This window comes from Paenibacillus crassostreae, from assembly GCF_001857945.1.
Lineage (GTDB): Bacteria > Bacillota > Bacilli > Paenibacillales > Paenibacillaceae > Paenibacillus_AQ > Paenibacillus_AQ crassostreae.
Window position 1 is genome coordinate 4094681 of record NZ_CP017770.1, and the last position, 57671, is coordinate 4152351.

At 39.2% G+C, this 57671-nt stretch carries 54 protein-coding genes and 1 pseudogene (2 of these 55 running past the window's edge); 41 read left to right on the plus strand and 14 right to left on the minus strand.

What is annotated here, in order from left to right; genetic code table 11:
- Window positions 1-500, plus strand: the 3' portion of a protein-coding gene (locus LPB68_RS18925) for an SGNH/GDSL hydrolase family protein (RefSeq protein WP_068656085.1). 127 nt of this gene lie to the left of the window's left edge; only the last 500 of its 627 coding nucleotides appear in the window; its start codon lies beyond the left edge, outside the window; the stop codon is at window positions 498-500.
- 38 nt (window positions 501-538) lie between these two features.
- Window positions 539-1567 carry a Gfo/Idh/MocA family protein gene (locus LPB68_RS18930; protein ID WP_068656083.1) on the plus strand — a complete coding sequence of 343 codons (1029 nt, stop codon included), beginning with the start codon at window positions 539-541 and terminating at the stop codon, window positions 1565-1567.
- Window positions 1568-1641: 74 nt separating this feature from the next.
- Here LPB68_RS18930 and LPB68_RS18935 read toward each other — a convergent pair whose 3' ends face one another.
- On the minus strand, window positions 1642-2475 hold the full coding sequence (locus LPB68_RS18935; RefSeq protein WP_068656080.1) for an AraC family transcriptional regulator: 834 nt from the start codon (window positions 2473-2475) through the stop codon (window positions 1642-1644).
- A gap of 130 nt (window positions 2476-2605) precedes the next feature.
- Here LPB68_RS18935 and lacZ point away from each other — a divergent pair, with 130 nt between their 5' ends.
- Window positions 2606-5725 (plus strand): beta-galactosidase, LacZ type, encoded by a 3120-nt coding sequence (gene lacZ, locus LPB68_RS18940; protein WP_068656078.1) that lies wholly within the window; start codon window positions 2606-2608, stop codon window positions 5723-5725.
- 66 nt (window positions 5726-5791) lie between these two features.
- Here lacZ and LPB68_RS18945 read toward each other — a convergent pair.
- Window positions 5792-6034: pseudogene (locus tag LPB68_RS18945) on the minus strand (helix-turn-helix domain-containing protein); the annotation flags it as partial.
- 192 nt (window positions 6035-6226) lie between these two features.
- Between LPB68_RS18945 and LPB68_RS18950 the strand changes: the two are divergent.
- Window positions 6227-7579, plus strand: a complete 1353-nt coding sequence (locus tag LPB68_RS18950; RefSeq protein WP_068656077.1) for a phenylacetate--CoA ligase family protein — start codon at window positions 6227-6229, stop codon at window positions 7577-7579.
- A 45-nt stretch (window positions 7580-7624) separates the two neighbouring features.
- Here LPB68_RS18950 and LPB68_RS18955 read toward each other — a convergent pair whose 3' ends face one another.
- From LPB68_RS18955 to LPB68_RS18965, 3 genes are all read right to left on the minus strand, one after another.
- On the minus strand, window positions 7625-8608 hold the full coding sequence (locus LPB68_RS18955) for an aldo/keto reductase (protein WP_068656075.1): 984 nt from the start codon (window positions 8606-8608) through the stop codon (window positions 7625-7627).
- An 81-nt stretch (window positions 8609-8689) separates the two neighbouring features.
- The gene (locus LPB68_RS18960) at window positions 8690-10690 is read right to left on the minus strand and encodes a beta-galactosidase (protein ID WP_082865609.1); all 2001 of its coding nucleotides are present in this window, start codon (window positions 10688-10690) and stop codon (window positions 8690-8692) included.
- Window positions 10691-10801: 111 nt separating this feature from the next.
- Window positions 10802-11449 carry a metal-dependent hydrolase gene (locus LPB68_RS18965; RefSeq protein WP_068656073.1) on the minus strand — a complete coding sequence of 216 codons (648 nt, stop codon included), beginning with the start codon at window positions 11447-11449 and terminating at the stop codon, window positions 10802-10804.
- 190 nt (window positions 11450-11639) lie between these two features.
- On the opposite strand from LPB68_RS18965, the gene LPB68_RS18970 reads away from it, so the two are divergent.
- A complete protein-coding gene (locus LPB68_RS18970; RefSeq protein ID WP_068656071.1) occupies window positions 11640-12683 on the plus strand; it encodes a DUF4349 domain-containing protein in 1044 nt (347 codons plus the stop codon).
- Between the two features lie 246 nt (window positions 12684-12929).
- Here the strand turns inward: LPB68_RS18970 and LPB68_RS18975 are convergent, their stop codons facing one another.
- The gene (locus tag LPB68_RS18975; protein WP_068656069.1) at window positions 12930-14180 is read right to left on the minus strand and encodes a methyl-accepting chemotaxis protein; all 1251 of its coding nucleotides are present in this window, start codon (window positions 14178-14180) and stop codon (window positions 12930-12932) included.
- A gap of 229 nt (window positions 14181-14409) precedes the next feature.
- On the opposite strand from LPB68_RS18975, the gene LPB68_RS18980 reads away from it, so the two are divergent.
- The 9 genes from LPB68_RS18980 (at window position 14410) to LPB68_RS19020 (ending at window position 24666) form a co-directional block, all read left to right on the plus strand.
- Window positions 14410-16479 carry a bifunctional aldolase/short-chain dehydrogenase gene (locus LPB68_RS18980; RefSeq protein ID WP_068656067.1) on the plus strand — a complete coding sequence of 690 codons (2070 nt, stop codon included), beginning with the start codon at window positions 14410-14412 and terminating at the stop codon, window positions 16477-16479.
- A gap of 35 nt (window positions 16480-16514) precedes the next feature.
- Window positions 16515-17735, plus strand: a complete 1221-nt coding sequence (gene rhaI / locus LPB68_RS18985; RefSeq protein ID WP_068656066.1) for an L-rhamnose isomerase — start codon at window positions 16515-16517, stop codon at window positions 17733-17735.
- Window positions 17732-19204, plus strand: coding sequence for a rhamnulokinase (locus LPB68_RS18990; RefSeq protein ID WP_068656064.1), 1473 nt, complete (start codon window positions 17732-17734; stop codon window positions 19202-19204). The genes rhaI and LPB68_RS18990 overlap by 4 nt, the downstream gene beginning before the upstream one ends.
- A gap of 39 nt (window positions 19205-19243) precedes the next feature.
- Window positions 19244-20002, plus strand: a complete 759-nt coding sequence (locus LPB68_RS18995) for a DeoR/GlpR family DNA-binding transcription regulator (protein ID WP_068656062.1) — start codon at window positions 19244-19246, stop codon at window positions 20000-20002.
- Between the two features lie 25 nt (window positions 20003-20027).
- Complete coding sequence (locus LPB68_RS19000) at window positions 20028-20756, plus strand: (Fe-S)-binding protein (RefSeq protein WP_068656060.1); 729 nt, start codon at window positions 20028-20030, stop codon at window positions 20754-20756.
- On the plus strand, window positions 20753-22270 hold the full coding sequence (locus LPB68_RS19005) for a LutB/LldF family L-lactate oxidation iron-sulfur protein (protein WP_068656058.1): 1518 nt from the start codon (window positions 20753-20755) through the stop codon (window positions 22268-22270). Before LPB68_RS19000 ends, LPB68_RS19005 begins: the two co-directional genes overlap by 4 nt.
- A complete protein-coding gene (locus LPB68_RS19010) occupies window positions 22263-22988 on the plus strand; it encodes a LutC/YkgG family protein (protein ID WP_068656056.1) in 726 nt (241 codons plus the stop codon). The genes LPB68_RS19005 and LPB68_RS19010 overlap by 8 nt, the downstream gene beginning before the upstream one ends.
- 225 nt (window positions 22989-23213) lie before the next feature.
- Window positions 23214-23816, plus strand: coding sequence for a hypothetical protein (locus LPB68_RS19015; protein WP_068656054.1), 603 nt, complete (start codon window positions 23214-23216; stop codon window positions 23814-23816).
- Between the two features lie 274 nt (window positions 23817-24090).
- Window positions 24091-24666 carry a hypothetical protein gene (locus LPB68_RS19020; RefSeq protein WP_068656052.1) on the plus strand — a complete coding sequence of 192 codons (576 nt, stop codon included), beginning with the start codon at window positions 24091-24093 and terminating at the stop codon, window positions 24664-24666.
- Window positions 24667-25050: 384 nt separating this feature from the next.
- Here LPB68_RS19020 and LPB68_RS23025 read toward each other — a convergent pair whose 3' ends face one another.
- Complete coding sequence (locus LPB68_RS23025) at window positions 25051-25248, minus strand: hypothetical protein (RefSeq protein WP_068656050.1); 198 nt, start codon at window positions 25246-25248, stop codon at window positions 25051-25053.
- 358 nt (window positions 25249-25606) lie between these two features.
- Here LPB68_RS23025 and LPB68_RS19030 point away from each other — a divergent pair, with 358 nt between their 5' ends.
- The 12 genes from LPB68_RS19030 (at window position 25607) to LPB68_RS19090 (ending at window position 33306) form a co-directional block, all read left to right on the plus strand.
- On the plus strand, window positions 25607-25912 hold the full coding sequence (locus LPB68_RS19030) for a hypothetical protein (RefSeq protein ID WP_157756158.1): 306 nt from the start codon (window positions 25607-25609) through the stop codon (window positions 25910-25912).
- A gap of 154 nt (window positions 25913-26066) precedes the next feature.
- Window positions 26067-26531: an RDD family protein gene (locus LPB68_RS19035; RefSeq protein ID WP_237087898.1), complete on the plus strand. Its 465-nt coding sequence runs from the start codon at window positions 26067-26069 to the stop codon at window positions 26529-26531.
- Between the two features lie 158 nt (window positions 26532-26689).
- Window positions 26690-27115, plus strand: a complete 426-nt coding sequence (locus LPB68_RS19040) for a hypothetical protein (RefSeq protein WP_157756157.1) — start codon at window positions 26690-26692, stop codon at window positions 27113-27115.
- Complete coding sequence (locus tag LPB68_RS19045; protein WP_068656044.1) at window positions 27027-27413, plus strand: tautomerase family protein; 387 nt, start codon at window positions 27027-27029, stop codon at window positions 27411-27413. Before LPB68_RS19040 ends, LPB68_RS19045 begins: the two co-directional genes overlap by 89 nt.
- A 349-nt stretch (window positions 27414-27762) precedes the next feature.
- Window positions 27763-28470 (plus strand): class I SAM-dependent methyltransferase, encoded by a 708-nt coding sequence (locus tag LPB68_RS19050; RefSeq protein ID WP_068656042.1) that lies wholly within the window; start codon window positions 27763-27765, stop codon window positions 28468-28470.
- Window positions 28471-28484: 14 nt separating this feature from the next.
- The gene (locus LPB68_RS19055) at window positions 28485-29294 is read left to right on the plus strand and encodes a GNAT family N-acetyltransferase (RefSeq protein ID WP_068656040.1); all 810 of its coding nucleotides are present in this window, start codon (window positions 28485-28487) and stop codon (window positions 29292-29294) included.
- Complete coding sequence (locus LPB68_RS19060; RefSeq protein WP_068656038.1) at window positions 29278-29868, plus strand: HAD family hydrolase; 591 nt, start codon at window positions 29278-29280, stop codon at window positions 29866-29868. The genes LPB68_RS19055 and LPB68_RS19060 overlap by 17 nt, the downstream gene beginning before the upstream one ends.
- Before the next feature lie 30 nt (window positions 29869-29898).
- Complete coding sequence (locus LPB68_RS19065) at window positions 29899-30393, plus strand: GNAT family N-acetyltransferase (protein ID WP_068656036.1); 495 nt, start codon at window positions 29899-29901, stop codon at window positions 30391-30393.
- Window positions 30394-30423: 30 nt separating this feature from the next.
- Window positions 30424-31200: a class I SAM-dependent methyltransferase gene (locus tag LPB68_RS19070; RefSeq protein ID WP_068656034.1), complete on the plus strand. Its 777-nt coding sequence runs from the start codon at window positions 30424-30426 to the stop codon at window positions 31198-31200.
- Between the two features lie 37 nt (window positions 31201-31237).
- Complete coding sequence (locus LPB68_RS19075; RefSeq protein ID WP_082865639.1) at window positions 31238-31738, plus strand: DJ-1/PfpI family protein; 501 nt, start codon at window positions 31238-31240, stop codon at window positions 31736-31738.
- Window positions 31739-32084: 346 nt separating this feature from the next.
- On the plus strand, window positions 32085-32783 hold the full coding sequence (locus LPB68_RS19085) for an SDR family oxidoreductase (protein WP_068656028.1): 699 nt from the start codon (window positions 32085-32087) through the stop codon (window positions 32781-32783).
- Window position 32784: 1 nt separating this feature from the next.
- On the plus strand, window positions 32785-33306 hold the full coding sequence (locus LPB68_RS19090; RefSeq protein ID WP_068656026.1) for a DNA topology modulation protein: 522 nt from the start codon (window positions 32785-32787) through the stop codon (window positions 33304-33306).
- Between the two features lie 45 nt (window positions 33307-33351).
- On the opposite strand, the gene LPB68_RS19095 is transcribed toward LPB68_RS19090, so the two are convergent.
- The 4 genes from LPB68_RS19095 to LPB68_RS19110 form a co-directional block, all read right to left on the minus strand.
- Window positions 33352-33942, minus strand: a complete 591-nt coding sequence (locus LPB68_RS19095; protein WP_068656024.1) for a permease — start codon at window positions 33940-33942, stop codon at window positions 33352-33354.
- Between the two features lie 63 nt (window positions 33943-34005).
- Window positions 34006-34617, minus strand: coding sequence for an MBL fold metallo-hydrolase (locus LPB68_RS19100; protein ID WP_082865607.1), 612 nt, complete (start codon window positions 34615-34617; stop codon window positions 34006-34008).
- 43 nt (window positions 34618-34660) lie between these two features.
- Window positions 34661-35296: a TetR/AcrR family transcriptional regulator gene (locus LPB68_RS19105; protein ID WP_068656021.1), complete on the minus strand. Its 636-nt coding sequence runs from the start codon at window positions 35294-35296 to the stop codon at window positions 34661-34663.
- A 431-nt stretch (window positions 35297-35727) separates the two neighbouring features.
- The gene (locus LPB68_RS19110; protein ID WP_068656019.1) at window positions 35728-36771 is read right to left on the minus strand and encodes a LacI family DNA-binding transcriptional regulator; all 1044 of its coding nucleotides are present in this window, start codon (window positions 36769-36771) and stop codon (window positions 35728-35730) included.
- Window positions 36772-37317: 546 nt separating this feature from the next.
- On the opposite strand from LPB68_RS19110, the gene LPB68_RS19115 reads away from it, so the two are divergent.
- The 5 genes from LPB68_RS19115 to LPB68_RS19135 all read left to right on the plus strand — a co-directional run bounded on the left by LPB68_RS19115 (window position 37318) and on the right by LPB68_RS19135 (window position 43213).
- A complete protein-coding gene (locus LPB68_RS19115; protein ID WP_232510187.1) occupies window positions 37318-38202 on the plus strand; it encodes an ABC transporter permease in 885 nt (294 codons plus the stop codon).
- A 15-nt stretch (window positions 38203-38217) separates the two neighbouring features.
- On the plus strand, window positions 38218-39099 hold the full coding sequence (locus tag LPB68_RS19120; RefSeq protein WP_068656015.1) for a carbohydrate ABC transporter permease: 882 nt from the start codon (window positions 38218-38220) through the stop codon (window positions 39097-39099).
- 58 nt (window positions 39100-39157) lie between these two features.
- Window positions 39158-40747: an ABC transporter substrate-binding protein gene (locus LPB68_RS19125; RefSeq protein ID WP_068656013.1), complete on the plus strand. Its 1590-nt coding sequence runs from the start codon at window positions 39158-39160 to the stop codon at window positions 40745-40747.
- Window positions 40748-40832: 85 nt separating this feature from the next.
- Window positions 40833-42308 carry a glycoside hydrolase family 32 protein gene (locus LPB68_RS19130; RefSeq protein WP_068656011.1) on the plus strand — a complete coding sequence of 492 codons (1476 nt, stop codon included), beginning with the start codon at window positions 40833-40835 and terminating at the stop codon, window positions 42306-42308.
- A 26-nt stretch (window positions 42309-42334) separates the two neighbouring features.
- A complete protein-coding gene (locus LPB68_RS19135) occupies window positions 42335-43213 on the plus strand; it encodes an ROK family protein (protein ID WP_068656676.1) in 879 nt (292 codons plus the stop codon).
- 233 nt (window positions 43214-43446) lie between these two features.
- On the opposite strand, the gene LPB68_RS19140 is transcribed toward LPB68_RS19135, so the two are convergent.
- Window positions 43447-44439, minus strand: a complete 993-nt coding sequence (locus tag LPB68_RS19140; RefSeq protein ID WP_068656009.1) for a LacI family DNA-binding transcriptional regulator — start codon at window positions 44437-44439, stop codon at window positions 43447-43449.
- A gap of 174 nt (window positions 44440-44613) precedes the next feature.
- On the opposite strand from LPB68_RS19140, the gene LPB68_RS19145 reads away from it, so the two are divergent.
- Genes LPB68_RS19145 through LPB68_RS19175 form a run of 7 tightly spaced genes read left to right on the plus strand, consistent with a single transcriptional unit; the run spans window position 44614 to window position 52657 of the window.
- Window positions 44614-45381 (plus strand): SDR family oxidoreductase, encoded by a 768-nt coding sequence (locus tag LPB68_RS19145; RefSeq protein ID WP_068656007.1) that lies wholly within the window; start codon window positions 44614-44616, stop codon window positions 45379-45381.
- Window positions 45378-46655 carry a nickel pincer cofactor-dependent isomerase, group 22 gene (locus tag LPB68_RS19150; protein WP_068656005.1) on the plus strand — a complete coding sequence of 426 codons (1278 nt, stop codon included), beginning with the start codon at window positions 45378-45380 and terminating at the stop codon, window positions 46653-46655. Before LPB68_RS19145 ends, LPB68_RS19150 begins: the two co-directional genes overlap by 4 nt.
- Window positions 46652-48226 (plus strand): gluconokinase, encoded by a 1575-nt coding sequence (locus LPB68_RS19155; protein ID WP_068656003.1) that lies wholly within the window; start codon window positions 46652-46654, stop codon window positions 48224-48226. Before LPB68_RS19150 ends, LPB68_RS19155 begins: the two co-directional genes overlap by 4 nt.
- A gap of 48 nt (window positions 48227-48274) precedes the next feature.
- Window positions 48275-49111: an ATP-dependent sacrificial sulfur transferase LarE gene (gene larE, locus LPB68_RS19160; RefSeq protein WP_082865606.1), complete on the plus strand. Its 837-nt coding sequence runs from the start codon at window positions 48275-48277 to the stop codon at window positions 49109-49111.
- A complete protein-coding gene (gene larB / locus LPB68_RS19165; protein WP_068656002.1) occupies window positions 49098-49778 on the plus strand; it encodes a nickel pincer cofactor biosynthesis protein LarB in 681 nt (226 codons plus the stop codon). The genes larE and larB overlap by 14 nt, the downstream gene beginning before the upstream one ends.
- Window positions 49775-51151: a nickel pincer cofactor biosynthesis protein LarC gene (larC, locus tag LPB68_RS19170; RefSeq protein WP_068656000.1), complete on the plus strand. Its 1377-nt coding sequence runs from the start codon at window positions 49775-49777 to the stop codon at window positions 51149-51151. The genes larB and larC overlap by 4 nt, the downstream gene beginning before the upstream one ends.
- 18 nt (window positions 51152-51169) lie before the next feature.
- Window positions 51170-52657 (plus strand): tagaturonate epimerase family protein, encoded by a 1488-nt coding sequence (locus LPB68_RS19175; protein WP_068655997.1) that lies wholly within the window; start codon window positions 51170-51172, stop codon window positions 52655-52657.
- A gap of 116 nt (window positions 52658-52773) precedes the next feature.
- Here LPB68_RS19175 and LPB68_RS19180 read toward each other — a convergent pair whose 3' ends face one another.
- Window positions 52774-53976 carry a foldase protein PrsA gene (locus LPB68_RS19180; RefSeq protein WP_068655995.1) on the minus strand — a complete coding sequence of 401 codons (1203 nt, stop codon included), beginning with the start codon at window positions 53974-53976 and terminating at the stop codon, window positions 52774-52776.
- 282 nt (window positions 53977-54258) lie between these two features.
- Here LPB68_RS19180 and LPB68_RS19185 point away from each other — a divergent pair, with 282 nt between their 5' ends.
- Complete coding sequence (locus tag LPB68_RS19185; RefSeq protein WP_068655994.1) at window positions 54259-55305, plus strand: AI-2E family transporter; 1047 nt, start codon at window positions 54259-54261, stop codon at window positions 55303-55305.
- A 131-nt stretch (window positions 55306-55436) separates the two neighbouring features.
- Here LPB68_RS19185 and LPB68_RS19190 read toward each other — a convergent pair whose 3' ends face one another.
- Entirely contained in the window at window positions 55437-55874 is a 438-nt protein-coding gene (locus LPB68_RS19190) for a hypothetical protein (RefSeq protein ID WP_068655992.1), read from the minus strand.
- Window positions 55875-56020: 146 nt separating this feature from the next.
- On the opposite strand from LPB68_RS19190, the gene LPB68_RS19195 reads away from it, so the two are divergent.
- Together LPB68_RS19195 and LPB68_RS19200 are read left to right on the plus strand one after the other, a co-directional pair.
- Window positions 56021-57094 (plus strand): FUSC family protein, encoded by a 1074-nt coding sequence (locus LPB68_RS19195; protein WP_068655990.1) that lies wholly within the window; start codon window positions 56021-56023, stop codon window positions 57092-57094.
- A 126-nt stretch (window positions 57095-57220) separates the two neighbouring features.
- Window positions 57221-57671, plus strand: the start of a protein-coding gene (locus LPB68_RS19200) for an adenine deaminase (RefSeq protein ID WP_068655988.1). 1388 nt of this gene lie beyond the right edge of the window; 451 of the gene's 1839 nt are visible here — the first part of the coding sequence; its start codon is at window positions 57221-57223; the stop codon falls past the right edge of the window.

The following is a 57671-nucleotide window of genomic DNA, read 5'->3' on the forward strand; positions in this document are numbered from 1 at the left end:
GTCGAAAATATCCAAAAAAGAATCTTAATTTTATTAATCGTGGAATAAACGGTAACCGAGTTGTTGATCTTGAAACCAGATGGGAAGAAGATTGTATACAATTAAATCCAGCATGGATATCGATCTACATAGGTATAAATGATGTATGGCGCCACTATGATAATAATGATGAGACTTCGGTAGAAAAGTTCTATAAAGGTTATCGTCAATTGATTGAACGTACGAATGAACATACAGATGCCAAGATTATTCTGGTGGAACCTTTTTGCTTACCAGTACCAGAAGATCGCAAGAGTTGGAGAGAGGATCTTGATCCTAAAATTCAAGCGATACGTGAGCTGGCAAGTGAATTCAAATCGTTATATGTACCATTGGATGGGCTATTCGCGTCGGCCAGCACGCAAGTTGATCCAGCTTATTGGGCAGGGGATGGTGTGCATCCAACAGTAGCAGGTCATGCACTCATTGCAAAGGCTTGGTTAGAAACGGTTCAAGCATAAAGTGTAGTTGAAACGATCACATGAGGGGCGACGCAATCATGAGTAAGTTTAAAGTAGGTATTATAGGTTGTGGTAATATTTTTCCGATGCATGCTAGTTCGATTCAGCTATCAGATACCGCTGAACTTGTTGCAATATGTGATAACAAGGAAGAGCGAGCTAAACAAGCTGCTGAGAAATATAATTGTAATTTCTATACAAATTATGAGGAAATGTTAGATAAAGAAGAGATTGATGTTGTTCATATTTGTACACCACATTATTTGCATGCATCAATGACGAAATATGTTGCTAGCAAAGGTAAACATATCCTTACAGAGAAGCCCATGAGTATAACGACAGAAGAAGCACGGGAAATGGTAGATGTATGTGAAAGTAACGGAGTTACACTAGGCGTTATTTTTCAGAATAGATATAATCCAGGTTCGCAGTTAATTAAAGATGCCATTATGAATGGAAGCCTCGGTCAAGTACTTGGAGCAAAGTGTTCGGTTACATGGAACCGTTCTGACGAATATTATAGCCAAAGTGATTGGAAAGGAACATGGGAAAAAGAAGGTGGCGGGGTACTTATAGACCAAGCTATTCATACCATGGATCTGATGCGTTGGTTTGTAGGTGAAGAGATCGAGTACGTTGATGCCCAAATCGGAAATCGAGCACATGAGATTATAGAAGTTGAAGATAGCGTAGAAGGAGTCATCAAATTTAAGAATGGTATATTTGGAGGTTTCTTTGCTATCAATTATTATAGTTATGATGCCCCAGTAGAGATTGAAGTACATTGTGTGAAGGGTATAGCTAAGATGGTTGCTGATAAGGCGACGATTAAATATAGTGATGGCAAAGAAGTTACAGTAGATAAGAATCCCAATGAAGTGATCGATTACGGCGAAGGTGTGAAGATCTACTGGGGAGTCAGTCATATGAAACAAATTCGTGATTACTATGAAGCGTTGAAGAATGGTGAAACTCCTTTTATTGATGGTAAAGAAGCACTTAAGACACAGGAAATGATCTCAGGTATTTACCAATCTGGTAAGGAACATCAACGAATATATTTGTAATATCACAAGGACCTACTCTACATGTCGTCAGAGAATAGGTCTTTTTTGTTGTTGGTTATGAATAATTTGCAGAATCAAGATGTGTGCAATCCGTGTGATTTCTTAAATTGTTCAGGGGTCATACCCTCTAGTCGTTTAAATATCGTACAAAAATAACTGGGATGCTCATACCCGGATTCTTTGGCGATGAGATGCATTTTTGTAGAAGGGTTTAGCAGCATCAACTCTTTACTTCTCGTAATTCGTTCCCGATTGATATATTCCATAGGTCGAATATGTAATGTTTTTTTGAATAGCTGGCATAAATATTGTGGAGAGATTCCTGCATAGGCTGCAATTTGATCGATAGTAATAGATTGATGACAATTCTCCTTCATGTATTGCATAACAGGCTGTAATCGGAGGACATTCTGTTGAGCATGATCATTATGGGTATAAACATATTTAGTTAAATCAAGTAGTAGAGCATATAGAATTTTTGAGCATTCTACACTAATGTAGGATAGCTCTGAACTAGCCAAGGTTAGTAAATGTGCTAAATGCACCATAGTAATTTCACTATCGGTTAATGAGTAAATACCTGATTGAATGATTCCGGCTTGTTGTAGCAGTGAGTGACAAAGACTACCGTCAAAAGATATAAAATTTAATTCCCATGACTCTGATGTGGCTTGATATTGATGTGGTATATCGGGATATAGACAAATGGCTTGACCGGGATTGACTGGATAGTTGTGCCCATCTAATATCAACTGCCCCTCACCTGAGATTACTTGTAACCACTGATAACAATCAAAGCCTTCAGGACGAGAAACAGGATTCTGGTGATCCCAGTGTCCTACACTTGTTAGAAATAGTGGAAGTTGAGTATCAGAAGTAGTGACGATAGGAAAAGCAATGGAATCCATGTTGAGTCATCCTTTAGTTTCATATTTTGATATGGATGTGAAGATTGTTAAATAGATATATAGCAGTATCATTATTATAATGTGAATATAATGATATTATATATCAAATATACGATTTGGAGTGACTTATATGACGAAACAGAAATATAGTTATTCACCACCTGCAAATGGATATCCAGAATGGAATAATAACCCTGATATTTTTCAATTAAATCGGATGGATGCCCACGCCTCTTTAACGACATTTCATTCATTGGAAGAAGCTTTGTCCGGGAAGTCAGATGAATCAGCAAGTATCCATTCTTTGAATGGGACATGGAAATTCGCTTGGGCAAGTAATCCTGAGAAGCGAATCGTCGATTTCTATAAACAAAATGTAGATTGCAGTAAATGGGATGATATATCCGTTCCTTCCCATTGGCAACTCCAAGGTTATGATTATCCGCAGTATACGAACGTTCGATATCCCTGGTCTGAAAGAGAAGATATTAAAGCGCCATTTGCACCAACGGAGTATAATCCTGTAGGGTCTTATGTACGTACCTTTACTGTACCTGAAGCTTGGGAAGATAGTCCTGTATTTATTAGTTTTCAAGGAGTTGAGTCTGCTTTTTACGTATGGGTTAATGGTGAATTGGTTGGGTATAGTGAGGATTCTTTCACACCCGCAGAATTTGACCTAACACCCTATTTAGTATCAGGTGAGAATAAGTTAGCTGTTGAAGTATATCGCTGGAGTGATGCTAGTTGGTTGGAGGATCAAGATTTTTGGCGGATGAGTGGTATCTTTCGCGATGTGTATCTATTTACAACACCGAATATCCATATCTATGATTTCTTCGCACTAGCTGATCTAAAGGATGATTTATTGGATGGGCAACTGTCCGTCACAGCAACAGTCAATAACTATAATGAAAGTCATGCTGCATCAATAAGTATCGAAGCAACTTTATATGATTCCATGCAACAGCCAATATTACAGCAACCTCTACATTTAGATGGGACTCTTAATGGTACTCCTTCAACACAATTTCATGGATCTGTCCATGTTAAACGTCCAATGAAGTGGAGTGCGGAGAAACCTCATTTATATACATTGGTTCTGCAGTTGAAGGATGCTGAGGGAAATTCGTTACAGTTCATTAGTTGTAAGGTCGGTTTCCGTAAATTCGGGATAGAAGATGGCTTGATGAAGATTAATGGTGAAGTCGTCGTATTCAAAGGTGTGAATCGCCATGAATTCTCACCGCTTACAGGACGTGCTGTTGGTGTTGAGGATATGATCACAGATATTCAATTGATGAAATCTCACAATATTAACGCAGTTCGTACCTCTCATTATCCGAATCATCCGAAATGGTATGAATTGTGTAACGAGTATGGTCTGTATGTCATTGATGAGACGAATCTTGAAACGCATGGTAGCTGGACTTATGGTCAGAGTGATTTGGGAGATGCGCTTCCAGGAAGTAAGCCAGAATGGAAGGCGAATGTTCTTGATCGATGTAACGCTATGTTCCAAAGAGATAAGAATCATCCTTCAATCGTAATTTGGTCGCTTGGTAATGAATCTTTTGGCGGGGATAACTTTATTGCCATGCATGATTTTTTACGGGAAGTAGATCCATCACGAATTGTGCATTATGAGGGGATATTCCATCATCGTCAATTTGATGCAGCTTCTGATATTGAAAGTCATATGTATTCTGATATCAAAGTTATTGAACAATATGCACGTAATAACCCGGAAAAACCATTTATTCTCTGTGAATATAGTCATGCAATGGGGAATTCCTGTGGTGGGTTAAATGAATATTGGGAGTTATTTGATCGTTATGATGTTCTTCAAGGAGGATTTATTTGGGATTGGATCGACCAAGCGATCTTAACGAAAACCGAAGATGGTGTGCCTTATCTAGCTTACGGTGGTGATTTTGGAGAATCCCCGCATGACGGGACATTTTGTGGAGATGGGCTAATTTTTGCTGATCGAACCATATCCCCTAAGTTACTCGAAACGAAAAAGTGCTATCAGAACGTGAAATTCGCCATCGAAGATATATTACAAGGACGGATAAAGATTACGAATCAGTATTTGTTTACAAATCTATCTGAATATGAACTTGTGTGGCAATTAACGAATAATGGAATTCAGGAGAAAGAAGGACGGGTAACGATATCTGTAGAACCTAGTTCATCAGTCATTATTGATCTGAAAGAAGCAATTCCTGTACAGGTTCAAGTTGATTCAGAGTATATTCTAACTCTAAGCTTTGTATTGAAAAAGGATACAGAATGGGCGAAACAAGGATATGAATTAGCCTTTGATCAATTTATTGTACCAGCATCTCATGGAGTTGTAACAATGACTAAGATGAAGGATCTTCCTATAGTGCAGGTTACGGATCATGAGAAGGTATTGTCTGTGAGTGGGGAACATTTCGGCATACAATTCGATAAGGCTACTGGAGTGATGTCTTCCTATAAATATCAAGAGAAAGAATTAATTCAACATGCTCCAATTCCAAACTTCTGGCGTGCGCTAACGGATAATGATAGAGGTAATGGTCACGAGCAACGTAGTGGAACATGGCGTGATGCAGGTGTGAATAGAAGACTTGATCATATTACCTATGAAATCCAAGATACAATGGTTAAGTTTGAGGTGACGTACTCACTACCTACTACAACGGTGTCATTATGTCGGTTGACATACACGGTTCATGGGGATGGAGAAGTGATCTTAGATATGTTATTAGATCCAGGCGAAGGTTCGCCAGAGATTCCTGAGATTGGGTTACTATTTACGATGGATGCATCTTATGAGACTTTAAATTGGTATGGTAAAGGGCCACATGAGAATCAATGGGATCGGAATAAGGGAGCGGCAATAGGATTGTATAATGGTAAAGTGCAGGGGCAATGGGTACCTTATTTACGACCGCAGGAATGTGGGAATAAGACGGAAGTTCGTTATGCTTCTATAGTGAATGATCAAGGAGTAGGACTTCTTATTCAAGGTACACCACGCTTCGAACTGAATGTACTTCCATATACTCCTATAGAGATTGAGGCTCATGATCATGCCTATAAATTACCGAAGTCTGATAAATCTGTCGTTCGAGTGAATTATAAGCAAATGGGTGTTGGTGGAGATGATAGCTGGGGATCAAGACCACATCCGGAATATCGGTTACCTGGGAATCGAATTTATAACTTCAGTGTTTCCCTGAAGGGTCATCAGATTTAGTAGAAGACAAATAGCAGATCAAGGATATCCGCCTTGAGCTGCTATTTTTTGTGTGTAATAGGGTTAGTCTGAGTTCTCCTGAACTGTGAAATCAATGGTATTCTTCGCTTGGGGATTTCTCCCAATTAAATAATCAATAGATACTTGGAAAACATCAGCCAATTGTGTGAGTGTTGTGAAGTCCGGTTTTCTACGAGATTTCTCGTAATGTGATAATGCTGCTCGGCTGATCCCTATCGTATTAGATAATTCCTCTTGTGTCCAACCTCTCTGCTCTCGTAATTCTGCAATTCGATTCTCTACCTTCATTCATCTTCCTCCCTGAACACACTACTCTAAAAACAGCTTGACTTGATACAAAATGTATCGTAAATTAACGATATAGAAAAATGATACATTATGTATCAGTATACCGTCAAACTAATTCATTTTACAACCATTTATGAACACTAAGATTCATGGTTCAGTATGAATACTTGATTTAAAGATGAGGTGTTTGAAATGAATCAAAGCAAGGGAGTAGCGGAACCATCGTATTTCCCTTATCGTTACTCTAATGTAGGACGCGATTTCTATGAGTGGCTGGAGAAATTAGAGGGTCTGAGGGATATGGACTACGAGCAGATTCGTGAAGCACAATTTAGATCATTCGCAAGTATTGTTAAGCTGGCGTATGAACATACAATTTTTTATCACCAATTGTATGATGAACATGGATTTCACCCCAATCATTTGAAGGATCTATCCGATATTCAGCGAATTCCTAAGATTACGAAAGCGATGGTGAAAGAGAGTGGTCTTGGCATTCTCGTCTCTAAATATAACCCCAAAATGTTGTCTGTAAGTTCGACAAGTGGTTCAACAGGTAATTCTTTAATGGTATATTCTAATCGGCGGATCGAAGAACGGGAATGGGCAACTACTTGTTATCTTTGGTCTTCTGTTGGATATCGCCCAGGTGATGGTCGGGTAGAGTTCATGGGATACTTCCCAGGTGGTGCAGAGTATACGAATGATCTGTATCATCGCGTTCTTCGCATTAATGTTTCTAAGATCACAATTACCAATATTCGAAAAATATGGAATCTAATTCATGAACTAGGCTATGAATTTATTCATGGATATCCGTCATCTCTAAGTCTTGTTTCTAAATTAGTGTTAGAGAATAATATGGTTAATCAATACCATCCAAAAGCGATTCTCCTTGTTTCAGAAAATATATATGAGCATCAGTATCACACGATAACTTCAGCTTTCCCTCATACCAAATTGCACGCACTTTACGGTCAGTCTGAGCGAACTGTCATGGCAGCTTGGACCGATGATTCACTAGCATATAGCTTCGTGCCTAACTACGGATATGTTGAAATAGATGATTGTACTAACGAGATGATTGGAACATCCTTTATTAATGTTGTGATGCCACTAATTCGATATGAGCTTATGGATATTTCATCAGGAATCATTCCTTCTTCAAGTCACTCTAACTATCTGTTCCCAACCATTCCATCTATTGATGGTAGAGTTGGAGAAATCATGTATAAACCTAATGGGGACATGGTATCATCCGCATTAATAGCTACAACTATACGTGGAACCCAATCTATTTCAGCATATAAATTAATTCAGCATCAACCTAATAAAATCGATATATTAGTAGAAACATTTCAATCCAAAGAACAGGTCATGGACGAACTCAAATTAGTCATAGAGAAGCTTAAATCTATTTTTACAGAATCGATGATGTTTAAGGTTCATATTGTGGATTATATTCCAAGAGAAGTATCAGGAAAGCTAAAAACAGTGGAAGTAGCTAATCATGTCATGTACTCATTGAGAAGAAATGGGGAATAGCCTCTAGACATGTTGTCCAGAAGCTATAAGGATAAACGCCGGTCTCTAGTAAGCACCCCGTATATGTTCTTTCACTTCATGATCATAGAAGGAACGTAAACGGTCCAATTCCTCAGAGCTAAATGCAGGTACATTTATCGTACCTAAATTATCTTCAATCTGACGGACGTTCTTGAATCCAGGGATTACACATGTAATATTCGGGTTCTCAAGAATCCAGCGCATGGATGCACGAGCCATATCTCCCCTGCCTTCTGCGATCCAGGATAGCTCTCTTGCAAGTTCAACGCCTTTAGTGAAAGGGAGCCCTGCGAATGTCTCACCTACATTAAACTGCTCACCATTCGCGTTAAAGTTACGATGATCATCTGCAGCAAATGTACTGTGTTCATTGAATTTACCTGTTAATAGTCCGCTCGCCAGGGGTAATCTTACGAGAATCCCTACACCCGCTGCTTTAGCCTTTGGAAATAGATCTTCAGCTGGCTTTTGCCGAAATAGATTGAATATGACTTGTAAGGATTTGACACCTGGAACTCCTAGACAGAATGAACCTTCCTCGACGGTCTCTACACTCACACCGTAATGACGGATTTTTCCCTCTTGCTGTAGCTTTTCTAATACTTCAAACACTTTACCATCTTTGAGAATAGCAGGTGGTGGACAATGAATCTGATATAAATCAATTCTTTCGCGTTGTAATCGTTTCAGACTGTTCTCACAATACTGACGAACGGCTTCTTCTGTGTAATTGGCAGGATCGTGAATATCACCAGCACGGCAAAATTTCGTGGCAATATGTATATCGTCTTCTTTGCCTTTCGTGGCTTGAGATAGCAACTCTTCCGCATGACCGGATCCATAAACATCCGCTGTATCAAAGAAGTTCACACCCTCATCCATTGCTCGTTGAAGACCAGATAAGGCTTCCTGATCATTAGAGTTACCCCAATCACCACCAATGGCCCACGTGCCAAAGCTAACTTCACTAATCTTCAAGTCTGTATCTCCTAGTAAACGATACCTCATAAGTTCTCCTCCTCAAGTCGTCATATGTTCACAGTATACAATATTGAAATCGTTTGCAACTCTATACTAAATTCATTTATCTTACCGCCATATTATACAAATATCCACGCCGTATGGCTCTAAGGTTAACGTTCCTTCATGGATAACTCCATCGTAGAGAACGCTCTTGTACGAATGTTCTAAGTTAATCATCCGTGTCTCTCTACTTAAATTAAGTAGGAAGAAATAGGTTTGAGATTCTTGCACTCGTACCGATATTTGCACACCTTCTGGTAATTCAGTGAAATGTAGAATTTTCTGATCTACCACTAATTCATGTAGAAGGGATTTCATATAGCTTTCTTCAGGGTGGGTACCTAAATAATATACCTTCCCTTGACCAAATGAATTGACGGTAATTGCTGCTTGTCCAGCATAGAAATCATCATGATAAGAAGCTACTATCTCTGCTGTAGTTGGGTGTAATATATCACACCACTGTGTCGTGGAGAAGGTTCGTTCATCAGTTGTAATGATATGATGGTTGTCATTTGCAATCGGATCATATTCCTTGACATGCACGCCAGTACAATGAGATAACATACCAGGCAAAGGTTCCATCAGACATATATTATTCAAATTCTTCACACCACTTCGATGGGTGATGATTAATGTTCCTCCTGCTGAAGCAAATTCCTCTAATCTATTAGCAATTGTTGTGTCCATTAAGTAAAGACTTGGGGCAATGACAATCTTGTATCCATCAAGCCGCTCAGTCCAATTGATTACGTCAGTGCCAATTCCTAATTTAGTTAATGCTCTGTGCCATTGCTTGATGTTCTCATAATAATTCATTCCTTCTACTTGTGGCTGGATATCTAGCGCAACAAGTTGATCATGAGAGAAGAGAATAGCCACCTCATTGCGGACACTCGTTCCCTCCAACAGATAAGAGAGGGTATTTACTTCCTTACATACTTGAGTAAATTCTTCAAATCTACGTCCAGTAACATTGCTATGATCAATCAGCCCATGCCAGAATTGTTCGGCTCCCATCGTTGCACTTCTCCAGCGGAATTGGACAACGGTATCAGCACCTCTTGCAATGGTCTGCCATATATAGGCACGAATGAAACCAGGATAAGGTGTACGCCACATCGGACCCCAACCCCCAGGAGGTCCACTTAATTGTTCCATGATCCAGAAATTACGTCGTTTAATTCCTCTCGTAACATCCAAAGACAATGCACCACTGTAAGGACCTGTAGTAGTTTTATCTGGTGATGTATTGGGATAATAGTCAAATGCTGCAACATCCAATGGTTCTCCAATTGGATATAAATCTAGTTTTTGTGGATAGCTATGAAAGTTATGTGTAATGAAATGGACTGGGCAATTTCTACGAATGATATCGATTTGTGTCTGTTGATATTGCTGAACAGAAGTAGATTGAAAACGATAGAAATCTAGTTGATAGGATGGATTCTGATGTGGTGACCCACCATATGGTGTCGTTACAAGACTCCAGTCATTGTATTCGCCACTCCAAACTACGGTCCCCCATTCCTGATTTAACTGCTCAAGTGAACCATATTTCAATTGGAGCCATTCGCGAAAACGGATATTACAGGCTTCACAATGACAATAGACTAAGCTAAACTCATTGTCGGTCTGCCACCCGATAACCGCAGGGTGATTTTTATAATGAAGTGTTAATTCCTCTATTATGCGTGATCCGTAAGCTTCTAATGACGTGCTGTTGAAGCAACGATGTCCTCGAACCCCTGCATGATAAGTCTGTCCGTTAGCTTGAATGGGCAGAATATCAGGGCATTTCGCTGTCAACCATCTAGGTGGCGTGTGAGTAGGGGTTCCTATAACAATCTGAATACCTTGCTGGTGAAATAGATCCAATGCCCGATCAAGCCACTCGAAATGAAATTTACCTTCTTCGGGTTCGAATCTACTCCATGCAAATTCACCAACTCGAACGATCTTAACGCCAACTTCTTTCATTTTCATTATATCCTGTTCCCAAAGGGATGGATCCCAATGTTCTGGATAATAATCTACACCCATTTGTATCTTGGAGAAGTTATTCATTAGTTATGGTATCCCTTCGACCATCATATTATATTGAAAACTTGATATTACTAATGATATAAGAATATTGTGATAAAGTCATTTCGGATGACAATAAAAAACAAGCTGCGACTATTTAATCCGCAACTTGATAGATTTCTTATATAGTGGATATAACCATTTCACACCTTGTGGTGTTAAAGTATCCGCAAGCAAATGTGAAAGATAGCTAGTTGTAGCCACAGCCATTAACCCATCCACTTGTAGCTGTTGTTCCATACTATAGCTAATGACTCCCCAGATACACAGAGCCCATATCGTGTGCGTCATTCCTCGATGTTTCAACCAAGGAGCTATAAGCACGAATAACCCTAAGCCGATAATCCAATTCATCTGGAAATGCCAACCACTTACCATCATTAATCCACCGATAACACTCACAAGGGCATTGCGAATGATACCAACTTTGGTAATGAAACCAAATAAGAGAGCTATTAGGCAGATGATAGAATATTCGGGGTAGAATTTCTGTTCGGCAAGAAATAAGAACGTTAACACTGTTGTAAGAATAAGGCCAAGCCAGACAAGAATTTGGCGGATCTGTTTGGATGCTTTTCCTAGACTAGAGCTTAAAATACTGGGACCATCAAGATCAGCACTTAAAGCAGAGAAAGCAGAGACTGCGATATAGAGAGCTGCGTTCTTAACGGTAAATGGTTGAATTAATGTGGCGGCGATACCAATTACCGTTCCAATGGCAAGATGTGTGGAACCTTTCATAAAAACCTCCTGTGACTGACTTCGATGTTAGAATAAAATGCGAATATACAAACGTATGTTTGGATTATTATTATACACTTAAATAATGTACGCAGACAAGAAAAGTATTGTTATTATGCAACCTTCCAAGTATTGTAAGCGTCTTATTTATATGACTTGTAGTCGATATCAATAAACAGGAGGAATGAGCATGCGTAAACGGGGGTTTATCTGCATTCTGCTACTAACATTATTGTTAAGTAGCTGCTCGGCATCAAATTCAGATCAAGCGGTTAGTTCTAACGATTCTTCGGCTAGTGCAGCTAATATGGCAGACACTAGTATGGCAAATGTGGAAACTACAACGGCATTTTCTGAGAAGAAAGATTCAGGTGCAGAGACGGTTATATCAGCAGAACAAGAAAGTCCAGCCTTGCAGACCGGGGAGAGTTTAACAAAGGGAGCAACTTCTACACAACCCGCTGGATTCAACAATGTTGGATCTGCAGAGGCTTTAAACAAAAAGTTGATCTACACAGCCAATCTTGTGATGCGTGTTAAGGAATATGCTACAGCGCAATCCCAAGTGAGGGACTTAGTATCACTATCAGGCGGTTATATTGTGGAATTCACGGAGAATCAATCGACACATGAAGTAGGCGGCACATTTATACTTAAAGTTCCAGCAAATGGCTTCTCAACCTTATTGGGTGAAATTGAACAAATAAAACATGAATCACTTCAACAAAGTATAAAGGGCCAGGATGTGTCCGAAGAGTATGTTGATTTGGAATCTCGACTGAAAGTGAAAGAACTAATGGAAACACAGTATACAGAGTTTATGAAGAAAGCAACCAAAACAACGGAACTAGTAACTTTTGCGAATGAACTGGGTCAGATTCAAGAAGATATTGAATTAATCAAAGGTAGAATGCGCTACATCAATAACAATGTGTCCTATTCGACAGTAGAAATTCGATTGTATCAACAAGAGGGGATTGTGGATAAAGCATTAGTTCCAGAGGAAAAAGCTCCTTTGTTCGAAAGAGCTAACGATGCACTTAAAGGCACAATCAATGTACTGACACTGTTATTCCAGTGGATCGTTGTTATTCTATTCGGGGCTTTACCCGTGATACTTGTTGGTGGCGTAATATTGTTAGTATTATGGATAGCACGGAGAAAGATGAAACAGCGGAATGTGAATGATCAAGGGAATAAGCATGTTTCAAATGATCGAGATGATCAGAATTAATATCAGCAATTATATCTTAAGAATGAACTGATTCACATGCTTCTCTGCCTCATTAATTTCATAAGCATCAGTAATTTTCTACCTTTATAACACGAAAATAGGCATCATGCGTATGATGCCTGAAAACTAAAATAATCGATTAAGTTCGAAGTAGCGAAGAGAACGGAATTGTCCTGTAGCGGCTACCCACGACTGTTTGCAGCTTTTTTCAGAGGCCCATTTCAAATGGGCCTCTTTCGCAATGATTTAGAATTTGAAAATATGAATGGTCTTCTGAAGTTGGAAAACAGCCTTATTCATCGTTTCTGCCTCATCAACAACCATTTGAATGGAAGAAATCTGTTCATTCATCGAAGCAGACACTTGCTGTGTACCAGCTGCTGATTCTTCCGTAATTGCTGAAATGTTCTGAATGGAAGAAGAGATTTTGTGTGCACTTTCCAACATCACATCACTTTCGTTAGAGAAGGAAGCAATTTGTTCGGAGATGTACTGAACACTTTGAACAATCTGGGTGAATATTTCTTCTGCTTCACGAATCATATCATTCTGCTCACGAACAATTTCTTCATTGACATGGATGTGATGGATCGCTTGTTGAACATCTTGCTCAATACTTTTTACTAAGTTGAACACGCCTTGGGTTGATGCAGCGGATTCTTCAGCTAATTTACGAACTTCTGAAGCTACAACAGCAAATCCTCGGCCATGTTCCCCAGCACGTGCAGCTTCTATGGATGCATTCAATGATAATAAATTGGTCTGTTCTGCTAATTCAGATATAGATTTAGTTATTGTGCTGATTCCTTTTGCATTAACAGATAGGGCTTCGATGGTACTAGCAACTTGTTGTGTAGCATGTATATTCTTTTTCATTCCTTCTGATTGATTCTCAACGGACTGACGGCCACTTTCAACAAGTTTCAGAGTATGTAGTGAACGATCATTCATAGCTTTTGTTGAATTTGTGTAATTAGATACCTTTTCCTCGATATCCTGTATGGATTCAGTCATCCCAGCGATATCCTGAGAGATTTCATTGGCACCGATAGCTAATTCATTCGAAGATATTGCTACTTGTGTCATAACTTGTTTAAGTTCCTGATTCTTATCGGTAATACCACGGCTAGTTCCCATAACTTGCTTTGTAATTCCGGATGCTTCAGTTAATATTTTGGTGAGTTTATCGATCATACTGTTGAAAGATTGGTTTAATTGGCTCATGGAGCCGGATTCGTTGGCACGTTCCGTAAAATCACCCTGGGCAATTCTGGCAGTAACGATAGATATTTCATCAAAAGTTGATGAAAGCGTTCTCTCAATAAAGCGTGAAAGAGGATAAGTTAAGCCAAGAAGTAGTAGAATGAGTACAATTCCGATGAGAATTTTACCAATCACGATAAAGGTTACAAGGACGGGGATGGAAAATAAAGCAGCTACGAGGTAGCAACCAGCGATAACCTGTTGTGAAAATGGAAGTTTAAAAAACCATGACATATTATGTATCCTCCTTATATTTGGAAACTACTTGTACACATAATACCATCATGTAGGATATATAGTCTACATAAATAGTCCTATAAATGATGATTAGTAGGATAAATGGACTGAATTTGTCGAAATATTGTTTGTTTATTTTTGATTTATAGATCTATTCAAATACAAACAAATGTAATACAATATAAAAAAATAAAACAATAACATTTATTGGAGATGGTTATTTCAAATGGTGCTTAACAATTGGAATGAGTTGAAAGCGGTTCAATGTGCGACAGGATTAGATGAACTAGTGTATCGTTCGAATATCATTGGAGAGGATCGCCAAGTATGTAATTGGGGTGGGGGTAACACATCTACGAAGACCTTTGTGAAGGATTTCCGTGGTCGTGATGTTGAAGTGATGTGGGTAAAAGGAAGTGGCTCTGATCTTGCGACGATGAATGCGAGTCATTTCACAGGGTTACGATTGGAGGATATCCGGCCTTTATACGAGAAATCAGATATGACAGATGATGAAATGGTTCAGTATTTGAATCATTGTATGATTGATGCGAAACATCCTCGGGCATCCATTGAGACATTATTACATGCTTTTCTCCCATTTAATCATGTTGATCATACACATCCTGATGCGATCATAAGCTTATGTTGTGCAGATAATGGTAAGGATATTGCCCAAGAAATATATGGAGACCGATTCGTATGGGTGCCATATATTAGACCAGGGTTTACTCTTTCTCAAATGATTGCTAGAGGTGTATTAGCCAATCCTAATGCTGAATTAGTACTGATGGAGAAGCATGGTCTAGTCACTTGGGGCGACACTTCAGAGGCATGTTATGCCAGAACAATTGAAGTTATTAATGAGGCTGAACAATATATTGAGAATAAGGTAGATACAGAGAACTTATTTGGCGGACTTATTTCGGAAGCGCTCACTCAACAAGAACGTAAACATATCGTTGCGAAGATTTCTCCGTTAATCAGAGGGCTAGTGAGCCAGGAGACAAGAATGATTCTGACCTTCGATGATGCAGAAGATGTATTGCAATTTGTGAATAGCCGTGATTCTGCTACGCTTTCACAGATTGGTGCAGCTTGTCCAGATCATTTGGTGCACACGAAAGTTGTACCGCTATTTCTGGATTGGACACCGAATGTTAATGATTTGGATGGTTTAAAAAATACACTGATTGAGGGAATCCATGCTTTTAAAAAGAAATATATTTCCTATTTCGATGAGAACAAGCATGAAGGCGATGTCATGTTCGAGCCTGCACCACGAGTCATTCTTATTCCTGGGATTGGGATGATCAATACAGGTAAAAGCTGGTCAAATTCTAAAGTGAGTGGAGCTTTATACCATCGTGCCATTGCTGTAATGAGAGGGGCTCCATCTATAGGAAACTTCGTATCTCTTAGTGAAAATGAATCCTATAACGTTGAGTATTGGCCTCTTGAATTATATAAATTATCTCTTGCTCCAGCTGAAGCGGAATTCTCTAGAAAAATAGCCTTTATTACAGGTGGTGCTGGTGGTATTGGAAGTGAAACTGCGCGAAGATTAGTGTCTGAAGGAGCACATGTTGTGCTTGCAGATCTCAATTTGGAAGGCGCACAGAAAATAGCTATGGAGATTAATACAAGGTACGGAGCAAACAGAGCGCTGGCTGTGCAAATGGATGTCACGAAGGAAGATGATATTGCAAATGCTTATGAAGAAGCAGCGATCATGTACGGCGGTATTGATATTATTGTGAATAATGCGGGTCTGGCAACATCTAGCCCATTTGATGAGACTTCTTTGAAGGAATGGAATCTCAATATTTCTGTTCTTGGAACAGGCTACTTCTTGGTAGCACGTGAAGCATTTAAGCTGATGAAAGAGCAAGCGATTGGAGGGAATATGGTATTTATAGGATCCAAAAATTCAATTTACGCTGGGAAAAATGCAGCAGCATACAGTTCTGCTAAAGCCCTCGAAGCACATCTAGCTCGGTGCATAGCCGTAGAGGGTGGTGAATTTGGAATTCGTGTAAATACAATTCTTCCAGATGCTATATTACAAGGCTCTGCTATCTGGAACTCTAATTGGCGGAATGAACGTGCAGCTGCATACGGAATCGAACCTCATGAGCTAGATGAACACTATCGTAAACGGACGACGCTATTGGTTAATATTTACCCGAAAGATATTGCCGAAGGCATCGCATTCTTTGCATCTTCCAAGTCGGATAAGACAACAGGATGTATGTTAACGATTGATGGCGGTGTTCCTGCCGCTTTTACTAGATAGATGTTATTAAAGTGAACTCAGAGAGGATGCGAAATATGATAGATCGGGCTTATGCATTATTCGAAGAGCAACAACAGGCGAGAGGAATTAATCTTGATCTCGTGAAGCAGAAATTACAACAACTTCGTATTGAGACGCCTTCTTGGGGATATGGGGATTCAGGAACGCGATTTAAAGTCTATCAGAAGAATGGTGTACCCCGTACCCCTTTAGAGAAAATGGAGGATGCTGCTCAAGTACATGCATTGACAGGTCTGGCACCTTCGGTAGCTATTCATATTCCATGGGATAAAGTTGAGGATTACGGCAAACTACGATCTCATGCTGAGAGTCTTGGACTTCGCATTGGAGCGGTGAACCCGAATCTTTTTCAAGACGATGATTATATGCTTGGTAGTGTGACGAACTCTGATGCGATAATTCGCCGAAAGGCGACAAATCACCTATTAGAATGTGTGGATATTGCTAAAGAGACTGGTTCTCGAGATATTAGTCTATGGTTCGCTGATGGAACGAACTATCCAGGTCAAGGGCATATTCGTAAACGAAAGGCTTGGATGTACGAGGCTTTGGAGGAATTATATAAGAAATTAATTCCACAAATGAGAATGTTAATTGAATATAAGTCGTTCGAACCAGCATTCTATCATACCGATCTAGCAGATTGGGGAATGGCTTATCAAATGGCTATGAAGTTGGGTCCGCAAGCGGAGGTGCTCGTAGATACGGGACATCATGCACAAGGAACGAACGTAGAGCATATTGTTGCTTACTTGATTGATGAGAAAAGATTGGGTGGTTTCCATTTCAATGCTCGTAAATATGCAGATGATGATCTGATCGTAGGGTCTATGAATCCGTATGAATTATTCCTAATATTCTATCAAATCATAAGTGCTTCTGAAGATCAGGATGCAAGTATTGTACAGACGGTTAATAACATCGCGTATATGATCGATCAAAGCCATAATATTGAACAGAAGATTCCTGCAATGATCCGTTCTGTTCTAAATGTCCAGACTCAATTCGCGAAGGCACTTCTAGTCAATCATGCGGAAGTAGAAGCTGCACAAGCTCGTAATGACGTTCTAGGTGCTGAAGATGCCGTTCGCCAAGCGTACGAATGTGACGTGACACCGCTACTTCATATGATTCGTGAAGAGCAACACTTACCATTGAATCCGATGAAGGCCTATCTGGAGGGCAGTTATGATCAAGCAATACAGGTAAGGGGTAAGGGTGGTGCAAGCTGGTGAATGTACTGGCCTATGATCTGGGAGCAAGCAGTGGGAGAGCAGTAATCGGCCACTTGAAGGATTCAAAGATGGAAGTTGAAGAAATTCATCGTTTCTCAAATGATCCAGTGCATGTGGGTGATCGCTTACACTGGGATATCCTTCGACTAATACATGAGATTAAGCAGGGGTTACTGATCACAAAAGTTCAGAAGTTGACGATTAAGAGTCTCGCGATTGATTCTTGGGCTGTAGATTTCGGGATGATCGGTCAACATGGTGAGCTTATCGGAAATCCTTATCATTATCGTGATCAACATACAGATGGAATGATGGAGAAAGTTCTTGCAAAACTGCCAATGAAGGAAATATTCAGCAGAACGGGAATTCAGTTCTTATCGATAAATACACTGTACCAATTAGCATCACTTCAGCAAGCAGGTTCTCCTCTTTTAAAAGAAGGAAAGCATTTACTGATGATCCCAGATCTTCTTCGTTATTTCTTAAGTGGGGAAGCCGTTCATGAATTTACGAATGCTACTACGACACAAATGTATAATCCAGTAGAGGGTCAATGGGATTCTACCATTATTCAACGAATGGGATTTCAGGAATCTTGGTTCGGTCGAGTGGTTCAGCCAGGAACGCATGTAGGTCAGTTAAGTTCAGGGATACGACATGAGCTTGGGTTAGCATCCATTCCGATCTATACTGCAGCTGAACATGATACAGCTTCGGCGGTAGTAGCTGTTCCTGCTACGGAAAGGTCTTTTGCTTATTTAATATGTGGTACTTGGTCATTGATGGGTACTGAGGTGCAGGAGCCTATATTAAGTGATCTGGTACTTGAATTAAATTTCACGAACGAAGGGGGTGCCTATGGCACTTACCGCTTATTGAAGAACATTATGGGATTATGGATATTACAAGAATGTAGAAGAGAATGGGAACGTGCAGGGCTTGTGTATTCTTTTCCAGAACTAGTCCAGCTGGCACAACAGGCAACACCGTTCTATTCACTGATTGATCCTGATGATCTCGTATTTATGCCTTCAGGGGATATGTCAGAACGAATTCGAAATTATGCGGTACAGACAGGACAGAAATCACCTGAAGGGATTGGCGCAGTCGTAAGGTGCATTTTGGAGAGTCTTGCTTTAAAATATCGATATGTATTGGAATTGACGGAACGGTTATCTGGTCAGAACTTTCAAGGCCTTCATATGGTTGGAGGTGGCATCCATAATACGCTTCTATGTCAATGGACAGCGAACGCAGTAGGGAAGCCGGTATGGGCAGGGCCAGCAGAAGGAAGTGCCATCGGTAATTTGACTGTTCAATGGATTGCGCATGGAGATTTCCTAGATGTATGGGAAGCAAGACGTGTCATTCGGGATTCTTTCCCGATCACGATTTATGAGCCGGAACAATTTGATATGTGGGAAGAGGCATATGGTCAATTTCGCAGGATAACATGTATAACGAAATGATTGTTCTAGCTTAAATAAAGGCAGAGAAAGAGGTAAGTTATGTTAGTTGCAGAGCGTTACGAGAAAATTGTTGGATTAGTGAATGATCGAGGAAGTATCCGGGTATCGGAACTCAGTGAGTTATGTCATGTGACAGAAGAGACGATCCGCCGAGATCTTGATCGATTGGAGAAGTCTGGACGTCTGCGTCGTTCTCATGGTGGGGCAGTTCATATCAAGGAACATCATCCTGAGACGCCTTATGGGGAACGGGAGATTATGCATGCAGAGGAGAAGCGAAGTATTGCAAAGGAAGCAGTGAAGAGGATTCAACCCAATGACCGGATTCTCTTGGATGCTAGTACAACGGCATGGTATATGGCAGCGAATTTACCGGATATTCCACTCACAGTTCTTACCAATTCTATCAAGGTCGTTCTAGAACTAAGCGGAAAAGAAAAGATTCAGGTCATTTCAACAGGGGGATTGCTTTCTCAGAGATCCTTGTCGTTTGTGGGACCATTGGCTGAACGAACCTTGGAGACCTATCATGTGGATAAATGTTTTTTCTCTTGTAAAGGTGTTCACTTGGAACGTGGGGTTAGTGAATCTAATGAATTACAGGCACAGGTGAAACAGCGAATGATAGGAATTGCCGATCAGGTATTCCTGCTAGCCGATTCTAGTAAATTCGGTCTGCAATCTTTTACACATGTATCTGAGCTTAATGGAGTGAGCGAGATTATTACGGATCACCATCTTGATCAGCTTATACAACAGCAATTACAAGAGCGTTCTATTAAAGTAACCATGGTTTAAGAAGGTCTAAAAGTGAGGTGCGATGATGAAAGTAAGTATGTTCATAACCTGTATAAGTGATGCTGTCTATCCTCGAGTTGGAGAAGCTATGGCTCGATTGTTAGCTAGATACGGTATTGCACTTGACTTCCCTTCTATTCAGACTTGTTGTGGACAACCAGCATTTAATAGTGGTTATTGGAAGGAAGCACGAGCGTCAGCTCTTACGATTCTGGAAGCGTTTGAGGAAAGTGACTTCGTAATTGCACCTTCAGGTTCCTGTATCGGTATGATTCATCATTATCCAAAATTATTTGAAGATGATTCCGTCTTATTAGCTAGAGCAAAGCGATTGCAGCAAAAGTCCTATGAGTTCACACAGTTTCTCGTACAAGTGTTAGGTGTAACAGATGTAGGGGCAACCTTCCCCCATAAAGTCACTTATCATCCATCCTGTCACGGAAGCCGAATCCTCGGGGTTAAGGAAGAGCCTATGGCTTTGATGCGAAATGTTAAGGACATGGAGCTTATTCCGCTTCCTTTCGCCGAAGATTGCTGTGGATTCGGTGGAACTTTTGCTGTCAAGATGTCGGATATTTCAGGTGCGATGGTGATGGAGAAGACCGAGCATGTGCTAGAAAGTGAAGCAGAGGTACTTGTTGGACTGGACATGGCCTGTCTGATGAATATTGCTGGGAATTTACGCTATCGGAATAAGCCGATTAGGGTGATGCATTTAGCAGAATTGTTAGTTGAAGGGGTGAAGCATGCATGAGTAAGGTAGCGGATGTCAAAAGCTCTACTGTCAAAGAGCGTGCTGAACTGGCTTTACATGATGATTTTCTAAGGAAAGCTGTGAAGTTTACGACTGAACGATTACGTGATGGTAAAAAAAAGGCCTCGGACGATCTCGGAAATTGGGAGGAATGGCGTGAGCGTGGTCGGCAGATCAGATTGCATACGATTGCTCATCTAGATTATTATCTGAATCAATTCGCTAATCAGGCTAGATTGAATGGCGTGCATGTTCATTTTGCGGACACAGCCGAGGATGCTGTGAAGATTACACTTGCCATTGCGAAGCAGAAACAAGCATCATCTGTCGTGAAATCGAAGTCTATGGTCACCGAAGAACTACATTTGAATCAGGCGCTTGAATCAATCGATGTAGAAGTTGTTGAGAGTGATTTGGGTGAATATATTATCCAACTGGCTGGAGAGACACCTTCGCATATAATCATTCCGGCCATTCATAAGAATCGTTACCAGATTGCTGAGCTATTATCTAAGGAAGCTGGAGAGGTATTACCTCCCGATACTGCGATTCTCGCTGGATTTGTGCGTAAGAAACTAAGGGAGAAATTCCTTGAAGCAGATATTGGGATGACCGGATGTAATTTTGCGATTGCAGAGACCGGATCTATCGTATTATTTGAGAATGAAGGTAATGCACGGATGGTATCGACCGTACCTTCTACGCAAATCACATTAATGGGCATGGAACGAATTATTCCTTCGTGGAGTGACCTAGAAGTCATGGCGACGCTACTACCCAGGTCTGCAACAGGGCAGAAAATAACGGTATATATGTCTGGCATAACCGGACCTCGTAGACTAGAAGATGCGGATGGTCCAGATGAAATGCATATTATCATTCTGGATAATGGACGTTCTTTACAACTAGGTGATCCAGAATTTCAGGAATTACTTAACTGTATTCGCTGTGGTGCTTGTTTAAATGCTTGTCCTGTTTATCGGCATATTGGAGGTCATGCATATGGTGGAACATACAGTGGCCCAATTGGGGCGGTATTAACACCTGCACTGAACAAGAATATTGACCAATGGGATGATATTGCCAGTGCGTCAACCCTTTGTGGCGCTTGTTATGAAGCTTGTCCTGTCAAAATACCATTACATGAGATGTTGATCTACTTACGTAGACGGAAGGTTGAACGGGGCTTAGGAGATAAGATGGAATCTATCGGGATGCGTGGGTTCGCGGCGATCATGTCTAATTCGAAATATTATGATAGCGCTTTAAAAGTTGGGAGAATAGCGCAGAAACTAGTTGTTAAAGATGGGGAAATCACCTCGAAGATAGGTCCACTTAAAGGATGGAATAACTATCGAATTGCTCCTAGCTTGTCTAAGAAATCATTTCGAGATCAATGGAGTACATTGGAAAAAGAGATTAGAGATGGGTTACTTGAGATGGATCCTGCGGTTTCCAGTCGAATGGAAGAGATCGTCAAGATTCGGAAAGCGGGAGGAAATGACCATGACTGAGGCACATCAAGCGTGGTTGGCACAAATGGAATCAGAATCTCGCGTGAAGCAGGAACAATTCATGAAAGGAATCGCTGAGAGATTGCGGCGTCCGCGTCTCACGAATGCTCCACCACATCCTTTTGAAGGAGCACCGGAATTCTGGAGATCCTTTGAATGGTCTGTTGAAGAAAGAGTTCAATACTTCACAGAAAATATGGTGGCTGCTGGTGGACATGTGCACAGACTACCTACTATGGAAGAAGTGCAATCTTTCATCTGCGAGAAAGTGGAAGAATTATCTGCACGAACGATTATTCGTCAGAATGAAGATGAATTGAATGAGCTTCTCTTGGAAGAACATCTAGCACAAGTCGATATGTCTCTGTGGAATAGCAGCGATGATGAAGATTGGATAGCACGTGCTGCTGGAGCAGATATCGGGATTGTCATGGCGGATTATGCCGTGTCACATACGGGGTCCATCGTCGTGCTTTCATCTAAAGATAAAGGGAGATCGGTCAGCCTCTTGCCTACAGTACTGATTGCCATTATCCCCATAGAACGATTAAAGACTCGGTTAGGTGAAGTGTTGATCGATTTCGATCAAAGTGGACGCGACCAACTCCCATCCGGAATCCACTTCATCTCCGGCCCCAGCAGATCCGCAGATATTGAGAATGATCTTACCATTGGCGTGCATGGACCAGGCGTCGTGTTTGCGATAATTGTGGGATGAGTTGGCAGAGGGTGTTAGGATAGTTCATGAGACTCTCAACCCAGAGTTAATGGAAAGTAAAGAACCGTAATTAAGCTTTATCTAGGGAGTTTTCAACTGCTAGTTTCGCGGATTTTATATCATTTTGGGTCGGAGAACACTATCACTTATACTATTTAATCATTACCTTTTCATGGCACGCTTCATATACTTTAGTGTTAGCCAACATTAGAGGAGTGTGTAGTGATGAAAAAGAAGCTTACGATACCGGTTCCCAGAAATCGATATTTTGTTAGAGGCTATATTAAACCCAGTGCTGCATCTATCACACAAACTAGGCCAGTTTTTCTGTATGCTTATAATGTACAGAGGAACGCTAATTTTAGAGCTAGATGTGGGTGTAGCCCCATTGGAACCTGTAACTCTTTAAATCGGGGAACTTCATTCTGTACTGTTGATTACAATGCTGGAGTTCCAGCAGCAGCTAAGTACAGAATCAAAGTATATATTAAACATTACGGACGGGAGTACTATAATCGTGGTGATACAAATTTTGAAACGATTTGGAGAAGATTCATTAATGCACCTAGCTCCTATAACCATTTTACAACAGCTATACTCGATGGTCCGGGAAGCCCTGGTCGTGCTGGGTATTTTCAAAATGATAATAACGATACCCCAGGGCCAAATACAGGAACGCTAGGGCTTCAAGTTTTTGATAGAACCACTAATCCTCCCGTTACCGTATACAGAGCTTTATGGTATTTCGACCAGGGATTTGCGAATTTTGGTCGGGAGTGGCTAAGATGTGGGCATGATTACGCATTTTTATTTAGAGATACCCCGTAATAGTTACTCATTTTGAGAAAAAAATGGATGCTTCGTTTTCAAATAGAGTATTGTTAATGCTTTTGTTACGCCAAGAAGAGGCTGCTGGTGATGAGGCAGCCTCTTTTCAGTTAACGGAACAGATTTGTTTAATTGAGCGAACTTTGTACCTATAGTTTCCTGATGAATATTGCGTTAAAGTTTTCCGTTAGCGCAATTTAGGATATCTAATAGATCACATAGCAATGTATCGATGCATAAGATTTAGTGATAGATTTAGAAAGGAGAATGTCTATTGAAAAAGAAAATTGTTATCAAAAGAAAACTACGTTCTTTAAAAATCTTCCGACGGTCCGCATCTGCCTCTCAGGTCGATTATATCTTTGAAGCCAGTGCTAGACGAAATCCTAACTTTAGAAACAGGTGCAATTGTAGTATCGATTTTCCTTGTAGCTCCGAAGATGATGGGCAATCTTATATGACGATCCGTAACCAAACTAGTAAGAGAATCATAGTTCGTCTTAATGCATTAGGAAGAGAGAAATGGGATCGCGGTACTACTTTTGATGAAAGATGGAACAACTTCATCATTGATGATGAATTCCGTCTGCTTAATTCAGGCATAATTGAGCCTGGCGCAAATCGTGGTAAGTATTTCAGAAACTTTGTCAGACCAGCGGAAGGTGGTCGCGTTGGTAATAATAAAGGAACATTAGGGCTTGAAGTTTTTGACCCTCGTACGAATCAACGATTATACAGAGCCTTATGGTATGAGCAAAATTGGGCGGTTTGGGGTAATAAGTGGCTAAGATGCGGTCATGATTACACCTTTTCGTTCTTCGAGGCTTTAATTCAGGCGAAGTATAAATAGTTATTGATAAATCAGAATATTATGCCATCACTCTTAATTGGATAAATGGACTGAAGAAATAGTGGTGGCATAATATAGAAGTAATGATTTTTATTTCAAAAATATCCCTCCTGTAACGAATACGTTAAATGGACAATACTGCTGCTATTTTGGTTTTCACTCCAATCGGTATATGCCAGTTCTCTGCCCGAAGGGCTCCAAGAGGTTGTCAGATTTTCGATATCTACCGCGATCTGGTTAACAAATCGTATTGTTTGGTATTCAGATGATACAGATACAGGCTTTTGGGATAGGAATCCGACAGCTCTTCGAGGCTCATTTTGCCCAAATCTTCGTTTTCTTTTGAAATAATGATCGTTTCTTTATCCATCCAATCGGAAATGGCTATATTCTCATAGTGATCAATTTTTCCCACGGTAACATCGGGCTCGCCTGATTCTTTGCTGGCATCGTCAATGACTGTTGTGGTATTCCCGGGCACTTGAATGACAGGTTAGTTACGACCTGATCCGTTTTGCAGGCAGTGAGAGTCATTAGTAACGCCGGAACAATTGGCATCATGATTATTGGGGTTTTCTTCATTTGGAACGTCTCCTCGAATTATGATCACAATCAGGAATGTACAACACTAAAATAAATATCGCTAAATTTGTCCATATATTACCAATTATCAAATTACATTAATGACGTAAATTGGAATCGAATTGTTGTACTATCCTTTCCGTTAGCTATTCATACAGCAAAAGCGTTGCACTTCAGAAGATGAAAACTATTATTATCAATATTTATGGTCAAGACACAAACATTTCACCTAACAAAGCGTTGTATAATATATGTTGTGAGTAGGATTAAGAAGTTAGCTGAAATTGACCAAGACTTAGAAATAAGAACTATCATAAAAATTTTAATGATCAGAATCTATTTAGATTTGGGGGCACTAATGAAGGTTAATAAAAGATTATTAATTGAATCAATAATGATCTCAATTTTAATTGTTCTAGCATTTCTTGGGTGGGGAATAGTTCGAGGTATGTATTTAACTAAGAACTATGTACCCGACATAGTTGGTAGTTATGAGGCAATTGATTATTTACAACATGAAATTTCTTTTGGGATAGTAAAAGACAGAAGTAGCTGGATAACAGTACTCATAAGTTTTAGTGGATTTTTGTTTATGATAGCAGCATATTATGGAAGTCGGGTATTTCTAAATCAGATGATAAAGAAGAATAGAGTCAATAAATGACTTGATTTAAATCATAAGAAAGACACTGAATACTTGTGGGATGTACTAGTAGTGCTGAAGTTACTGAAATTGAAGATAGTTTTGAATTCCAAAAGGTGAAGTAGATGATGAGGTTTTAGTAAAAATTAAATATGATTCAAGAATTATGGAGACAATGATTAAATCTAACCAGAAAAGAGCGAGCAAATTTATGGAAAGTGCGGGCTTTTGGATTAGAATCGGAGCAACATTATTAGATGCAATCATTGTCAGTATACCGTTAGCATTTTTCTCCTTAATTATTACAGGTGGGGAAAACAATGAAGAATTAGTTACAGACATTTTATCATTTTTGTATTCATTACTACTACCTGTTGTATGGGGTGGATATACCATTGGAAAGCGTATTTGTGGGATAAAAATTAGAAGAGTAGATGATCATTCTTCACCTGGGATTGTGACAATGTTATTACGTAATTTAGTGGCAGGTGTTATCTATGGTCTGACATTTGGAATCGGTGTAATTATCAGCGCATTAATGGTTGGGCTTAGAGAAGATAAAAGATCAATTCATGATTTTATTGCGGGAACGGAAGTAGTATTTGACTCAGTTGATATGATAACAAGAAAGCATAATTAGAGTAACTCTTCTCTTCATTTCTACATTAATTATATAATTATCTTCAATGTTATCTAACAAAAACGTGGAGCTAGTAGGAGATATTTTATATGAAAAAGTTTTTGTGATTTAGCGTGGCTATGGTATTGGTGTGTAAAAAAATGGGAGTACTTTTGAAGATGAAACGATTAATAGCTTGTAGTAAATCAATTCCACAATCAGAAGAAACTGAAGAATATTATGGCAAGAGATTGAATATCGGAGTTATTGGTCAAACGCCTGAGGTGAGGGAAGAAGAGCGGGTGGAGTTTAAGGGAATACAGTTTTCTGATTTAGAAGATAAAAAATTAATTTCGCAATATGATGCAATTATTATTACAAAAAAAGATCTCTCCCATGAGGATGTACCTTATTTAATTGAACTGAAATACGCAATTGGAATTGTGTATAAAGATGAAAATTTTACGGGTTGGGGATACGGTTTATATAATGACATTGAAAATAAGGAGAATATATATGGCGCAAGTAAAGATTTTTGGTTTATATCACTCTTTGAAGCCAATCCAGAGTCAATTATCAGATATTTTACATTCTTGTTTAGTTGATTCAATGAATTTACCTGAGAACAAAAGATTTCATCGATTTTTCCATATGAATAAGGATGATTTTTACTATCCTAATGATCGATCCGAAAAGTATACAATAATTGAGATTAGTATGTTTGAAGGGAGATCGATTGATGTAAAGAAGAAATTGATTCTATTGATTTTCGAGAGATTTACTATTCTCGGAATTGAAGCCAATGATATTGAAATAACTATATATGAAACGCCAAAGAATAATTGGGGAATAAGAGGATTGCCAGGAGATGAATTGAATCTAAATTATAAAGTTGATATATAGTTGGACATGCAAATACACATCAAGTGTGAACAGAAGAGAGGTGAATCTAGTGCAAATTATATGGGAAAATATATTGATTACATTATTGATATTGGGATTTAGTTTGGGATTTATTATATTTCTTATAATAGGAGTTATTAGGCTCGTTAAAAAAAAGACTTCTTAGAAAAAACAAAACCACATAAAAGTGCCAAATAAGCATTTTGTGAGGAAATTCAAGCCAATGATTCAACTAACAATTAACTAACGATACTTTAAAAGTAGGTGAAGTTATGAAAATCAGAGAAGCCAAATTTGTTGATATTAATGGCATCTCCTATGTTCATGCGGAGAGTATAGGAGAGATTAGATGAACCTAGATGAGCAGAATGGAAAACTAGATTTAGACAGGGTTGTTTTTATTGGTCGTTCATTCGAAGAGTATATGAAGATTTTTTCTCTTTCACTAGAAGAAGTGCAGGGGAAGAAAATACTTGATTGTCCTTCAGGAGCATGTTCTTTTACAGCCATTGCCAATCAATTAGGTGTTGATGTAACCGCATGTGACCTTGCCTATTACCATGAAGCAGAAAACCTTAGACATAAAGGTATAGAGGATATTGAACATGCGATGGAACATGTGGAGAGCGTTAAAGATAATTATGTGCGGGATTATTTCGAAGACATAGAAGCATTAAAATTAGAACGTTTAAATGCACTAAATCATTGTTATGGAGATATGATTAAGTTCACGAATCGGTATGTTCCCGTTGTGCTACCAGTACTTCCTTTTAAGGACGAAGAATTTGATTTGATTTTGTCTGCTCATTTACTGTTTACGTATGCAGATCGATTGAACTATAACTTTCACGAATCCACGATTAATGAGTTACTAAGGGTTTCAAAAGAAGAACTTCGAATTTTTCCTTTGGTAGATGTAGAAGGCAAACGATATGTACATTTAGATGAAATAAAAAAATATCTTCAAGGTAAGGGATACACTACCGAAGAAGTAGAAGTTCCATATGAATTTCAACGGAATGCTAATTCAATGTTAATAGTGAAAAAGGGTAAGTAGAAAGGATTAATCATATGATTAATTTACGAGATATTATTAGGCTTGAATTTACATACTTAGAGACGTTTACGAATCGAATTGCAACTTCGTGGGGTTCAATATTTTGTAATGAAATCCACCCCAATTACTATGATGCGAATCATGCACACATAAGCGATCTATGTGATTTTCCAAAGTTAGTAGTTGATGAAGTAGTCGACTTTTATCGAACAAGAAATATCATCCCAAGATTCTATATCTACAACTTAGAAAATCAACAAAATCTCATTTCTGAATTGAAATCAAGGGATTTTAGATATGAAGAATTAATTAGTCCTGTTCAATTATGGGATGAAGTAATCATTGAAAATGTGAATCATAATAGGATAACTATTGAGAAAGTAACAGAGGAGAATTACCAAGAAGCACTAGAAATAGAGAGTAGAATTAAAGAGTTTGGAGGAATGGAATCTATCCAGACGGTTTATGAAGAACAATTCATTCATAGTTCGTTTACACATTATCTGCTTCGATACGATGGATTAGCTTGTTCGAGTGCATGTATTTTTGTAGATGGCAATCAGGCTCGAATGGAAAGTGTAGCTACCATTGAAGAATTCAGAGGAATGGGATTAATAGGTGCTATGATTCAGTTCATACAAAAAGAAGTATTGCATAGAGGGATCAAGAACCTTTGGGTGTTTCCAATAAATGAATCGGTAGAAAAAGTCTATCGTAAGTATGGATTTCAAACAGTCGATACAATGATTATGGGTCATGCATTTTTAGGTGGTAAAAGTATTAAGGAGATACGTGAAGAAGAGGAAGGTGACTGTAACGAATAAATTTCAATTAGTTCTTGATGTTGGTGGGGTATTAATATCAAATCTTTCCCCTACATGGGAGGGGATTTCTAGTGTATCTTCGTTATCGCCTAAAGAATTGAAAAAATATTTCAATGAAGAAATTCGACATGATTTTTGGACTGGAAATATTCCGGAAGAATATTTTTGGAGTTGGGTTATTAAACATTGTCCAACCCTTGATATTAAAAATGCACGGTCATTGTTACAAAAAAACCTTATGCCTCTAGCAGCATTTGATTGTATTGCTAATTGGAGTGAACTAGCAGATATTCATTTGCTTAGCAATCATCGTGAAGAATGGTTAGATCCTTTGATTCAACCTTTGAAGCCATACCTTAAGAGTTTTACAATATCAAGTTCAGTTGGATGCTGTAAACCTAATTCTGAGATATATAGTATAGTCCACTCACATTTTACGAATCAGCATGAAATTTGGTTTGTAGATGATCAGGAGAAGAATTTTGCACCTGCTAAAACCCTTGGATGGAACACCTTAATTGCCGATCAGAATGGGGAGTGGATAGGACAAATTGAAAAACTACTAAATAAGTAAAAATAAATGATCATGGAAAGGAATTGGAAAATGATAAGATTATGTAGAAGTCAAGATGTCGAAGTAATCAATCAAATTATTAATGATGCAGCCACTGCATATAAAGGTATTATTCCGGAGGACCGATATCAGGAACCTTATATGGATGTTGTCGAATTACAACATGAAATAAACGAAGGTGTGGTATTTTGGGGATATGTTGATGCCAATGATCAACTAGTAGGGGTCATGGGAATACAGGATAAAGGAGAAGTATCTTTAATAAGGCATGCGTATGTAAGAACGAATCAAAGAAATAGTGGAATTGGAAGTAAGTTATTAAACCATATAATATGCCGAAGAGAAAAGCCAATATTGATTGGAACTTGGGAATCTGCAGTATGGGCTATTAAATTTTATGAGAAGAATGGATTTAATCTTGCATCAGTCGAAGAGAAAGAAAGACTATTAAGAAAGCATTGGAATATACCTGAAAGACAGATTCAAACCTCAGTAGTCTTACATGGAAGTAAACTGGAAAATTAGTTCATTTGAAATTGAAATGAGGAGATAATCATGCCTATCGATTTTCACGATAGTAGGAATCAATCGACATACGCTTCACGGACTGCTGAAGATCAGTGGATAAAGACTATCAACAAGTACGTTGACATACAAGGGAAACACGTTCTAGATTTGGGCTGTGGTGGAGGAATCTACTCTAAAGTATTCGCTCAGTCAGGAGCAGAACAGGTTATCGCAATGGACTTTTCCACAGAAATGTTAAAGGGTGCAAAAGAATACTGTAGAGCTCTAGATAATATCACATTTGCACAAGGTAGTGCTCTAGATACAGGCTTAGAGGAAGGGCAATTTGATGTGTTATTAGAACGGGCATTGATTCATCATATACCGGATTTGAAATGTTGCTTTCAAGAAGTTAATAGAATATTAAAACCCGATGGGAAATTTATTATTCAAGATCGTACACCAGAAGATTGCACTTTACCTGGGGATAATACCCATATCAGAGGATACTTCTTTCAGAAATATCCTGAATTGATTGAAAAGGAAACTAGTAGAAGATATTCGAGTGATCAAGTCATTACAACCTTAACGCAAACAGGTTTTAAGCTAATTAAGGAACTGAAACTTTGGGAAACTCGAAGAATATATGATGAATTTGCACAACTCAAGTCCGATTTGCAGAATAGAACGGGTAGATCGATTCTATATGAGTTGTCAGATGAGGAGTTAGTAAATCTGGTGGAATTCATAGAAGGCGAAATTGGGAAACCTGAATCGATTATAGAAGAAGATCGATGGACTATATGGATTGCAGAGAAACAATAGTAGATTAGCTTATTATAGGATGTAACGGGGATTGAAGATGAAAAGAGCAACGAATACAAGCCATAAAATACATCGGAGGTTGTCGGACGAGATTTCTGATGAGCTAGGATTAACTATTAAAGTGAACAAAATCAAACCAGATCTATCACAATATGATCTCATATTTGTTCCAGGGGGTATGGGAACCAGAAAGCTTAGATTTGATGAAGAGTTTATCTCATGGTTGCGTACAGCAGAGCAAGTGAATACGATTGTATCTGTTTGTACAGGATCACTTTTACTTGGGGCAGCAGGATTCTTGAAGAACAAGAAAGCCACGACGAATCCCAATGCATATGAACTACTAGAATCCTATTGTGAAGAAGTTATTAAAACGAGGATTGTAAAAGATGGAAACCTGATCACTGCTGGGGGTGTATCGACATCTATTGACCTTGCCTTATATATTGTTGAGTTATTTGTAAACAAAGAAGCAGTTGAAATCATTAAGAAACAAATTGATTATCCATATGACGTGCAAGGGATTATTGAAGTGTAGATTTTTAGAAATCATTCATTAAATAGAGGAAGGAATTATGATAATCATGATTAATAGGGCAATTGGTGTAGGGAAAACGACTACTGCTTGGCTTCGGATGATACGATATACCAAAGACTAGCGTCTCGTGGGGATGCTGAAGGAGGGTGGACCTATCAACAAACCCAGAAATGTATAGATAATCTAGCAAAAGATATATATCATGAACATATTAATACAGATGATCTAAATACCAATGAAATTACAAATAAAATGCTGCTTAGAATGGGGTTAACCAAGTAATATAACTTCTGTTCTATAATTGTTGTATAATCATTATTTATCATAAAGGAGACTGATATAATCCATGAGAATATTGATAACAGGTGCTGGACGAGGATTAGGGTATGCGTTGGTGTGTGAAGCATTGCTTCGTGGACATGATGTTATAGCAGGTATAAGAGACATGGAGCGGGATAAGGAACACCTTCTTGACTTACAGTCTGGCAAGGGTTCACTATCACTAATTCAACTTGATGTAGCAAATGAGAATAAGATTGTACAAGCCAAAGCTTTAGTCGAGTCAGAAATAGACCATATAGATGTCATTATAAATAATGCAGGTATTTTAATCGCACGTGATAAATCTATTGAAACTTTAGATTTTGCAGATATGGAGCAGACGATGCTGACAAATGTATATGGACCGATGCAAATGATTAAACATTTCTTGCCATTACTTCGGGTTAGTAAATATCCTTGTATTGTAAACGTGAGTTCAGAAGCAGGTAGTTTCGCAAGCGCTTACGGTGGGGATTACCCCTATGCAATTTCCAAGAATGCTCTAACTTTCTTCACTGCTCAGTTAAAGAAATCTTTAATACCTGATGGGTTTAGTGTATTTGCAGTTCATCCTGGATGGATACAAACGTCAATGGGTGGAGAGCAGGCACCAGGTAATCCAGAGGATACAGCATGCGGAATATTAGATATGATCGAGCGGAAAATAAAGCTGCCAGATGATACCTGGATGGTTGACCATAAAGGCCAGCCGATGCCATTCTGATATGAAAAGAATTATGATTATTGGATCTGCCGGATCGGGAAAATCAACTTTCGCTAGAAAGATTGCGGATATAACGAAATTGCCCTTAATTTATTTAGATGCTTATTATTGGAAAGCTGGTTGGGTAGCGACATCGAATGATGATTGGGAAGTTTTTCAACAAGGAATTGTTCTTGATAATGAATGGATTATCGATGGAAATTATAATAGAACATTAGATATTAGAATGGCACGAGCGGATACAATCATTTTCTTCGATCTATCTCCTTGGGTAACAATGTACAGAGTGATTAAACGAAGAATTCAATTCCATGGACGAACTAGACCCGACTTGAATGAGGGATGCCCTGAGGCGTTGGATTGGGAATTCATTAGACTGGTATGGAATTTCAGAAAACTCAAAAGACCAGCTATCCTCGAGAAGCTAAAGATTTTTGAAAGAGATAAAAATATTATTATTCTTCGATCCCTGAGGGAAGTCATGAACTTACTAGACGATATGAAAAACAGTTCAGTTCAATGATTGAACTGAACTGTTTTTCAGAAAGATCAATTACCAGATTCTGATCTATATCCAATTCGATAGTAAGGAAAGGATTAGAAACACTCCCATAACGACACTTGCGACCATGGCTCTAGATTTATTGGTCTCTCTCGAATGATTACCAGTAGTAGTCTTTGCTCTAATGAGGGCTGAGCGAGCATAGAGGAAAGTTCCCAATACCACCAATATGGATTCCAATCCGGCACTTATCACTGGAGATTTCCATAATCCGAAGCCGAGTAATGCGAAATTTCCTAGGTTGCCCGGTAGAATGGGTAAATCACTGCGATGGACCAGAAGATCGAGAATCCAATGGCTGAAAACAATACCTCCTATAATGTACCCGATACGTTTCCCCCATGACCATCCGGCTAAAAGACCAGCAATGATTGCTATTAATAGAGCCCCTACTAACGAATGCGTATAATTAGCATGAATAATGGTTTCACCGTATCCCGTTCCACTACCAACAGGTTCCATTGTCTCAATTCCAGAAATGTACAAGGGAACAAAGAGTATATCTAATAATTGTGTGCTTATCAACAATGCCCAAGTGGGTACTTCTTGATATTTAGCTTTTACAATAGCAGCAATTCCAAAATGTCCTGCAAACATGTAGTAGTCCTCCTCATTTCTTCTCAATCTATTCATGTACTAAATCAACCATGATACTTCTTCTTATGACTTTAAATAGGTATCTAACTGATTCGCAGGTTGGAGAACCGATGAGCCATGACAGACTTCAAGACGTAGTGGTTTTATTTCACGCACTATAGAACTGCTTCGGATCGCTTCAGTCATATCGGCAGTAAACATCGCCATTGGTTTTCGAAGTTCCCCTTTTTTAGCAGTGAAAAGATCTCCAGCCAATAGAACTTGATCTTGTTGATGATAATATACGACATGACCGGGTGAGTGTCCGGGAGTTAAGTATGGTGTTAACCCTCCCATAGTTTGAAGCACACCTTGGTTTGTCTCCGGAAGGGCTTGAGTTATTTGTTTTGGAATAGAGATAGCTGCCTTTTTTCTACGAGGATAGGGAAGCTCGCCTTCGATATAAGGGATTTCAATTCTATGAGCGAATATAGGGACTTGTGTGACATTTAGTATTTTTAGGATTGCTCCAGTATGATCGCCATGCCCATGGGTTAACATAACTCTTTTTAGTGGGCCTGCATTTAATGTTTCGATAAATTGTTGAATACCTTTTGCCATGAAAGGTATTCCAGCATCGACCAAGGTTACGCCATCCTCATCTTTAACAATCCAGACGTGAATCGGAATTAACATCCATATCTTCAAACTCCAAATATGCTCTGAGATTTGTGTGATTTTAATTTTTGTTCACTCCCTTGATTTTTTCTGATATCCCGATGAATAGCACATCAAGTGATTCTTCAAAAGTGGGTAACAATCTCTCCATTAAGCTCACAATTGATTCTTCGGAATGAGTATATGTGTTTACGATGCCATGTAAGTTGAAAAAATAAATGCGGCTGTACATTAAGAGATGTTCGTCATTTTCAATAGCAAAACAAGTTCGAAGTGCCTTTTTTAATAGATTAAATATTGAAATCCGCATGGTGTTAATGCCATTCGCTGATTCTTCAAGATCCACACGTGATGCCTTTACGCCTATAAATGTCGTGTAAATGTTCCGATGTAATAAGCAAAATCGAATGAATTCAAGGCTTATCGTTCTAAGTCTTTCTTCTGGTGATAAGTCGATTTGTTGTAGAATACTCTCCATCTGAGTATTTAATGCTTGTAGTGGTGGCATAGCGAGTTGATGTAGAAGATCTTCCTTATCCTTGTAATAAATATATATCGTAGTATGAGAACAACCTGCCATCTTGGCGATCTCCCGCATCGTGACCGAATCAAATCCTTGCGAAGCGAAGAGTTGTCCGGCTGCTTTAATAATCTCTTTCTTGGTCTCTTGTGAGCGAAGTTCCTGTTTAGTTAACATGTTTGATAAACACTCCTATGTGAAAAACGAGATGGTATAACCATTGGTTAGTAACCGTTGGTTATATAATAACCGATGGTTACTTTTATTGTCAATAAAAATTAACCTAATATCCAGTTAACAGGTAGGATGTAGTCAACATCATGTTTAGGCGCGATATGTATGAGCAACGATTTGATTCGGCGATTACCCAGACTAACCTCATGATTAAGATTGATCCGCCGAATAACCTTGTATACCTGCTGAAAGTCCGGACAAATTCTAGAGAGTGTATTTATTTTTATGTCAGTAAAGAAAGATCAGAAGTTTAAGTATTATCCAGAGTCTCACAAAGTAGAAGCCAAGCTGACTTCTACAGAATACAGAAACCAGCAAAAAGTATGTTTTTACAATTTCTACTAAATGGAGTCCTAATCAATCTACAAACTTCTTTATTTTTTGAGTGTCCCCGTAGAATCTCTAAATATCGGCTTCGTTCTGACATGCGTGACTTGATAAGGTTTCAATGGGTCCTTTATCCTCGAAAGTAACATCTCAGCAGCTATGATACCCATTTCGTTATTAAATATATGCACTGTGGATAGATGTGGTTCCACAATGATTGACTCGGGTGTGTCATCAAAGCCGCAAATAACGATGTCATCGGGTATTTTAACATTTTTACTTTTTAAAGACTTCATTACACTAACGGCAATGAAATCATTTGCGCAGATGAATGCTGACGGCAAGTTTGTCATACCATCCAATAACTTATCTATCCAGTCAGGCTCAGAGAAAAAGTACTTATCCGGCACGACGATGCAGAGGGATAAGTCTAGTTGAAGTTTAGATTCTGTTAAAGCTCTATTAAACCCAATCCATCTCTCGTTAAAGCTCTTACAATGATTATAATCGCCAATAAATCCGATACTTGTAGATCCGTTATCAATTAACTTCTTAGTGATGTAGTAAGTACTATGTTCATTTTCCATTAATAATAAATCTGCATTGAATTCGGGGTAAAAGGAATTTGCCGCACAATCTATAAAGATAGTAGGGATTCTTAAATTATTGAGTAGTTCACTATAGTTCAAGTCAAACATTTCAATACAAATGATCCCATCAACCTTAGATATGTCAAAATTGTTAGGAAGAACTAGAGCCTTTATATCGGTATTCCGAACAATATGAATAGATAAATTGAAACCTTCATCACTTATTCTTTTCTCAAGTCCGCTTATTAGTAATGAACCGAAATGTGAACTGGTGGGCTGATTACATGTCAATAGTGCAATGTTACCAGCGTTTTTGGGAATGATATGATCACTTTCCACATAAGCGAATTGTTTATATTTCAATTCAATAGCTTTTTTAATAACCTTATTTCGTGTTTCTTCAGGAATGCTTTGATTACTATTGAGAGCCTTGGAGGCGGTATTCCGGGATATCCCTAGAGAATCAGCGATATCTTGTATCGTTATTTTTTCTTTGTGCATGTATATTTCCACCTTTGCTAATAATGGCTATAGGAGTTCTTAGGCGATCGTAAATTACCCATATGTAGCTAATTTTATGTTGAATATATGAAGTGTTTCTCGCTTCTATATTAAATGTATAATACTTCAGATCAAATAGCAATAAAAATGTTACAAATGCACAAATTATTCATATAAATATGATCAAATTTGCAAATGGAAATAACAAATCATCAATAGTTGAATCGCTTACATTTAGATTAATAAACTAATAGGTATCGAATAATCGCTGATATCAAAGGGTTTAATACGTAATTGTTGTATATGTACAAATGTATTTTACAAATGCACAATTTAAATTTTACAAAAGGGATTGACTAATGGTCTTAAAGTTTGATAAATTGTAAATGCAAAGAGGCAATTGAAACAAATGTAAGCCCTTTCTAATAGTCATATGTAAACTTTCATCAGAGATCGGAGGTTAAAGGATTGCAGAACTTAACGCAAGCCGAAAAAACAGACGCAAGACGCAGGAGTCAAAATCTTAATCATAGTAAATTTCATTTCATACGAAAGAACTACTTTCTTTATCTGCTGTTAGCTCCAGCATTAATTCTTACACTAGTTTTTAAGTACATCCCAATGTACGGAGCGATCATTGCATTCAAAGATTTCAACCCTATTCAGGGGATATGGGGAAGTGATTGGGTCGGGTTTAAATACTTTACGAAGTTCTTAACCTCGCCCAATTTCGGAGATATCTTTCTTAATACGCTGAAGATAAGTTTTTATGGACTCATCTTGGGCTTCCCAGTTCCCATTATCCTGGCAGTCATGCTTAATCAAATACGTAAGGCAGGAATTAAAAAGAATGTTCAGCTGGCATTATATGCGCCGAATTTCATCTCAGTAGTTGTCGTTGTAGGTATGATATTTATCTTTATGTCTCCAACTGGTCCAATCAACCAGATGATTTCTTCGATGACTGGAAAGCCCTTAATGTTTATGTCGGATCCGGCGTACTTCAGGTCTATCTATATTCTATCTGGTATTTGGCAGGCGGCTGGTTGGTCATCAATTATCTATGTAGCTGCACTGGCGAATGTTGATCCAGAGTTGCATAATGCAGCAAGCCTAGACGGTGCAAATATATTACAAAGAATCCGTCATATTGATTTGCCGACGATAAGACCAATCATGGCTATCGTATTTATACTAGCCGCAGGTGGAATCATGTCGGTTGGATTTGAGAAAGCCTATCTTATGCAGACTTCAATGAATCTACCAGCATCTGAAATTATACCAACCTATGTATATAAAGTAGGATTGCAATCTGGTGACTACGCCTATTCCGCTGCTGTGGGTCTCTTTAATTCCGTAATCAACGTTATATTAATGATTTCAGTCAATTTTGTTGTTAAGAAACTTAACGAGGGAGAAGGCCTCTACTAAGAAAGGAGTTGCCATATGTATATAAAACATTCTCGAATTGACCGCCTTTTCATAACAGTAAATACGATTCTGCTTACTCTGGCTGTACTAATTGTAGTGGTTCCATTGGTTTATGTCGTCATTGCCTCGTTTATGGATCCAACTGTGTTGTTGAGTAAGGGAATTTCATTTCATGTTTCCGATTGGAGTATGGAAGGCTATAACCTGATATTATCCAATCCAGCTATGGTTCGTGGATTTGCCAATGCGGTGTTCTACTCTGTAAGTTTTGCATTGATTACCTCAGCCGTCTCCATTTTCGCAGGTTATGCCCTGTCTGTGAGTGACTTAGTTGGACGAAATGCCTTCATGACGCTTTTCGTGATTACCATGTTCTTTAGTGGAGGGCTCATTCCTACTTACATGCTGGTGAAAAACTTAGGTATGCTAGATACCGTATGGGCTATTATCATTCCTGGTGTGGTAAACGTATGGAACATTATTCTAGCAAGGACATTCTTCAAAGGAATCCCGAACGAATTAAAAGAAGCAGCTAACGTAGATGGTGCTTCCGAGTTACTGATATTTTTCAAGATTGTATTGCCACTTTCTAAACCAATTGTATTCGTCATTGCGTTATATGCATTTGTCGGTCAGTGGAATTCTTATTTCGATGCGATGATTTATCTGGATAACGCCAAGTTGCATCCGTTGCAACTGGTTCTAAGATCGATACTTATCCAGAATCAAGCTCCTCCGGGTATGATTAGTGACCAATTAGCAATGAATGAACTGAAACGTCTCTCTGAAATGATTAAATATTCATCCATTGTCATCTCAAGTCTTCCGTTGATTGTAATGTATCCATTCTTCCAAAAGTATTTCGAGAAAGGTGTTATGGTCGGATCATTGAAATAATGGACGACTTTAATATAGTGCAGTTCATATTCTTACTATTATAAATGGGGGTCTAGTTATGAAGAATGTAAGAACAGTGTCAGTATCCGTTATTGCGGCTATGTTAATCTTGTCTGGTTGTGGTAGTAACAGTGGTTCGTCAAATGAAGGTAATTCTACAGCTACAGACGGAAAAGTGACGCTTAAGATCTTAACACAAAGTTCACCACTCGCTTCAGCGGATCCAAATGATAAGCTCATTAATAAAAGATTAGAGGAAAAGACTGGAATTCACATTGATTGGAAGAACTATACAAACGACGTATTTATAGAAAAGAGAAATTTGGCGGTTGCCAGTGGTGATCTGCCGGATGCCATATTTGATGCTGCTTATTCTGACTATGATCTGTTGAAGTTAGCAAAGAATGGCGTCATCGTTCCTGTAGAAGATTTGATTGAGCAACATATGCCGAATTTGAAAAAGGTGCTGGAACAAGCTCCACAATATAAAGCTATGATGACCGCACCCGATGGACATATTTATTCCTTTCCTTGGATTGAAGAGCTAGGTTCAGATAAGGAAAGTATCCATTCTGTAGATGACCTCCCTTGGATCAATGTGGAGTGGCTGAAGACATTAGGGTTGGATATGCCCAAGACAACCGAAGAACTGAAGCAGGTCTTGATCGCCTTTAAAACGAAGGACCCGAATGGTAACGGAGAAGCGGATGAAATTCCGATGTCTTTTATTAATAAACCAGGTGGAGAAGATCTGGCATTCTTATTCGGCTCATTCGGCCTTGGAGAGAACTGGGATCACACTGTTGTGACCGATGACGGGAAAGTGATATTCACGGCAGCAGAGGATGGATATAAAGATGCTGTAAATTATATCAACGAACTATATAAGGAAGATTTGATCGATATTGAAGCCTATACGCAGGATTGGAACACCTATCTTTCCAAAGGTAAAGATAATCGGTACGGCATGTACTTTACATGGGATAAAGCCAATATTACAGGTATGAATGACACATATGATGTAATGCCGGCATTAGCAGGTCCAGACGGACATGTGAATGTGACAAGAACGAACGGAATGGGCTTTGATCGAGGACGTATGGTCATCACAAGCAAGAACACTAAATTAGAGGATACTGCCAAATGGATTGATCAATTATATGATCCACTGCAGTCCGTTCAGAATAACTGGGGTACTTACGGAGATGAAACGCAACAAAACATCTTTGAATTGGACACATCTACGAATATGCTGAAGCATTTACCATTAGAAGGCGCAGCACCAGTTGAACTAAGACAAAAGACAAGTATTGCCGGGCCGTTAGCTATTCTTGATGGATATTACGGTACAGTTACGACGAAGCCAGACGACGCCGCATGGAGATTGAACTTACTGAAAGACGTGATGGTTCCTGATATGAAGGCGACCAATATATTCCCTAAAGTATTCTTCTCCATCGATGAGCTAGATCGCCTTTCCACGATTGAAACGGATTTATTTGCCTATGTGCTTAGAATGCGTACAGAATGGTACCAGAATGGAAAGGCTGAATCGGAATGGGCGGATTACTTGAAAGAATTGGATCGTCTAGGATTACAAGAATGGTTACAAATCAAACAAACAGGATATGACAGAAACACACAATAATAGATATAGAGCGTATCGAACAAAGATCGTGCCTAGCTACGGCAGGGCAGGGCCATTGTTAAGTATATCGCAAGGAGGAGAAAATATGACTAGCATTATTTCACAACAAAAATATCGTCCGGCTTATCATTTCTCGACAGAAGATAAATGGATGAATGATCCGAACGGTATGGTGTTTTTCGAGGGTGAATATCATTTGTTCTATCAATATGATAGTTTAGGAACGACAATGGGTGGGAATATGCACTGGGGACATGCAATCAGCACGGATCTAGTAACATGGGAGCGGTACCCGATTGCTTTAAATCCGGATGAGCACGGTGTGATTTTCTCGGGTAGCGCCGTTGTGGATTGGCAGGATACATCAGGTTTATGTGGGGGTAAACCTGGATTAGTAGCGATATTTACCCATCATGATCAGGCTCCTGGTACAAACCATGCAAGGCAACGACAAAGCCTTGCCTACAGTACAGATAGAGGAAGAAGCTGGATGAAATATGAGGGGAATCCGGTTCTTGAGAGTGAAAGATTCATAGACTTCCGAGATCCCAAGGTGTTCTGGCATCAACCGACAGAGAAGTGGGTGATGATTCTGGCTAGTGGTCAGACGGTTTCTATTTATAATTCCCCGAATCTGATAGATTGGACATTTGCAAGTGAATTTGGTCAAGGGATAGGCTCCCATGTTGGGGTCTGGGAATGTCCAGATTTGTTCCCACTACAGATTGATGGAGATCACTCTAAGGTGAAGTGGGTGATGTTTGTAAGCATCGGTAGTGAACCTGAATTTCCTGAAGGTTCTCGAACTCAGTACTTCACGGGGGAGTTCGATGGGGAGACATTCGTTAACGACGAGGCATCCAAGACCGTACGGTGGTTAGATTACGGCAGAGACAATTACGCAGGAGTCTCCTGGTCGGATATTCCAGAAGAAGATGGTCGTCGATTATATATTGGCTGGATGAGTAATTGGAAATATGCAAACCTCACGCCTACGCAAGGCTGGAGAGGTGCAATGACGATTGCTAGAGAGCTTTCGTTAGAGTCAAGAGACGGTGAAATAACCCTCATTCAACGACCTGTCCGGGAATTGGAGAAATTCCGGATTCCTGTCTTATCTTTGAAAGAAACAACAATGAAAGAAGCACAATCACGATTAACGGAACTGCAGCTGGATAGCTATGAGGTCGTTGCCGAGTTCGAAGCGACGACAGCGTTCGGCTTCAAGTTGCGAACTTCAACAGAGCAGGAGACCATTGTAGGTTATATCCCTGAGAGTTACGAATTGTATGTGGATCGTACACGATCCGGAGTAGTGGACATTCACAAGTATTTCTCTAGTAGGCATGCGGTGAAGGTAGAAACCACAGAGGGCAGATTAGAACTCCGCGTGTATGTGGACCGTTCATCGATTGAGGTCTTTGCCAGTGAAGGTAAAGCCGTAATGACAGATTTAATATTCCCTGATCCCGAGGCGAAGGGCTTAGAACTATTCGCTACCGATGTAAGTCTTAAGCTTCATTCACTTGAAATCTACGCTCTACCTTCACTCGGAAGGTAAACAGCAGGAAAGAGGGACAAAGAATGATGCGTATTGGTGCAATTGAAGCGGGCGGTACCAAATTCGTCTGTGGGATCGGCAATGAAGAAGGGGTAATCGAGGATAGTGTGAGCTTCCCGACGGAGCATCCGGAAGTAACGATGGCCCGAGTGATTGCCTATTTCCAAGAGAAGGATGTGGATGCGATTGGCATTGGTTCCTTCGGGCCACTCGATATTGGCCCCACGAGCCCAACTTATGGATATGTGACAACTACCCCGAAGCCTGGATGGGCCAACTACAATGTTTTAGGCGAGTTGAAACAATCGTTCCCTGTACCCTACGGGTGGGATACGGATGTAAACGCTGCGGCATTTGGTGAAGCCAAGTGGGGGGCGGCAAAGGGCCTGGATAGTTGTGTCTACTACACAGTCGGTACTGGCGTAGGTGTGGGTATCTATTCGGAAGGGAAGCTTGTTCATGGACTGGTTCATCCAGAAGGAGGGCATGTATTGACTAGACGCCACCCTAAGGATACTTATGCTGGTTCTTGTCCGTATCATGGTGACTGTCTAGAAGGAATGGCAGCGGGACCTGCGCTTGAGGCGCGTTGGCAGGTGAAAGGTCATGAACTTCCTGCCAACCATCCGGCATGGGAAATCGAGGCATTCTATATTGCTCAAGCCGTAACCAGCACGATCCTAATGATTTCACCGAAAAAGGTAATTTTAGGTGGAGGCGTCATGCAACAGTCACATCTATTCCCGATGATTCGCGAAGAGGTTCGCCGCAATCTCAATGGCTATGTAAGCGCAGAAGCGATTCTGAACCTTATTGAAACCTACATTGTTCCGCCTGAATTAGGAAATAGCGCTGGCTTGTGTGGTGCGCTAGCGCTGGGGATTGAAGCGTTACGAGATCTTTAATTCGATATTCTATAATATTTGAAATCAAGCAGTAACTTAAAAAAGACGTAAAACCATTTGGTTTTGCGTCTTTTACTTCATTATGACGATTGAAGTAGAATCCCTTTATCAGCAAGATCTCGCCCGTTTAATTGATCAGATTTTTTTTCGAAGCAAGATTGGGACAACGGGGCATTTTTAACAAAAAATGTTCTCTCGCACTTGACTTGATTATCTGTCAAATTTATAAACAATTAACCCATAAATGGTGAAGTAGATGAACGAGTGACAAGTGTTGGTTCTAGGTATACTGAGGGTAATGATACTTTTTGATCGATCATCAGAAGTAAAGTTTGTACTGTCGTATTAACAATCTCTGTAAGGTCAACCCCAACGGCCGTTATAGGAACTTCAAGTTCATCCATTTGTCGGATATTATCATAACTAACAACTGACAATTGTTCTGGAACTCTAATTTGCAACTCATTAGTAGCACGCAATATACCTTTGGTGAGATCATAACTTCCACTAATGATGGCGGATGGTCGATTTGGTAAGGTTAGCAATTGTTTAGTAGTGATATAACCTTCGTAGGTATCCAGACTTTTCATTGGCAAAAGAGATTCAGTTGTTAATTCTAGGTTATATTTGCTCATTTGCTCAATGAATGATGTAACCTTCTCAGATTGCAAAGGATCTTTAGATTTTATATTACCAACATAAGCAATTCGCTCGTGACCAAGTGCAACTAGATGTTCTACTGCTAACTCTATGGCTTTACTTCGAGTAGCATCAATCGTAGTAAAGGGTGTTAGTCCATTAACACCATAATAAAGGATAGGAACAGATTGTTGATCAGTAAAGGTCTGCACTCCTTCACCTTCACGATCATAGAACACTAGAATCGCATCACATTGCAGTCTCAAGAAAGTCTCGATCGCTTGTTCGGTCTGATTAATAGATAACAGCGTTGTATAATCATACTTGGCCAATTCATTGTTAATGCGAGTGATTAATGCAGATGGTGCAAAACGTTCTACGGAAGGCCACACAACACCAATTGTCCAACTCTTATTTGATACCAGTCTGCGAGCAGCGATATTAGGTCGATACCCTAATTCAAGAGCGATTTCTAATATCCTCTGTTTCGTTATTTCCTGAACCAACGGACTGTCACGAAGTGCTTTACTTACTGTAGAGAAGCTGACACCTGCACGCTCGGCAATATCTTTTATCGTCACTGACACTTCATAAATCCCTCCTACAAATAACAACGTTGTTATTGTAACATAAATGAACAAAAACGATAAGGGATGATTTCGTTTAAATTTGGTAGACAGTATAAATAAAGTATATTATTATTATGAATAACAACGTTGTTATTAACTGAATTGAGTATTTAACATGGAGGGACTATAAACATGAATTTATTTGATCTCACAGGTACAACTTCAATAGTCATAGGTGGAAATGGAGTGCTTGGAGGTGCGATGTCCGAGGCGCTAGCAGCTCAAGGTTCACGAGTAGCTATCGTAGGTCGTAACCTCGATAAGGCGAATGATGTGAAGCAACGTATTGAGAATGCCGGTGGTGAGTCACAAGTTTTTCAAGCAGATGTGACTGTAGAAGCTGATCTTAGAAGCGTGTTGGATCAAGTGATTGCATGGACAGGAAGTATTGATACTTTAGTTAACTGTTCAGGAACAAATAGTTCTACTCCATTTTTTGAACTAGGTATGGATGAATGGGATAACATTATGGACGTCAATCTTAAGAGTGTTGTTCTATCCAGCCAAATATTCGGTAAATATATGATTGAACAAGGTAAAGGCGGATCAATTGTCAATATTTCTTCTGTATCCTCTGATCCCCCATTATCCAAAGTGTTCACCTATTCTGCATCTAAAGCAGGAGTTAACAGTATAACAAAATTTCTAGCTCGTGAGCTTGCTCCGCATCAAATTAGAGTCAATGCCATTATTCCAGGATTCTTCCCTGCTGAGCAGAATCGTAAGATTCTATCTGCTGAACGGATTGAATCTATTATGACTCATACACCTATGAATCGCTTTGGTGATCCTGAGGAACTTCAAGGAGCGGTCGTATATTTAGCGTCTAAGAAAGCCTCCTCATTCGTTACAGGAACTTTTATCCGCGTAGATGGTGGATTTGGAGCGATGACGATATGAGTGATCTCTTAAGTCAAATGTTGAAAGATATTCCCTTACCTCGTATGGTAAAGATTCGACAACACTTCGATGATAGTAAACTTGAGGATCCTGTTGCAGAGTTGAAGATAAAGATGGATGAATCCGGATGTATTCCAACGATCGCCATAGGAAGTAAGGTAGCTGTCGCAGTTGGAAGTCGAGGAATATATAAAATAGCTGAATTAACAAAATGTGTTATTGATGAATTGAAACAAGCGGGAGCCGTACCATTTATCGTTCCCTGCATGGGAAGTCACGGTGGTGCGACAGATCAAGGACAAAGTGATGTGCTTGCACATCTTGGAATTGATGAACAGAGCATGGGCGTACCAGTACGCTCTTCCATGGAGGTTGTTATGATCGATAAACTTCCGAATGGATTGCCTGTGTATGTAGACAAAATCTCTGCTACGGAAGCGGATGCGATTGTCGTTATTAATCGAGTGAAGCCACATACGGCTTTTCGTGGATCCATTGAAAGTGGACTATTGAAGATGATTGCGATTGGTCTGGGTAAACAGAAGGGTGCTGAAGCAACTCATCAATTAGGATTTAAATATATGGCGGAGAATGTACCTGCTATGGCAAAGAGAATGATTGATAAGTTACCGATCGTATTCGGGGTGGCTCTTGTAGAGAATGCCTATGACCAGACTTGTAGAATAGAGGTTGTTCCAGCGGCTGAAATCGAGCAACGTGAACCAGAACTTCTTGTTGAGGCGAAAAGACGCTTACCGCAAATTTTATTCCCTAATTCAGATGTACTTGTGATTGATTATATTGGAAAAAATATCAGCGGGGATGGTATGGATCCCAATGTGACAGGACGTTACCCAACTCCATATGCACATGGTGGACCTGATATTAACAAGATGGTGGTATTAGATTTAACCGAAGAATCGCAAGGGAATGCGAATGGTGTAGGTACAGCTGATTTTACGACTCAAAGGCTGGTGGATCAAGCTGACTGGGTAGCTACTTACGCTAATGGCCTTACATCTACAGTATGTGCACCCACTAAACAGGCAACAACGCTTAGTAATGATCGCGACGCGATAAAAGCTGCTGTAAAAACCTGTAATATTCTAGACTTCCATGAATGTAAACTAATTAGAATTCGAGATACGCTACATCTTGGGGAGATTGAGATTTCGGAGACTCTTCTTGAAGAAGCGAGAAAGAATTCTCGAATAGAGATTATTAGTGAACCATTCGTTTGGGAGTTTGATCAGGAGGGTTATCTTAGCAAATGAATAATGAACAAAACGTTGTAATTGCTGTGGATATTGGAACTACAAGTGTAAAAACATTAGTAATTGATGTGGCTGGACAAGTAAAGGGCGTACATTCCATTGGTTACCCACTTGATGTTCCACAAGCAGATATGGCAGAACAGGATCCAGAGCATATTTTTCAAGCTGTAGTTGATGGGATCCAGGCTGTGATTCTATCAACAGGGGTGGAAAAGGATGATATCTTATGTGTGTCATTCAGTTCAGCTATGCATAGTCTCATCGTCATGGATGAACATCACCGGCCGTTGACGCCAAGTATCATTTGGGCAGATCAACGAAGTGTAGATGCAGCTGAAGAATTAATTACTAGTGGCATCGGACAGTCTATTTATCAGAGTACAGGAACACCGATCCATCCGATGTCACCACTAACGAAACTGATCTGGTTACAAAAGAACCGACCCGAGATTTATAAACAAGCTTCTAAATTTATTGGTATTAAAGAGTATATATTTTATCGATTATTTAACGAATATACAATTGACTACTCGATCGCAAGTGCGACAGGTATGTTCAATATTCATCAACTAGCGTGGGATGCTCAAGCGCTTCAAGTAACTGGAGTCGAATTACACCAATTATCTGAACCTGTTCCTACCACACATATAATAAAAGGAATGGTTCCCGAATATGCTTCAATGATAGGGATTAATGAGGGAACTCCGTTTGTTATAGGTGCCTCTGATGGTGTTCTTGCTAATCTTGGAATAGGCGTTATGGATTCAAGTGAAGTAGCTGTAACTATTGGTACCAGTAGTGCGGTTCGAGCCGTAGTTCGCAAACCAACACTTGATCCTGAAGGTCGATTGTTCTGTTATGCTTTGGCAGAAGATTATTGGATCATTGGTGGAGCTTCCAATAATGGTGGGGTGGCGTTGCGTTGGACAGTGGAGCAGTTGTTCTCGGATGGTGCAGCACCGTTAAGTCATCAACAATTGGAGCAATATACATCTTTTCTAGAAATCGCTAAACAGGCTCCAGCAGGCTCTAATGGGCTTCTCTTTCTCCCATTACTAACAGGTGAGAGAGCACCTTTCTGGGATGCAAAAGCAAGAGGTGTATACTTTGGATTATCAATAAGTCACCATAAGGCACATATGCTCAGAGCAGCTATGGAAGGGATCATTTTCCAGATTGGCTCGATTGTATCTTTAATGGAAGGTCTATCTGTGACACCTTCACTCATTAGAGCATCGGGTGGAGTTCTACGCTCGGAGATCATCTGTCAGATGATGGCTGATGTTCTAGGGATTCCAGTTGAAATTCCAGAAGTGATTGAGAGCTCGGGATTAGGTGCAGCGAAGTTAGGGCTCTATGCTATGGGAATGATTGATAGTCTAGTGGATTCATCTTCTTCATCTAAGAATTCATCTCAGGTTCGCTTTGAACCTAATGAACAGAATCATCAAATTTATCAACAATTATTACCGTTATATCAACAAGTCTATAATCAGTTAAAAGATAGTTTTAAGCAGATTGCCAAATTTCAAGTTTCAGATTCTTCAAATATTAAAGAAATGACTACTTAAATGATGAAATATGGCATTCGCTTCAATAGGAATGAAAGGGGTGATGAAATGTCGACACTTCAGCAGAAATATGACTATCTAAAGCAGATATTATCCGGAATGAAGCGTGTAGTGGTAGCGTTCTCCGGTGGTGTAGACAGCACTCTTTTACTAAAAGTTGCATTAGATACGCTTGGTCCTGCAAATGTATTGGCAGTAACGACAGATTCAGAAACATATCCATCACGTGAGTTGGAAGACGCCAAGAGGATTGCTCAGGAGCTTGGTGCACCTCATAAAGTGGTGTATACCTCAGAACTTTCGATACCAGGGTATGTCGAGAATACGGAGAATCGTTGTTATTTCTGTAAAAAGAATCTTTTCGAAGAGTTACTTCCTCATATCAATGATAGTGTTGAAGGATATAATCATTTATTATTTGGTCTCATTGCGGATGATATGAGTGAGCATCGACCAGGGGTTAAAGCAGCACGAGAATATGGTGTGCGTGGACCTTTACAAGAGGCAGATTTGTTTAAACCTGAGATACGAGAACTCTCTAGGGAACTTGGATTATCGAATTGGAATAAGCCTTCCTTCGCATGTTTATCATCACGTATCGCTTATGGAGAAACGATCACACTTCAAAAACTAAGCAAAGTAGATCAAGCAGAAGATTATCTTCTTTCCTTAGGATTCCGTCAGGTACGTGTACGAACTCATAATAATATTGCTCGAATTGAAGTTGAACAAAGTGAAATGACACGCTTAATTGAGTTGGGTAATGAAATAAGTAATCAATTGCGTAAGATTGGCTATGAATTCGTAACTATGGATCTCTCAGGGTATAAAAGTGGCAGTATGAATAGGGTATTGGAACGAGGAGGAAGTCATGAGCTCGTTTGAGGAATTGGGATTCTGTAAGTTAGATACAGATCGTGAACAAAGAACGGGATTTCCCGAGGTAGTATTTGGTGCTGGAAAGACAAAAGAACAAATTGCGGTGATTGTTACTAGACTAATTGAGAAACATGGCCGTGTCATGGTAACCCGGTTAGCTCCGAATATAGCTGATGAATTAATGCTATTATTTCCCGAAGCGGTCTATCAATCTATTCCTCGAATTTTCACATATGGAACAGCTAAACGTCTTTTCATAGGGAAAGTTACTGTGCTTAGTGGTGGAACTTCGGATATGCCTGTTGCTGAAGAGGCAGCGATCACAGCGGAGTGGATGGGATGCAAAGTAGAGCGTATTTACGATGTTGGTGTAGCTGGAATAGATCGATTACTCGCATTTCGCGAGAACATCCAAAGTGCTAATGTAGTCATCGTAGTGGCTGGTATGGAAGGTGCGTTAGCTAGTGTGGTTGGTGGTCTTGTAAGACGGCCAGTCATTGCAGTACCTACCTCAGTTGGATATGGTTGTCATTTCGAGGGACTAACACCTCTATTATCGATGATGACATCATGTGCAGCTGGCATTTCAGTAGTTAATATTGATAATGGTTTCGGTGCAGGATACAATGCCGCCATCATTCAACAATTAGTAGCGGAGGCGAGTCAGTCATGAGTAGAGTACTATATTTCGATTGTTTTGCAGGAATTGCGGGTGACATGGCGTTGTCCGCGCTGATTGATCTAGGAGCTGATATCGAATATATTCGTGAACAATTGAAATCGCTTCCCTTTGATCCCTTTGAGCTGCAAGTTGAAACTGTTGTTAAGCAAGGAATGTCAGCTAAGAAATTAGTTCTTCAATTTGGAAAAGATGCTGACAATGCAGTACAAATCCATAGTCATGAACACAGTCATGATCACGGACATAGTCACAGTCATGACCACGAACATGATCACGGACATAGTCACAGTCATGATCACAGTCATGATCATAGTCATGATCATAGTCATGATCACAGTCATGATCACAGTCATGATCACAGTCATGATCACAGTCATGATCATAGTCATGAACACCGTAAGGCATCTGGAATTATTAAGGATATAAGAGAATCTTCTTTACCCGAGCGTGTGAAAAGTAGAAGCATTCGGGTGTTTCAAGCCATTGCTATAGCTGAAGGTAAGATTCACGGGATGAACCCCGAGGATGTTCATTTTCATGAAGTAGGTGCAATGGATTCTATTATCGATATTATTGGGGTGTGTTTGGCTCTAGAGAATCTTGAGATTGATATCATCGAATCATCGCCAGTTCCAACGGGAAGAGGAAGAATGCGAATGGCACATGGTTTGTATCCGATTCCTGCCCCGGCTACTTTGGAAATTCTACAGGGTATCCCGTTAGATGATTTTGCTGTGGAGAGTGAATTGACAACACCAACAGGTGCAGGGATTCTCAAAGCGCTTGCGACTCGATTCGGATTACTCCCAGCTGCACCCATCGAAAGGATGGGATACGGAGCTGGGACGAAGGATTTCTCACATCCCAATGTGCTTCGAGTATGTCTAATTGAGCAAGATGAGAAACAAATGCGTGAGAAGATTCATGTCCTTGAGGCCCAATTAGATGATTGTACAGGTGAGATGATGGCTTTCGCAATGGAGCGTTTGATGGATGCGGGAGCATTAGATGTATACTTTACATCTGTTTATATGAAGAAGAATAGACCAGGAGTTCTAGTGACTGTGTTATCTTTACCTGAACATACCGACCAATGTGAAGATGCGCTGTTAAGAGAGACTACCACTTTTGGTGTTCGTAGAAGCGAATGGTCTCGCAAAATACTAGAACGTAAATGGGTTCAAGTGGATACGAAGTATGGAAGGATTCAAGTGAAACAAGCTTGGCAGGAACAGACGGTTATCCATCAAGCCCCAGAATATGAAGATGCAGCAAAAGCAGCGAGAGCGCATGGAATTCCTATCAAGCAGGTATATGACGAGGTTACTGAAAGATTATCTCAGGTTAACTATTATACGAAATGATATGGAGGATATATTAATATGAAGCAAATTGCCCAATCGTTAAAAGAAGGTCGCGTAATATCTACATCATCAGAACAAGTGAAAGTTTATGATCGTTCACTACACACACATGATACAGATCATTTACTCTTGATTAAAGTAGAAGGTAAAAAATTTATAATGGCGGTTGGCAATGGTGAATTATTTAATAGTCTAGCTGGGGATATACAAGATGAGGGATATAAGTTATGCCCGCTAACTCATGAGAACAGAATTGTTCTAGCCAAGTATTTCTCACATCTATCACCGAAAGCCTTCGGAAGACAGTCTACTACATTTGGTTTGGGAGATCGCTTGGGAATTGCAGGTCCAGGACATTTATCCACGTTACGAGGTCGTAAAGTTTCACCAATTCTTGCACAACAAAGTATTCGTGAACTTGCTCTGACTGGACGAACTTATCTTGATGTACTAGACGCCGCAAGTTATGCTGCATTTCAAGAGGGATTCAGAGACGGCTACGGTGCTGATGGGGATCATCTGAAAGAAGAATCAGATATTCAAATGTCTATCGATCTAGGATTTACGATGTTGACACTAGATTGTTCTGAGAAGATTCCAAGTGACATTCAGGATTTGAATGATATTGAATTAGATGCTAGATATGAGCAATTGTCAGAAGAGATTCGCAACGGTTATGAAGATAGATACCTAGATCAATCCTTCCAAATTGGTGAGGAAACTGTTACTTTCGATCGTAAAGAATTCATGAAATGTGTCCTTATTTATAATGAAGCTATTCCATTCATGTCGTATATTTATGATAAATATATTAAATCAGTAGATCGTGAGATAGATTTTGAGATTTCAATTGATGAAACGATGACACCAACATCACCAGAAGCTCATTTCTTCGTTGCATCTGAGTTAGATCGTCTACAGGTTAATATATTCAGTATGGCTCCAAGATTTTGTGGCGAATTCCAAAAAGGAATAGATTATATTGGTGACCTTCAGCAATTTGAGCAAGAACTACGTATTCATGCAGCGATTGCTGATCACTTCGGATTTAAGTTGAGTATCCATTCGGGTAGTGATAAATTCAGTGTATTTCCTATAGTTGCAAAATATACAAAAGGTCGCTTCCATGTCAAAACAGCAGGTACGAACTGGTTGGAAGCTGTCAGAACGATATCAAAAGAGAATCCTTCATTATACCGTAGAATGCATGCCTATGCGCTGGAACATTTCCACGAAGCCAAAGCATATTACCATGTAACAACTAATATTTCTAAGATCAAACCTTTAGATCAAGTGACTGATGAGCAACTGCCTGATTATATGGAAGAAGATAATGCACGTCAATTAATTCATATCACTTATGGTATTTTACTGAAGGCACAAGATGAATCTGGACAAAGTCTATTCAGTAAAGAGTTCTTTGATACACTTGAGAAGAAAGAAGATGCCTTTGAGAAATCCCTCAAATCGCATATTGGTAAACACTTGGATTTACTAGGTGTATAAATTTCAACGAATCCACGTTATTCTTGAATATACGTGCATGGTCAACCCGTAATAAAGAAAGGCGATCTTCTGTTCATAATTCGAACGGAAGATCGCCTGTTTCATTTTTGTGTGACTTATTCAACTGTTGTTTCAGTAGTCTCAGGGGTTTCAGTAGTCTCAGTTGTTTCGGTTGTTTCAGTTGTTTCCTCATCTACTTCCAAAGTATTCACAACATCAGCATTTTCTTGAAGTTCTGCTAACCATGTGGTAGATAAAGTTGAAAGTTGTTGATTGGTTAACGTATCCTTAATTTTAGCCGATGACTCTTCAAGTGTTGCTGTGTGGGCTTCTTTGTGGTCCGTAGTTTTAATAATATGGAATCCATAACCATAGGAAGATTCTACAATATCACTAATCTGATCTTTTTCTAAGGCAAATGCAACCTTTTCAAAAGCTTCATCCATCGTGCCACGAGCGAAGAAGTTTAAGTCTCCACCTGCATCCTTAGAACCGGGATCAATTGATTTCTCAGTTGCTATTGTTGCGAAATCAGCTCCGCCTTCTAATTCCTTCAAGATGCTTTCTGCTTCTTCTTTCGTAGATACTAAGATGTGAGAAGCTCTAACTTGCTCAGCTGTATCAAATGCACCAACATTAGTATCGAAATATTCTTTAATTTCTTCATCCGTAATGGATATTTGTGGTTCAACTAATTTGCGAATTTTCACTTGAACTAACATTTCTTTCTCAAGATCTTCTACTGCCATACCAGATGAAGTAAGTGCAGTTTCAAATTCGGCTTCACTTGGGAAATTTGCTTTGAGTAAATCTATTTCTTTTGTTACGTCTTCATCTGTAACTGTAATATTTGCTTTCTTGACTTCTTGTTCAATGAGTTCTTCCGTAATAAGGTTGCTTAGTGTTTGCTTCCCGCCAACTTCAACCAACTGGTTATAAAGGGTGTCCTTAGTTATATCAACTCCATTAACAGTAGCAACGGATTCGTTTCCTCCACCGCCGTTAAAAGGAGGCTTAATAAGAACGATCACTAGAACGACTGCTAGCAAAATGGAAATACCGATCCATGTTTTAGGATTGCTATTATTAGCTGGTGGAACAACTGCTGTTATATGATCTGATGTATTCTCATTGCTTATTGGATCTAATGATTCATTCTCAACTTCAATAACTTCAGCATCATTTTCTATTACTTGATTTTCAACTACTACATTATCAATAGTTTCATTTTCAGTAATCTCGTTGTTTTCGACGTTCGCTTCTTCGCGTTTTCCTTCAAACGATTGTTCCTCTGGATTCTCTATTTCTTTGTCTGTCATTACTTTGTAATCCTCCTTTTAATATATGCACACTATCTAGAACTTAGTTTAGCAGATGTTGTGAATTCATTCCTTAAGAGTTTATAAAAAAATATGAATTTATTTAAGGGAATTTTAATTTTTATCGCTATAATCTAGCATAATACGAAAGTTATAGAGTATAAATGGACTAAACGATCCTATATCTTATATAATTGATTACAGATTCATGTGGTATTAGAAACATAGCGAAATATGCTTATTTTCGAGAAAAATGATAAATAGGGAGAATGACTATCGTTGATGACGTCGTTTAAGGAAAGTCTTCAAATTCCAGCGGTTAAAAGAATTATTGTTCTAGTAACGTTGATCTTGGCGCTTTACTTTTTTAGAAGTATGATGAATCTATTATTAATCACCTTTATTATTACTTATCTGGTGAATCGACTGCATTCATTTCTCACAAGAAAGGTTACAAGTCGATTAAAGATTAATGGGAACGTATTAGTTGTCATTTTATATGCTCTTGTACTGACAGCACTGACGCTAGGTACATATAATTATGCTCCAAAACTTATATCACAGTTAAATGATCTTCTGCAGCAAGTGATTTCCTTTTACAGTAAACCATTTGAACCAACAGATAATAAAATTTTGAACTATTTGATGGAATCGCTTCGTAAGATTGATGTAGTGAGTTATGTTGATCAAGGCGTAAGTATTATTATGAAGACAATTTCTGATATTGGTACATGGAGTTTAAATATTGGAATAGCGTTGATTATGAGTTTGTTCTTCATGCTGGAGAAGGAGAAAGTAACTCATTTCAGTGCGAAATTTAAGGAAAGTAAATTTGGTTATTTCTATGATGAGTTAGCTTATTTTGGTCAGAAGTTTGTATTTTCTTTTGGTAAAGTAATAGAAGTTCAATTTCTTATTTCTATTATTAATTGTCTGATATCAACATTTTTCCTTTGGATGATGGGGTTTACAAATTTATTTGCTCTAGCAATCATGATCTTTCTTCTAGGCTTAGTGCCAGTCGTTGGGGTATTTGTTTCATTAGTCCCTTTATGTGCTATTGCATTCAAAATAGGTGGAATAATCAAAGTAGTGTATGTACTTATTATGGTCGCGGCATTACATGCTTTTGAGGCTTATTTCATGAATCCTAAATTTATGTCCTCTAAGACGCATTTACCGATTTTCTATACTTTTACTGTTCTGATCGTATTTGAACATTTCATGGGAGTGTGGGGATTGATTCTAGGCGTTCCGATTTTTATGTTTGTACTCGATTTACTAGAAGTACCCATTTTGGAACCGATCAAAAAGAAAAAACTAAAATGAATTTCATAAATAATAAAATCCTAACCATTATGGTTAGGGTTTTATATTTTGACAGAGACGGATACCCTAAAGTGATACGAAGTATCGCTAACATCGGAAGGATAAACTCCTGTTGGTGCCATTCACTGTAGTTAAAGATGTGAATACGTGCCGGGTTGTTTATCATGGTGATTTCCATGTTTATGATTCAGCGTTTTCTTTATTTTATCAGGTAGTTTCTGCTTGATCATTTCACCTTTTTCTTTACTTATCTTACCTGACTTAACGACCTCGTCTATTTTTTTGAATTGTATCTCATTTATTTTTTTGGTGAATGTTTCTTCGTCCCATCCTTTACGATCTTGAGCGATTTGAATAAGGGTCTTACCTTTCTGCCATTCGCTCATTAATTCCTTCGGTTCCATACCTAATAGATCAGCTGCATCCTTTGTGATCCTACCATGGTGGTGATGTTTGTGATGCCCATTGGTAGGGGGAGCAGTAGACGCACTTATTTGTGCTCCGCTAATTATTTGACAGGCTAATGTCGTGCTTAAGATTAATTTTATTAGGGTTCTCTTATGGTTCATGCTTTTGTTCACCTCTGGTTACTTTTACTTTCCAGAATTAGTATGAACCATTCTCAGGATTTCATGCATAATAACAACAGTTGTATTGTATCAATTGGATAGCATAAGGGTAATACACTATATCTATGGTAGAGGAGGCGATGAAGATGACTTTTGGTGCTCGAATGCTTAAAACAGGGATTGCAGTTACATTGGCTTTATATCTAAGTTCTTGGCTGGAATTATCACCTCCCGTGATTGCTGCTGTTGCTGCTATATTTGCTATGCAACCATCAATCTATCGTTCATGGAGGTATTTCCTAGATCAAATACAGACGAATACGTTAGGTGCTGCCATAGCTATGCTCGCAGGTTATTTTTTCTCAAGTGAGCCTATTGCTATTGGACTTGTGTGTATACTTGTTATCATGATTTGTCTTAAATTAAATATGGGTGATACGATTGGTTTGACCCTCGTTACAGTCATATCTGTAATGGAAGCCTCAGGACAGTGGGATTTCGCGTTGAATCGATTCACACTGAGTATTATTGGTATTGTCTCGGCATTTCTAATCAATATTATGGTCATGCCACCCAGACCCAAGCAACAACTAAACGGTCAAATACAAGGGGTATTCGATCAAATGTCCTTATTACTTCGGACCTCAATAACGGATGAAATGAAGGAGAATATATTTAGAGATGAGAAGAATAAATTAGAAAGTGATTTAAATTCATTATCGGATAAGTACACATTATTCGAGGAGGAATCCAAGAAACTCAAGAAGAGTTCACTGCGGGATAGCAAGCTGATCGTGGTCTATAAGCAAATGGTGAGTACGTTGAAAAAGGGTCAAGCAGTTCTTGCTGAAGTTGACGAGCATTATTTTCAATCAGACCGCTTAGTAGAAACGGATCAGGAGTTTACAGATGAAATCATTTTGTTAACGAAATTCCATGAACATATTCTGCTGAAATTTAATCATATGCTCAAGCCCAATACAACAGAGGCACTGTTAACAGAAGAGACTAGTGATGAATTTATTAAAAGAAATATCCAACGTAGTATCGATCAAGAAGGTGGGTATTCCTTCCGATTAACAATCGTCGCAGCTTCGATGTATGAATATGGATATCAATTGAATCGTCTAAATCGATTGGTAGATAATTATCTCAAGAATGATATGGAAAGTGATAATTCTAACACTAAAGGTACTGCAATGAAGAGTTGGTTAAGATAATTGGTATGATGCACAGAATTATGTGGTCATCATGTTATGTGGGCTTATTTCCTGTTATAATACATAACAAGCTTTTACAGATAGAGAGTAATCTTATTATTGGATAGAAGATAAGAGGGGGATACGATGACTCAATCAAATCAATGGTATAGGTCAACATTAGCGGATTGTATGCCTGAGCTAGTCGCCACAGCACGTGGAGATCTTAAGGCAACATTAGCAGTAATCAATGTGAAGTTAGTGAATGTTATTTCAGGTGAAATTCTACCAGGGATGTCTATTGCAATCCGAGATGCTAGAATAGCATACGTAGGAAAAGATATTAGTCATACGATCGATGAGAACACAATCGTAGTTGATGCCCAAGGCAAATATGCTGCACCAGGACTTTTGGATGGGCACTGTCATATTGAGAGTACACAACTAACAGTAACTGAATTCGCAAAGGCAGTACTTCCTCTTGGCACGACAGGAGGATTCTTTGATGCACATGAGATATCTAATGTTATGGGACTAAGAGGTCTACGATTCATGTTAGAAGAAGCAAGAAGTACGCCGTTAGCGGCTTATATGCAGG

Bases quoted from the DNA above. Each gene is read 5' to 3' on its own strand.
- LPB68_RS18930 (WP_068656083.1), top strand. From the start codon at position 539: ATGAGTAAGTTTAAAGTAGGTATTATAGGTTGTGGTAATATTTTTCCG.
- LPB68_RS18935 (WP_068656080.1), bottom strand. From the start codon at position 2,475: ATGGATTCCATTGCTTTTCCTATCGTCACTACTTCTGATACTCAACTT.
- lacZ (WP_068656078.1), top strand. From the start codon at position 2,606: ATGACGAAACAGAAATATAGTTATTCACCACCTGCAAATGGATATCCA.
- LPB68_RS18950 (WP_068656077.1), top strand. From the start codon at position 6,227: ATGAATCAAAGCAAGGGAGTAGCGGAACCATCGTATTTCCCTTATCGT.
- LPB68_RS18955 (WP_068656075.1), bottom strand. From the start codon at position 8,608: ATGAGGTATCGTTTACTAGGAGATACAGACTTGAAGATTAGTGAAGTT.
- LPB68_RS18960 (WP_082865609.1), bottom strand. From the start codon at position 10,690: ATGAATAACTTCTCCAAGATACAAATGGGTGTAGATTATTATCCAGAA.
- LPB68_RS18965 (WP_068656073.1), bottom strand. From the start codon at position 11,449: ATGAAAGGTTCCACACATCTTGCCATTGGAACGGTAATTGGTATCGCC.
- LPB68_RS18970 (WP_068656071.1), top strand. From the start codon at position 11,640: ATGCGTAAACGGGGGTTTATCTGCATTCTGCTACTAACATTATTGTTA.
- LPB68_RS18975 (WP_068656069.1), bottom strand. From the start codon at position 14,180: ATGTCATGGTTTTTTAAACTTCCATTTTCACAACAGGTTATCGCTGGT.
- LPB68_RS18980 (WP_068656067.1), top strand. From the start codon at position 14,410: ATGGTGCTTAACAATTGGAATGAGTTGAAAGCGGTTCAATGTGCGACA.
- rhaI (WP_068656066.1), top strand. From the start codon at position 16,515: ATGATAGATCGGGCTTATGCATTATTCGAAGAGCAACAACAGGCGAGA.
- LPB68_RS18995 (WP_068656062.1), top strand. From the start codon at position 19,244: ATGTTAGTTGCAGAGCGTTACGAGAAAATTGTTGGATTAGTGAATGAT.
- LPB68_RS19000 (WP_068656060.1), top strand. From the start codon at position 20,028: ATGAAAGTAAGTATGTTCATAACCTGTATAAGTGATGCTGTCTATCCT.
- LPB68_RS19005 (WP_068656058.1), top strand. From the start codon at position 20,753: ATGAGTAAGGTAGCGGATGTCAAAAGCTCTACTGTCAAAGAGCGTGCT.
- LPB68_RS19010 (WP_068656056.1), top strand. From the start codon at position 22,263: ATGACTGAGGCACATCAAGCGTGGTTGGCACAAATGGAATCAGAATCT.
- LPB68_RS19015 (WP_068656054.1), top strand. From the start codon at position 23,214: ATGAAAAAGAAGCTTACGATACCGGTTCCCAGAAATCGATATTTTGTT.
- LPB68_RS23025 (WP_068656050.1), bottom strand. From the start codon at position 25,248: ATGAAGAAAACCCCAATAATCATGATGCCAATTGTTCCGGCGTTACTA.
- LPB68_RS19030 (WP_157756158.1), top strand. From the start codon at position 25,607: ATGAAGGTTAATAAAAGATTATTAATTGAATCAATAATGATCTCAATT.
- LPB68_RS19035 (WP_237087898.1), top strand. From the start codon at position 26,067: ATGATTAAATCTAACCAGAAAAGAGCGAGCAAATTTATGGAAAGTGCG.
- LPB68_RS19040 (WP_157756157.1), top strand. From the start codon at position 26,690: ATGAAACGATTAATAGCTTGTAGTAAATCAATTCCACAATCAGAAGAA.
- LPB68_RS19045 (WP_068656044.1), top strand. From the start codon at position 27,027: ATGGCGCAAGTAAAGATTTTTGGTTTATATCACTCTTTGAAGCCAATC.
- LPB68_RS19050 (WP_068656042.1), top strand. From the start codon at position 27,763: ATGAACCTAGATGAGCAGAATGGAAAACTAGATTTAGACAGGGTTGTT.
- LPB68_RS19055 (WP_068656040.1), top strand. From the start codon at position 28,485: ATGATTAATTTACGAGATATTATTAGGCTTGAATTTACATACTTAGAG.
- LPB68_RS19065 (WP_068656036.1), top strand. From the start codon at position 29,899: ATGATAAGATTATGTAGAAGTCAAGATGTCGAAGTAATCAATCAAATT.
- LPB68_RS19070 (WP_068656034.1), top strand. From the start codon at position 30,424: ATGCCTATCGATTTTCACGATAGTAGGAATCAATCGACATACGCTTCA.
- LPB68_RS19075 (WP_082865639.1), top strand. From the start codon at position 31,238: ATGAAAAGAGCAACGAATACAAGCCATAAAATACATCGGAGGTTGTCG.
- LPB68_RS19085 (WP_068656028.1), top strand. From the start codon at position 32,085: ATGAGAATATTGATAACAGGTGCTGGACGAGGATTAGGGTATGCGTTG.
- LPB68_RS19090 (WP_068656026.1), top strand. From the start codon at position 32,785: ATGAAAAGAATTATGATTATTGGATCTGCCGGATCGGGAAAATCAACT.
- LPB68_RS19095 (WP_068656024.1), bottom strand. From the start codon at position 33,942: ATGTTTGCAGGACATTTTGGAATTGCTGCTATTGTAAAAGCTAAATAT.
- LPB68_RS19100 (WP_082865607.1), bottom strand. From the start codon at position 34,617: ATGTTAATTCCGATTCACGTCTGGATTGTTAAAGATGAGGATGGCGTA.
- LPB68_RS19105 (WP_068656021.1), bottom strand. From the start codon at position 35,296: ATGTTAACTAAACAGGAACTTCGCTCACAAGAGACCAAGAAAGAGATT.
- LPB68_RS19110 (WP_068656019.1), bottom strand. From the start codon at position 36,771: ATGCACAAAGAAAAAATAACGATACAAGATATCGCTGATTCTCTAGGG.
- LPB68_RS19120 (WP_068656015.1), top strand. From the start codon at position 38,218: ATGTATATAAAACATTCTCGAATTGACCGCCTTTTCATAACAGTAAAT.
- LPB68_RS19125 (WP_068656013.1), top strand. From the start codon at position 39,158: ATGAAGAATGTAAGAACAGTGTCAGTATCCGTTATTGCGGCTATGTTA.
- LPB68_RS19130 (WP_068656011.1), top strand. From the start codon at position 40,833: ATGACTAGCATTATTTCACAACAAAAATATCGTCCGGCTTATCATTTC.
- LPB68_RS19135 (WP_068656676.1), top strand. From the start codon at position 42,335: ATGCGTATTGGTGCAATTGAAGCGGGCGGTACCAAATTCGTCTGTGGG.
- LPB68_RS19145 (WP_068656007.1), top strand. From the start codon at position 44,614: ATGAATTTATTTGATCTCACAGGTACAACTTCAATAGTCATAGGTGGA.
- LPB68_RS19150 (WP_068656005.1), top strand. From the start codon at position 45,378: ATGAGTGATCTCTTAAGTCAAATGTTGAAAGATATTCCCTTACCTCGT.
- LPB68_RS19155 (WP_068656003.1), top strand. From the start codon at position 46,652: ATGAATAATGAACAAAACGTTGTAATTGCTGTGGATATTGGAACTACA.
- larE (WP_082865606.1), top strand. From the start codon at position 48,275: ATGTCGACACTTCAGCAGAAATATGACTATCTAAAGCAGATATTATCC.
- larB (WP_068656002.1), top strand. From the start codon at position 49,098: ATGAGCTCGTTTGAGGAATTGGGATTCTGTAAGTTAGATACAGATCGT.
- larC (WP_068656000.1), top strand. From the start codon at position 49,775: ATGAGTAGAGTACTATATTTCGATTGTTTTGCAGGAATTGCGGGTGAC.
- LPB68_RS19175 (WP_068655997.1), top strand. From the start codon at position 51,170: ATGAAGCAAATTGCCCAATCGTTAAAAGAAGGTCGCGTAATATCTACA.
- LPB68_RS19180 (WP_068655995.1), bottom strand. From the start codon at position 53,976: ATGACAGACAAAGAAATAGAGAATCCAGAGGAACAATCGTTTGAAGGA.
- LPB68_RS19185 (WP_068655994.1), top strand. From the start codon at position 54,259: ATGACGTCGTTTAAGGAAAGTCTTCAAATTCCAGCGGTTAAAAGAATT.
- LPB68_RS19190 (WP_068655992.1), bottom strand. From the start codon at position 55,874: ATGAACCATAAGAGAACCCTAATAAAATTAATCTTAAGCACGACATTA.
- LPB68_RS19195 (WP_068655990.1), top strand. From the start codon at position 56,021: ATGACTTTTGGTGCTCGAATGCTTAAAACAGGGATTGCAGTTACATTG.